The 54,722-nt window shown below is 59.5% G+C and carries 62 protein-coding genes, 3 tRNA genes and 1 pseudogene (2 of these 66 cut by a window edge); 36 read left to right on the top strand and 30 right to left on the bottom strand.

The features are described 5' to 3' along the window. On the top strand, positions 1-1,020 hold the 3' portion of the coding sequence (gene gndA / locus GO014_RS05735; RefSeq protein ID WP_157289436.1) for an NADP-dependent phosphogluconate dehydrogenase. The gene continues 399 nt to the left of window position 1, outside the view; only the last 1,020 of its 1,419 coding nucleotides appear in the window; the start codon falls outside the window, past its left edge; the stop codon is at positions 1,018-1,020. 1 nt (position 1,021) lies between these two features. Here gndA and GO014_RS05730 read toward each other — a convergent pair whose 3' ends face one another. The 6 genes from GO014_RS05730 to GO014_RS05705 form a co-directional block, all read right to left on the bottom strand. Beyond that, a complete protein-coding gene (locus tag GO014_RS05730) occupies positions 1,022-1,486 on the bottom strand; it encodes a DUF2214 domain-containing protein (protein WP_157289435.1) in 465 nt (154 codons plus the stop codon). A gap of 3 nt (positions 1,487-1,489) precedes the next feature. Next, positions 1,490-1,879 (bottom strand): DUF6152 family protein, encoded by a 390-nt coding sequence (locus tag GO014_RS05725; protein ID WP_425482055.1) that lies wholly within the window; start codon positions 1,877-1,879, stop codon positions 1,490-1,492. Positions 1,880-2,399: 520 nt separating this feature from the next. Then, a complete protein-coding gene (locus GO014_RS05720) occupies positions 2,400-2,882 on the bottom strand; it encodes a GNAT family N-acetyltransferase (protein WP_343030846.1) in 483 nt (160 codons plus the stop codon). Further along, a complete protein-coding gene (locus tag GO014_RS05715; RefSeq protein ID WP_157289433.1) occupies positions 2,860-4,197 on the bottom strand; it encodes a TCR/Tet family MFS transporter in 1,338 nt (445 codons plus the stop codon). The genes GO014_RS05720 and GO014_RS05715 overlap by 23 nt, the downstream gene beginning before the upstream one ends. A gap of 87 nt (positions 4,198-4,284) precedes the next feature. Then, positions 4,285-5,463 (bottom strand): FAD-dependent monooxygenase, encoded by a 1,179-nt coding sequence (locus GO014_RS05710; RefSeq protein ID WP_157289432.1) that lies wholly within the window; start codon positions 5,461-5,463, stop codon positions 4,285-4,287. Positions 5,464-5,471: 8 nt separating this feature from the next. Further along, positions 5,472-5,717 (bottom strand): zinc-finger domain-containing protein, encoded by a 246-nt coding sequence (locus GO014_RS05705; protein WP_116588456.1) that lies wholly within the window; start codon positions 5,715-5,717, stop codon positions 5,472-5,474. A gap of 130 nt (positions 5,718-5,847) precedes the next feature. On the opposite strand from GO014_RS05705, the gene GO014_RS05700 reads away from it, so the two are divergent. From GO014_RS05700 to GO014_RS05690, 3 genes are all read left to right on the top strand, one after another. Next, entirely contained in the window at positions 5,848-6,618 is a 771-nt protein-coding gene (locus GO014_RS05700) for an alpha/beta fold hydrolase (RefSeq protein ID WP_157289431.1), read from the top strand. An 81-nt stretch (positions 6,619-6,699) separates the two neighbouring features. Further along, positions 6,700-7,527, top strand: a complete 828-nt coding sequence (cysE, locus tag GO014_RS05695) for a serine O-acetyltransferase (RefSeq protein ID WP_157289430.1) — start codon at positions 6,700-6,702, stop codon at positions 7,525-7,527. 114 nt (positions 7,528-7,641) lie between these two features. Beyond that, positions 7,642-7,860 carry a DUF3126 family protein gene (locus GO014_RS05690; protein WP_104894041.1) on the top strand — a complete coding sequence of 73 codons (219 nt, stop codon included), beginning with the start codon at positions 7,642-7,644 and terminating at the stop codon, positions 7,858-7,860. On the opposite strand, the gene GO014_RS05685 is transcribed toward GO014_RS05690, so the two are convergent. Then, positions 7,857-8,585 carry a hypothetical protein gene (locus tag GO014_RS05685; RefSeq protein ID WP_157289429.1) on the bottom strand — a complete coding sequence of 243 codons (729 nt, stop codon included), beginning with the start codon at positions 8,583-8,585 and terminating at the stop codon, positions 7,857-7,859. The two genes, GO014_RS05690 and GO014_RS05685, sit on opposite strands and share 4 nt — an antisense overlap. 69 nt (positions 8,586-8,654) lie before the next feature. Between GO014_RS05685 and GO014_RS05680 the strand changes: the two genes are divergently transcribed. Then, positions 8,655-8,975, top strand: coding sequence for a DUF6949 family protein (locus GO014_RS05680; RefSeq protein ID WP_157289428.1), 321 nt, complete (start codon positions 8,655-8,657; stop codon positions 8,973-8,975). Positions 8,976-9,083: 108 nt separating this feature from the next. Here the strand turns inward: GO014_RS05680 and GO014_RS05675 are convergent, their stop codons facing one another. The 3 genes from GO014_RS05675 to GO014_RS05665 all read right to left on the bottom strand — a co-directional run bounded on the left by GO014_RS05675 (position 9,084) and on the right by GO014_RS05665 (position 11,289). Further along, positions 9,084-9,707 carry a transglutaminase-like cysteine peptidase gene (locus tag GO014_RS05675; protein ID WP_157289427.1) on the bottom strand — a complete coding sequence of 208 codons (624 nt, stop codon included), beginning with the start codon at positions 9,705-9,707 and terminating at the stop codon, positions 9,084-9,086. A 196-nt stretch (positions 9,708-9,903) separates the two neighbouring features. Continuing rightward, complete coding sequence (locus tag GO014_RS05670; RefSeq protein WP_157289426.1) at positions 9,904-10,536, bottom strand: PilZ domain-containing protein; 633 nt, start codon at positions 10,534-10,536, stop codon at positions 9,904-9,906. Positions 10,537-10,641: 105 nt separating this feature from the next. Then, the gene (locus GO014_RS05665; protein WP_157289425.1) at positions 10,642-11,289 is read right to left on the bottom strand and encodes a PAS domain-containing protein; all 648 of its coding nucleotides are present in this window, start codon (positions 11,287-11,289) and stop codon (positions 10,642-10,644) included. Between the two features lie 188 nt (positions 11,290-11,477). Between GO014_RS05665 and GO014_RS05660 the strand changes: the two genes are divergently transcribed. After that, complete coding sequence (locus tag GO014_RS05660) at positions 11,478-12,212, top strand: rhomboid family intramembrane serine protease (RefSeq protein WP_157289424.1); 735 nt, start codon at positions 11,478-11,480, stop codon at positions 12,210-12,212. Here GO014_RS05660 and hisI read toward each other — a convergent pair. From hisI to folE, 3 genes are all read right to left on the bottom strand, one after another. After that, a complete protein-coding gene (gene hisI, locus GO014_RS05655) occupies positions 12,209-12,661 on the bottom strand; it encodes a phosphoribosyl-AMP cyclohydrolase (RefSeq protein WP_157289423.1) in 453 nt (150 codons plus the stop codon). The genes GO014_RS05660 and hisI overlap by 4 nt on opposite strands. Positions 12,662-12,726: 65 nt before the next feature. After that, entirely contained in the window at positions 12,727-13,560 is an 834-nt protein-coding gene (locus GO014_RS05650; protein WP_157289422.1) for an AraC family transcriptional regulator, read from the bottom strand. A gap of 77 nt (positions 13,561-13,637) precedes the next feature. Then, positions 13,638-14,258, bottom strand: a complete 621-nt coding sequence (gene folE / locus GO014_RS05645) for a GTP cyclohydrolase I FolE (protein WP_116588466.1) — start codon at positions 14,256-14,258, stop codon at positions 13,638-13,640. 151 nt (positions 14,259-14,409) lie between these two features. On the opposite strand from folE, the gene GO014_RS05640 reads away from it, so the two are divergent. The 9 genes from GO014_RS05640 to GO014_RS05600 all read left to right on the top strand — a co-directional run bounded on the left by GO014_RS05640 (position 14,410) and on the right by GO014_RS05600 (position 22,271). Next, positions 14,410-14,862, top strand: a complete 453-nt coding sequence (locus tag GO014_RS05640; RefSeq protein ID WP_116588467.1) for an iron-sulfur cluster assembly scaffold protein — start codon at positions 14,410-14,412, stop codon at positions 14,860-14,862. A gap of 20 nt (positions 14,863-14,882) precedes the next feature. Then, positions 14,883-15,200 (top strand): membrane protein insertion efficiency factor YidD, encoded by a 318-nt coding sequence (yidD, locus tag GO014_RS05635; RefSeq protein WP_425482062.1) that lies wholly within the window; start codon positions 14,883-14,885, stop codon positions 15,198-15,200. Next, positions 15,181-15,582, top strand: coding sequence for a GFA family protein (locus GO014_RS05630; RefSeq protein ID WP_157289420.1), 402 nt, complete (start codon positions 15,181-15,183; stop codon positions 15,580-15,582). Before yidD ends, GO014_RS05630 begins: the two co-directional genes overlap by 20 nt. 97 nt (positions 15,583-15,679) lie before the next feature. Then, the gene (thrS, locus tag GO014_RS05625) at positions 15,680-17,671 is read left to right on the top strand and encodes a threonine--tRNA ligase (RefSeq protein WP_157289419.1); all 1,992 of its coding nucleotides are present in this window, start codon (positions 15,680-15,682) and stop codon (positions 17,669-17,671) included. Then, a complete protein-coding gene (locus GO014_RS05620; protein ID WP_116588471.1) occupies positions 17,671-17,895 on the top strand; it encodes a hypothetical protein in 225 nt (74 codons plus the stop codon). Before thrS ends, GO014_RS05620 begins: the two co-directional genes overlap by 1 nt. Before the next feature lie 23 nt (positions 17,896-17,918). Further along, positions 17,919-18,350, top strand: coding sequence for an alternative ribosome rescue aminoacyl-tRNA hydrolase ArfB (arfB, locus tag GO014_RS05615; RefSeq protein WP_157289418.1), 432 nt, complete (start codon positions 17,919-17,921; stop codon positions 18,348-18,350). A 145-nt stretch (positions 18,351-18,495) separates the two neighbouring features. Continuing rightward, on the top strand, positions 18,496-19,842 hold the full coding sequence (locus tag GO014_RS05610; RefSeq protein WP_343030789.1) for a UDP-glucose dehydrogenase family protein: 1,347 nt from the start codon (positions 18,496-18,498) through the stop codon (positions 19,840-19,842). Positions 19,843-19,856: 14 nt separating this feature from the next. Then, complete coding sequence (locus tag GO014_RS05605) at positions 19,857-20,861, top strand: NAD-dependent epimerase/dehydratase family protein (protein WP_343030788.1); 1,005 nt, start codon at positions 19,857-19,859, stop codon at positions 20,859-20,861. A 6-nt stretch (positions 20,862-20,867) separates the two neighbouring features. Then, positions 20,868-22,271: a phosphohexomutase domain-containing protein gene (locus GO014_RS05600; protein ID WP_343030845.1), complete on the top strand. Its 1,404-nt coding sequence runs from the start codon at positions 20,868-20,870 to the stop codon at positions 22,269-22,271. A 30-nt stretch (positions 22,272-22,301) separates the two neighbouring features. Here the strand turns inward: GO014_RS05600 and GO014_RS05595 are convergent, their stop codons facing one another. Further along, positions 22,302-24,005 (bottom strand): hypothetical protein, encoded by a 1,704-nt coding sequence (locus tag GO014_RS05595; RefSeq protein WP_157289417.1) that lies wholly within the window; start codon positions 24,003-24,005, stop codon positions 22,302-22,304. A gap of 556 nt (positions 24,006-24,561) precedes the next feature. On the opposite strand from GO014_RS05595, the gene GO014_RS05590 reads away from it, so the two are divergent. Next, positions 24,562-24,825 carry a spike base protein, RCAP_Rcc01079 family gene (locus GO014_RS05590; protein WP_157289416.1) on the top strand — a complete coding sequence of 88 codons (264 nt, stop codon included), beginning with the start codon at positions 24,562-24,564 and terminating at the stop codon, positions 24,823-24,825. A 206-nt stretch (positions 24,826-25,031) separates the two neighbouring features. Continuing rightward, positions 25,032-25,295 carry a hypothetical protein gene (locus GO014_RS05585; protein WP_157289415.1) on the top strand — a complete coding sequence of 88 codons (264 nt, stop codon included), beginning with the start codon at positions 25,032-25,034 and terminating at the stop codon, positions 25,293-25,295. A gap of 307 nt (positions 25,296-25,602) precedes the next feature. On the opposite strand, the gene GO014_RS05580 is transcribed toward GO014_RS05585, so the two are convergent. After that, a complete protein-coding gene (locus GO014_RS05580; RefSeq protein WP_157289414.1) occupies positions 25,603-26,574 on the bottom strand; it encodes a hypothetical protein in 972 nt (323 codons plus the stop codon). 245 nt (positions 26,575-26,819) lie between these two features. On the opposite strand from GO014_RS05580, the gene GO014_RS05575 reads away from it, so the two are divergent. Both GO014_RS05575 and GO014_RS05570 read left to right on the top strand, forming a co-directional pair. Then, the gene (locus GO014_RS05575) at positions 26,820-27,629 is read left to right on the top strand and encodes a transglycosylase SLT domain-containing protein (protein WP_157289413.1); all 810 of its coding nucleotides are present in this window, start codon (positions 26,820-26,822) and stop codon (positions 27,627-27,629) included. A 366-nt stretch (positions 27,630-27,995) separates the two neighbouring features. Beyond that, positions 27,996-29,201: a DUF2336 domain-containing protein gene (locus GO014_RS05570; RefSeq protein WP_157289412.1), complete on the top strand. Its 1,206-nt coding sequence runs from the start codon at positions 27,996-27,998 to the stop codon at positions 29,199-29,201. 46 nt (positions 29,202-29,247) lie between these two features. Here GO014_RS05570 and GO014_RS05565 read toward each other — a convergent pair whose 3' ends face one another. The 3 genes and pseudogenes from GO014_RS05565 to GO014_RS05555 form a co-directional block, all read right to left on the bottom strand. After that, positions 29,248-30,009 carry an NAD kinase gene (locus GO014_RS05565; RefSeq protein ID WP_157289411.1) on the bottom strand — a complete coding sequence of 254 codons (762 nt, stop codon included), beginning with the start codon at positions 30,007-30,009 and terminating at the stop codon, positions 29,248-29,250. A 343-nt stretch (positions 30,010-30,352) separates the two neighbouring features. Further along, positions 30,353-30,650 (bottom strand): annotated as a pseudogene (locus tag GO014_RS19615) (IS3 family transposase); the annotation flags it as partial. Positions 30,651-31,005: 355 nt separating this feature from the next. Then, positions 31,006-31,081: transfer RNA gene (locus GO014_RS05555), tRNA-Thr, on the bottom strand. Between the two features lie 310 nt (positions 31,082-31,391). Here GO014_RS05555 and cysD point away from each other — a divergent pair. After that, a complete protein-coding gene (cysD, locus tag GO014_RS05550; RefSeq protein ID WP_157289409.1) occupies positions 31,392-32,300 on the top strand; it encodes a sulfate adenylyltransferase subunit CysD in 909 nt (302 codons plus the stop codon). A gap of 2 nt (positions 32,301-32,302) precedes the next feature. Then, entirely contained in the window at positions 32,303-34,189 is a 1,887-nt protein-coding gene (gene cysN / locus GO014_RS05545) for a sulfate adenylyltransferase subunit CysN (protein WP_157289408.1), read from the top strand. A gap of 54 nt (positions 34,190-34,243) precedes the next feature. On the opposite strand, the gene GO014_RS05540 is transcribed toward cysN, so the two are convergent. Together GO014_RS05540 and GO014_RS05535 are read right to left on the bottom strand one after the other, a co-directional pair. After that, positions 34,244-35,668, bottom strand: a complete 1,425-nt coding sequence (locus GO014_RS05540; protein WP_157289407.1) for a mannose-1-phosphate guanylyltransferase/mannose-6-phosphate isomerase — start codon at positions 35,666-35,668, stop codon at positions 34,244-34,246. A gap of 192 nt (positions 35,669-35,860) precedes the next feature. After that, complete coding sequence (locus GO014_RS05535; RefSeq protein ID WP_157289406.1) at positions 35,861-37,093, bottom strand: ROK family protein; 1,233 nt, start codon at positions 37,091-37,093, stop codon at positions 35,861-35,863. Between the two features lie 229 nt (positions 37,094-37,322). Between GO014_RS05535 and xylF the strand changes: the two genes are divergently transcribed. The 6 genes from xylF (at position 37,323) to GO014_RS05505 (ending at position 43,394) form a co-directional block, all read left to right on the top strand. Beyond that, complete coding sequence (gene xylF, locus GO014_RS05530) at positions 37,323-38,357, top strand: D-xylose ABC transporter substrate-binding protein (protein ID WP_157289405.1); 1,035 nt, start codon at positions 37,323-37,325, stop codon at positions 38,355-38,357. A gap of 112 nt (positions 38,358-38,469) precedes the next feature. Beyond that, positions 38,470-39,789, top strand: coding sequence for a sugar ABC transporter permease (locus GO014_RS05525; RefSeq protein ID WP_157289404.1), 1,320 nt, complete (start codon positions 38,470-38,472; stop codon positions 39,787-39,789). A gap of 10 nt (positions 39,790-39,799) precedes the next feature. Beyond that, entirely contained in the window at positions 39,800-40,582 is a 783-nt protein-coding gene (locus GO014_RS05520) for an ATP-binding cassette domain-containing protein (protein ID WP_157289403.1), read from the top strand. A gap of 94 nt (positions 40,583-40,676) precedes the next feature. Continuing rightward, entirely contained in the window at positions 40,677-41,804 is a 1,128-nt protein-coding gene (locus GO014_RS05515; protein ID WP_157289402.1) for an S-(hydroxymethyl)glutathione dehydrogenase/class III alcohol dehydrogenase, read from the top strand. Between the two features lie 175 nt (positions 41,805-41,979). Beyond that, positions 41,980-42,444 carry a YaiI/YqxD family protein gene (locus GO014_RS05510; protein WP_157289401.1) on the top strand — a complete coding sequence of 155 codons (465 nt, stop codon included), beginning with the start codon at positions 41,980-41,982 and terminating at the stop codon, positions 42,442-42,444. Between the two features lie 86 nt (positions 42,445-42,530). Then, entirely contained in the window at positions 42,531-43,394 is an 864-nt protein-coding gene (locus GO014_RS05505; RefSeq protein ID WP_246204381.1) for a polysaccharide deacetylase family protein, read from the top strand. A 10-nt stretch (positions 43,395-43,404) separates the two neighbouring features. Here the strand turns inward: GO014_RS05505 and GO014_RS05500 are convergent, their stop codons facing one another. The 4 genes from GO014_RS05500 to GO014_RS05485 all read right to left on the bottom strand — a co-directional run bounded on the left by GO014_RS05500 (position 43,405) and on the right by GO014_RS05485 (position 46,351). After that, positions 43,405-44,655: an FAD-binding protein gene (locus GO014_RS05500; RefSeq protein ID WP_157289400.1), complete on the bottom strand. Its 1,251-nt coding sequence runs from the start codon at positions 44,653-44,655 to the stop codon at positions 43,405-43,407. Further along, on the bottom strand, positions 44,652-45,044 hold the full coding sequence (locus GO014_RS05495) for a hypothetical protein (protein WP_157289399.1): 393 nt from the start codon (positions 45,042-45,044) through the stop codon (positions 44,652-44,654). The genes GO014_RS05500 and GO014_RS05495 overlap by 4 nt, the downstream gene beginning before the upstream one ends. Then, positions 45,041-45,796, bottom strand: coding sequence for a 23S rRNA (guanosine(2251)-2'-O)-methyltransferase RlmB (gene rlmB, locus GO014_RS05490; RefSeq protein ID WP_157289398.1), 756 nt, complete (start codon positions 45,794-45,796; stop codon positions 45,041-45,043). The genes GO014_RS05495 and rlmB overlap by 4 nt, the downstream gene beginning before the upstream one ends. A gap of 75 nt (positions 45,797-45,871) precedes the next feature. Beyond that, positions 45,872-46,351: a hypothetical protein gene (locus GO014_RS05485; protein WP_157289397.1), complete on the bottom strand. Its 480-nt coding sequence runs from the start codon at positions 46,349-46,351 to the stop codon at positions 45,872-45,874. Positions 46,352-46,446: 95 nt separating this feature from the next. Here GO014_RS05485 and GO014_RS19355 point away from each other — a divergent pair, with 95 nt between their 5' ends. Together GO014_RS19355 and GO014_RS05480 are read left to right on the top strand one after the other, a co-directional pair. After that, positions 46,447-46,578: a hypothetical protein gene (locus GO014_RS19355; RefSeq protein ID WP_281351137.1), complete on the top strand. Its 132-nt coding sequence runs from the start codon at positions 46,447-46,449 to the stop codon at positions 46,576-46,578. Beyond that, positions 46,579-46,815 carry a hypothetical protein gene (locus GO014_RS05480; protein ID WP_157289396.1) on the top strand — a complete coding sequence of 79 codons (237 nt, stop codon included), beginning with the start codon at positions 46,579-46,581 and terminating at the stop codon, positions 46,813-46,815. A gap of 282 nt (positions 46,816-47,097) precedes the next feature. Here the strand turns inward: GO014_RS05480 and GO014_RS05475 are convergent, their stop codons facing one another. The 4 genes from GO014_RS05475 to GO014_RS05465 all read right to left on the bottom strand — a co-directional run bounded on the left by GO014_RS05475 (position 47,098) and on the right by GO014_RS05465 (position 49,233). Further along, positions 47,098-47,553 carry a PAS domain-containing protein gene (locus tag GO014_RS05475; protein WP_157289395.1) on the bottom strand — a complete coding sequence of 152 codons (456 nt, stop codon included), beginning with the start codon at positions 47,551-47,553 and terminating at the stop codon, positions 47,098-47,100. 87 nt (positions 47,554-47,640) lie between these two features. Beyond that, positions 47,641-48,315, bottom strand: a complete 675-nt coding sequence (locus GO014_RS05470) for an SOS response-associated peptidase (RefSeq protein ID WP_157289394.1) — start codon at positions 48,313-48,315, stop codon at positions 47,641-47,643. 176 nt (positions 48,316-48,491) lie between these two features. Next, complete coding sequence (locus GO014_RS19350; protein ID WP_281351136.1) at positions 48,492-48,623, bottom strand: hypothetical protein; 132 nt, start codon at positions 48,621-48,623, stop codon at positions 48,492-48,494. Between the two features lie 525 nt (positions 48,624-49,148). Further along, positions 49,149-49,233, bottom strand: a tRNA-Tyr gene (locus tag GO014_RS05465). Positions 49,234-49,432: 199 nt separating this feature from the next. On the opposite strand from GO014_RS05465, the gene GO014_RS05460 reads away from it, so the two are divergent. Together GO014_RS05460 and GO014_RS05455 are read left to right on the top strand one after the other, a co-directional pair. Further along, positions 49,433-49,506 (top strand) — tRNA-Gly (locus GO014_RS05460). Between the two features lie 144 nt (positions 49,507-49,650). Further along, complete coding sequence (locus GO014_RS05455) at positions 49,651-51,033, top strand: DUF6538 domain-containing protein (protein WP_157289393.1); 1,383 nt, start codon at positions 49,651-49,653, stop codon at positions 51,031-51,033. Between the two features lie 162 nt (positions 51,034-51,195). Here the strand turns inward: GO014_RS05455 and GO014_RS05450 are convergent, their stop codons facing one another. Beyond that, positions 51,196-51,864: a hypothetical protein gene (locus GO014_RS05450; protein ID WP_157289392.1), complete on the bottom strand. Its 669-nt coding sequence runs from the start codon at positions 51,862-51,864 to the stop codon at positions 51,196-51,198. Between the two features lie 92 nt (positions 51,865-51,956). On the opposite strand from GO014_RS05450, the gene GO014_RS05445 reads away from it, so the two are divergent. The 3 genes from GO014_RS05445 to GO014_RS05435 are packed head-to-tail and all read left to right on the top strand — an operon-like array spanning position 51,957 to position 53,659. Next, the gene (locus GO014_RS05445; protein WP_157289391.1) at positions 51,957-52,118 is read left to right on the top strand and encodes a hypothetical protein; all 162 of its coding nucleotides are present in this window, start codon (positions 51,957-51,959) and stop codon (positions 52,116-52,118) included. Continuing rightward, positions 52,111-52,890, top strand: coding sequence for a hypothetical protein (locus GO014_RS05440; protein WP_157289390.1), 780 nt, complete (start codon positions 52,111-52,113; stop codon positions 52,888-52,890). The genes GO014_RS05445 and GO014_RS05440 overlap by 8 nt, the downstream gene beginning before the upstream one ends. A 1-nt stretch (position 52,891) precedes the next feature. Beyond that, a complete protein-coding gene (locus tag GO014_RS05435) occupies positions 52,892-53,659 on the top strand; it encodes a hypothetical protein (RefSeq protein ID WP_157289389.1) in 768 nt (255 codons plus the stop codon). Between the two features lie 5 nt (positions 53,660-53,664). On the opposite strand, the gene GO014_RS05430 is transcribed toward GO014_RS05435, so the two are convergent. Then, complete coding sequence (locus GO014_RS05430; protein ID WP_157289388.1) at positions 53,665-54,195, bottom strand: hypothetical protein; 531 nt, start codon at positions 54,193-54,195, stop codon at positions 53,665-53,667. 163 nt (positions 54,196-54,358) lie between these two features. Here GO014_RS05430 and GO014_RS05425 point away from each other — a divergent pair, with 163 nt between their 5' ends. After that, positions 54,359-54,628, top strand: a complete 270-nt coding sequence (locus GO014_RS05425; RefSeq protein ID WP_157289387.1) for a ribbon-helix-helix protein, CopG family — start codon at positions 54,359-54,361, stop codon at positions 54,626-54,628. A gap of 4 nt (positions 54,629-54,632) precedes the next feature. After that, on the top strand, positions 54,633-54,722 hold the beginning of the coding sequence (gene mobF, locus GO014_RS05420; protein ID WP_179952921.1) for a MobF family relaxase. It continues 2,910 nt past the right edge of the window; only the first 90 of its 3,000 coding nucleotides appear in the window; its start codon is at positions 54,633-54,635; the stop codon falls past the right edge of the window.

Raw genomic sequence — 54,722 nt, 5'->3', positions numbered from 1 at the left:
GGCGAAGAGGGTGCCCGCCATGGTCCCTCAATCATGGTCGGCGGCTCCAAGGAGCAGTGGCACAACGCCGAAGCGGTGCTGACCGCCATTGCTGCCAAGTTCAACGGTGAAAGCTGCTGCGCCTATCTCGGCGAAGGCGGCGCCGGCCACTTCGTCAAGACCATCCATAACGGGATCGAATATGGCGACATGCAGATGATCGCCGAGGTCTATGGCGTGATGCGCGACGGATTGGGGATGTCGCCCAAGGAATGCGCTGACGTCTTCAAGGAGTGGAACAAGGGGCCGCTCAATTCCTACCTCATCGAGATCACCGGCCATGTGCTGGATGCCGTCGATGACCAGACTGGCAAGCCGCTGGTCGAATTGATCCTGGACAAGGCCGGCCAGAAGGGCACTGGCGTCTGGTCTGCCATTGCCGCCCAGCAGATGGGCGTGCCGGCCACTGCCATCGAGGGCGCCGTTGCGGCCCGCTCGATCTCATCGCGCAAATCCGAGCGCGTTGCCGCTGAAGGCATTTATGGCAAGCCGAACCGCGCCAAGACGGAGGTGACCCTGGCCGATCTCGAAAAGGCACTGCTCGCCGGCAAGATCGTCTCTTACGCCCAGGGTTTTGCCGTTATCGCCAAGGCCTCGGAAGAAAATGGTTGGGCCCTGCCGCTCGCCACCATCGCCAAGATCTGGCGCGCCGGCTGCATCATCCGCTCGCGCTTCCTCGACCAGATGGCGTCTGCCTATGACAAGGGCGAGGCGGTCAACCTGCTCGTTGTGCCCGATTTCGTCGAGATCATGAAGGACAGCCACCCGAGCCTGCGCAAGGTCGTGGCCGCTGCTGCCGTGGGCGAATTCCCGATGATCTGTCTTTCGGCGGCGCTGAGCTATTTCGACAGCTACCGCCAGGCCCAGGGTACCGCCAATCTCATCCAGGGCCAGCGCGACTTCTTTGGCGCGCATGGTTTCGAGATCGAAGGCCGTGGCTCCGACCTGCACGGCACCTGGCCGTCGACGCTCGACAAATAGGTCAGACGAACCCGATCCTGCGGCCCGCAATCAGGACCGCGAGCCACAAGATGGAAGACGCCGCCGCCTGCCAGTGCAGGACGGCGGCGATTTCATTTGTCTCGATGGCCCTGCGCCAGGCCCGCCCGCGATCAACGCTCACCGCATTGGCAACGGCCAACACCAGGATGAAAAGCTTGATCAGAAAGGCCGGGTTGCCGGCATAATTGGCCGCCTGCACGCTGAACAGGGCCAGGCCCGTCACAATGGCCAGCCCGACGCCGAGCTTGGCGACCGCCGCCAGAAACGGACCCACGGCACCGATGGGGATATGGCGGGCCAAGCCGAGCAGGCGTGCATCCAGCGCCAGAATGGGACCGATGACCAGCCCGATCCCGAGAATATGAGCGGCATTGACCAGTAGATAGAGGACTGGGGCGCCGCGCAGGGCAACCGCGCCCGGCCAGTTCTGCAGTGCCTCCCACATGCGCTAGGAGGGGATGCGCTCGGGATAGATGTCGTAAACCGTACCATCGACGGTAATGCGGACCGCTTTCATGCGCGTCGCGCCATCGGCGTCCCGATTGCCCAGCGCCACGATTTCCTGGCCGACTTTGGCAGCGCCCTCAACGAATCCGGCGCGCTGGGTAGCCGAGGGGTTGCCCAGTTCCACGGTCCAAATTTCGCCGTCGGCGCCGACCTCGATGGTCGGATGCGGCGGGGCAATGGTGATGCTGGATATGGTGCCGGTCAATTCGATCATGCCGGCATCCGCCCAGCTCCAGCCATGATGCGCCATGGCTGAACCGGCCAGACCGGCAAAGGCCAGCGCGAGTCCCGCGCCCAAGATGCTGCGGCGTCCCATGTAATGAAAGCTCATGGTGGGTGTCCTCCGGGTTATTCCCCTGGAACGGCAGTGTCCTCCTCTTGATCCGAGCCAGCCATTCAACAAATCGCGATGCCCAGGGTCCAATCCTGTGCTGCGGGTTGTGCGCCTGCTCGTTAAGTCATCACTGCGTCATTTGGGCCGGTGCATACGTTGCCTGAGCCATTGTTATCCCCGAACCCAGTTCCGCCTGCATAATCCGTCCATCTCTCTCGTCAGGGCGGCCTGCAGCGACCAGTGGCGGGGGGAACCGCCGGGCGTGGGGCAGTCGCTTTCCTTCACGGTCTGCGGGTCGGCGGTTGAGGGCCTGGGCAGCATGGGCGGCACATTGCGCTGTCGTCCCCAGGATAGGCTTGCCAAGTTACCTGCTAACGAGAAAACCCGGCATCCCGAGACGGTTTTCGTCGCAGTTATTAGTTTCAGGGACGACGACCGTCTCGGGATGCCGCTCTATTCTTAGAACCGAGAGGTCCAGGGGCCGTGCGGATGCCTGTGCTGGAGAAATGGGCCCGTGCTAGAGCGCCCGGAACATCACATAGCTGTCCACATAGCCATGCGCCGGATGCTTGAAGGCCTTGGGCAGCGTGCCGACGATTTCAAAGCCCAGCTTCTGCCACAGCGCGACGGCGCCGGTATTGGTGGAGACGACATGGTTGAACTGCATGGCGCGGAAACCGCGTTGACGGGCCCGCTCGAGCGAGTGCAGGCACATGGTCCGGGCCACGCCCTGGCCGCGCGCCTCTGGCGCGGTCATGTAGCCGCAATTGGCCACATGGGCGCCGCCACCGGCCTGATTGGCCATCAGGTAGTAGGTGCCGACGATCCGGCCTTCGATTTCAGCCACGAAGACCTCATGGGCCGGCATAAGCCAATAGGCGCGGACGCCGTCTTCGCCCAGATTGGTGTCGATGGCATAGGTTTCTCCGGCGTCGAGCACCGGTTTGACGATGCGCAACATGGCCGGCCAGTCGGCGTCAATGGCGGGGCGGAGCGCTATTGTCATCATCATCTTCCAGTGGCGCCACACGTACCTGGCCCGGCGGCGCCATCTCTGGCGCATGCGGGTGGTCGGCAATGCTCGGGCGGCTGCCCAGTTCGAAGCGCCAGGCGGCAATGGCAAAGACGATCAGCGCAACCGCTACGCTGGCGCTGGCGGCAATGAAGGGGGCGCCGGGGAAATAGCCATGGGTGCCGGGGGTGGTGGTGTAATAGGAGAAAATCTGCGTCGCCGCGAGCGGACCGATGATCGTGGCCAGCGAGCTGGCAGCATTGACCGCACCCTGCAGTTCGCCCTGGCTGTTGTCCGGCACCTGGCGCGACAGCACGCCGTTGATCGCGGGCGGGGCCAGGCCGCTGATCGTGCCCACCAGAATGGCGAGATAGAGCATATATTCTTCGGTCGAGAAGGCGACGCCGGCAAAGGCAGCAATCGCCGCGAGCAGTCCGATCATGGCGACCGCCGGTTCGCCAATACCGCGCGACATCGGACCGGCCAGAACGGCCTGGCTGATGGCAAAGCCCAGCCCGAACGCGCCCAGCGTGCGGCCAATGATCGAGGAGGTGAAGTTGAACACTTCCACGGTGAAATAGCTGAACACCGTCGGCAAGGCCTGGGCCGAAAGCTGGAAGAAGAACAGGACGGCCAGCAGCCAGAGCACGGAAGGATATTTCTTGAGGGCCAGTACCGCGCCGAGGGGGTTGGCGCGGCGAATATCGAATCTGCGGCGCGAGGATTTGGGCAGGCTCTCGGGCAGGACGAACAGGCCAAAAAGGAAATTGGCAAAGGCCAGGCCGGCCGCCGCAAAGAAGGGCACGCGCGGGCCGAATTCACCCAATTCGCCGCCGATCACCGGGCCGATAATGAATCCGAGCCCGAAGGCTGCGCCGATCAGGCCAAAGCGGTGGGTGCGCTTATGAGGCGGGGTGATGTCGGCCATGTAGGCGGTGGCTGTTGCCAGTGCGGCCCCGGCAATGCCGGCAATGATGCGGCCCACGAAGAGGTACCAGACGAAGGGGGCAATCGACATCATCAGATAGTCGAAGGTCAGACCCAGCAGCGAGAGCAGCAGCACAGGGCGACGCCCGAAGCGATCCGAAAGATTGCCCAGCACCGGCGAGAAAACGAACTGCATGAAGGCATAGGCAAACACCAGATAGCCACCGATGACTGCGGCCTGGGCCACGCTGCCGCCGGTCAGGTCCTCGAGCAGCTCGGGCAGCACCGGCACAATAATCCCCACACCGATCATGTCGATCAGAATGGTGATCAGAATGCAGGTCAGGGTCAGGCGAGAGCGAATCGCAGCTTGCATGCGGTGGTTGTTACCTTTTCTTTGTTCCACCGGAATGGTGCGATGCAATTGACACGGCGGAAGCCGACAAGGCAAGGCCGGAGCCGATCACGGCGCGGGGCCGTCGCCCACGTCGTGAGAATAGATCCATGCAAGTCGCTTGAGATGGGCTCTAGGCCCCTGCAACCGCATGACAACGTTCCGCGCCAAGCTGAACGGCCAGGCCATATGAAATATGCGCCCATTCTCTGCCGAAAGTGCGGCAACCCGACGGGCGCGCGGCTGCCGGATGCCGGCATATCGGGACAAGGCGGTTTCGGCCGATTCAGTTCCCATCAACAGCGGCGCCAGGGTTGCCGCGTCCTCTATGCCCATGGCCGCACCCTGCGCCTGGAATGGCACCATGGCGTGGGCGGCATCACCAATGATGCCGATATTGCCATGATGCCAGAGCGAGGTGTCCACCGTGTACATGGGCCAGGCAATCCAGTTGTCCGCCGCCGCAGCCAGCAGAGCCTCGACCTTTGGGCCGGGTCGCCTTGCCTGTGGCTGAACGCCATCCGGGGGAATTGCGCCGGGCATGAACAAGGCCAGGTTCACTTGGCTGCGATGGGGCAGGGGGTAGCAAACCAGGTGAAAGCCGCCGCCGAAAAACACCGACACCCGATCCATGGCGATCTGTCCGCCAAGCGAATCGGCCGACACCAGCGTGCGCCAGGCAATGCGGTTGCGATATTGGGCGGCCGGGCCATCCAGAACGCCAATGCGGGTCTGGGAATGCACGCCATCAGCCCCGATGAACCCGTCGGCGCGCGCCGTGCGGCTTTGCCCATTGGCTTCATCGATGGCCACGGTCACCCCACGGGCGTGGGAAACCACGTCCCAGCTGCGCACGCCGAACAGGATATCGATATTGGCGAAGCACCTGCAGGCCTTGTAGAGCAGCTTCGCCAGGTCACCCCGGTGCATGACGGCATAAGGGGCGCCGAAGCGTTCGCGCATGATCGCACCCAGCTCCAAGCTGGCCAGCGGGTGCTTGCTGCCCTGCGCATAGACATCGAGCGCTTCGGGCTCGAGGCTGACCTGATCGATGGCGTCGCCCAGCCCGAGCCGATCGAGTACGCGGCGGGCATTGGGGCTGATCTGCAGCCCGGCGCCAAACTCCTGAATCGTTGGGCTGCGTTCGAGCACCACCACCGTCGCGCCAAACTTGGCCAGCGCAAGCGCCAAGGTCATGCCCGCAATGCCGGCACCTGCAATGACATAATTGCGGCCCGGACTGGGCATGGGCCTGCTCAGGCGGCGTGGGCCTTGAAGATGGCCGAGGCGGGGTTGGCATGACCCTCGCCCAGTTCAGCCTTGTAGATATAGAGCGTGGAGCAATAGGGGCACACGATCTCGTCATCCTTGCCCATGTCGAGGAAGACATGGGGATGATCGAACGGGGGGAGGGCGCCGACGCACTGAAATTCCTTGGACCCGATCTCGATGCTGCGCAGGCCTTCGGTATTGTGGAAATGCGGGGTCGAGCCGTGTGCCATGGTCGGGAACCTGGAGTGTGTTTGATTTGGCGCGACCATAGCCAAAGGCCTCAACCAAGAAAAGGGCAAAGGGCGCTTGATTTTGCGTCCTGAAGCCGCAACACCCGAGGGACTGAAAAGAGGATGCCCCATGCCCAGCTTCACCACATCCGGCCTGTCGATTGCCTATGAGGTTACCGGAGAAGGCCCGCCGGTCCTGCTCATTCACGGCTTTGCCTCAAGCGGCAAGGTCAATTGGGTCGATACCGGTTGGGTGGAGACGCTGACCGAGGCGGGTTATCAGGCCATCACGATTGATAATCGTGGTCATGGGCAAACGGACAGGCCGCATGATCCCGAGCTCTACTACCCCACACAGATGGCCGAGGACGCCCTGGCGCTGCTCGATCATCTGGGAATCGAAAAGGCGGCGGTGATGGGCTATTCAATGGGCGCCCGGATTGCCGCTTTCCTGGCGTTCCATCACCCCGAACGGGTCGTTGCAGCGATTTTTGGGGGCATGGCCATGAACCTGGTCAACGGGCTGAGCGACGGCAATGACATCATTGCCGGGTTGCGGGCACCGGATCTGTCTGACCTGACCCATCCCACCGCGCGGCAGTTCCGCATCTTTGCCGACCATACCGGTTCGGATCGCGAAGCGCTGGCGGCTTGCATGGAGACCTCGCGCCAGCCCATGGCACGCGCCGATGTGCGGCGCATTGAAGTGCCGGCGCTGGTGGCGGTAGGCGAAGAGGACGAGATGGCCGGCGGACCCGAGGAATTGGCCGAATTGCTGCCACAAGGTGAAGCACTCCTCATCCCCAGACGCGACCATATGCGGGCGACCGGGGACAAGGTGTTCAAGGCAGCGGCACTGGCGTTTCTCAGCGAGCATTGCTCCAGCGTGCCGGTTTCGTGAACCAAATGGGCAGCTTTGGCTTTGAACAGCGAATTGATGTAGATTATATCGTCATCTATCGATGAAGCGGAGACTCGCGACATGAGCGGCAATGCCAAGATTTCCTCCCAGATCCAGGCGGTCGACCCGGTTTGGGAGGCTGTTCGTGCCGGGGCTCGCCAGGTGCTCGATAACGAGCCGTTTCTTGCCAATCTGGTACTCTCTACCATTCTCAATCATGAGACCCTGGAAGAGGCGCTTGCGCACCGCCTGGCGACGCGCCTTGACCATGAAGATGTGTCGGCAGACATGATCCGCCAGGCTTTCGCGGAAACCCTGCGCGACCATCCCGAAGTCGGTCAGGCCGCCCGGGTGGATCTGGCTGCGACACTGGAGCGTGATCCGGCCTGCCACCGGGCCATTGAGCCGCTGCTCTATTTCAAGGGCTTCCAGGCGATCCAGACCCATCGTTTCGCCCATGCCATGCACAAATCGGGGCGAAGGGACTTCGCGCTTTATCTGCAAAGCCGTTCGAGCCAGGTGTTCCAGGTCGACATCAACCCGGCCGTGCCCATGGGTAAGGGCGTCATGCTCGACCATGGCACCGGGCTGGTCATAGGTGAGACCGCAATTGTGGGGGACAATGTCTCGATCCTGCAAAATGTAACGCTAGGCGGAACCGGCAAGGCGGATCAGGATCGGCATCCCAAGATCGGCAATGGGGTACTGATAGGCGCTGGGGCCAAGGTGCTCGGCAATATCAAGGTAGGTGATTGCAGCCGGGTCGGTGCGGGGTCCGTGGTGCTCAAGGAAGTGCCTCCGCGCACGACCGTGGCCGGCGTGCCTGCCAAGGTGATCGGCGAGGCCGGATGCGCACAGCCAGCCCTGGTCATGGACCAGATGGTGCTGGTGTACGACGGGGTCAAATAGCGCGGGCAAGCCACTCGGGCCAGTTGTTACCGGTAAATTGGTCCATGCGGGGGTTGTCAGGGTTTGTCGAGACACTAGATTGCCGCCTCAACGCAACCAGCAGGACATGTTCCCGTGAACCACCCCGAGATCATCAAGCTGCAGAAATTTCTGCAACGCACCTTCAACAATCGCAACATCGATGTCCGTCCGCGGCCGAAGCTGAACGATTCTGTTGAAGTGTTCATCGGCGAGGAGTCGATCGGCCTGATCCACCTCGACGATGAAGATGGCGACAAGTCCTATATGTTCTCCATGTCGATCCTGGACATCGACCTGGACGATATCGACTAATTGTCCAATGCGCCGATCTTGCCCAACCACTGGGCGAGCTCGGCGTCAAACTGACGCCAGGCGACCAGCGCCTCCGCGTCAAAGCTGAGGATGGCGGCCAGGCCGTTGGGCAAGTGTATTGTCCTCAAACAGCGATCCGAACGGCTCGGATCTGGCGCTGCGGCGCATTTGGCAACAAATGGGGCAGGCGAGAGTGGGTCGTACCAGACCGTTTCGTCTGCATATCCATCGGCGGCAAGCAGCGGCTTGCCCACCAGTCCGGGGATGCCGCCCACGGAGCCATCGGCAAATTGGTGCAAGTAGACCGCGTCGAGCAGCGCACCGCTGGCGCGCGCTGCACTGCGCGAAATCAGCGTCGCCTCGACCGGCGTTGGTTGCTGGCCGGCAATCAGCGGCAGAGCGAAAGTTAGATCGACTTGGCTGACAAAGCCGGGCTTGATGGTTTCGCCAAAGCGGAACCAGGTCGTGGGAACATGCAATTCCCGTCCTGCAACAGTCTGCGTTATCGGATCTGCATCAATCAGGCTGGGCAGGGGCCGCTGCGTATTTCGGGCCGCCTGGTCAACCAGGTAAGCCACGCCCACCGTCAGAAGCAGAACGATCAGCGCAATTCCGGCAAGGTTGTAGGCCATCTGGCCTTTGCCACCTTCCGAAGCGTTCGCATCGATGCCTGAGGCCGCCATGGTGGAAATTAACCAGAATTCTCGCTTCGGGGTGACATCCATTAGGAGGCGCAATATGCTTAACAAACAGTAAATATTCGCGCAGCATGGGCAGATGGCACGGGGATGGGCATGACCAGAGAACTTTTGCTTGCGGCGTTCATCATGGGCGTGGGTCTTTGCATAGCGGGGGCAGGTACGCACCTTTACCAGTGGGTTACGCGGCAGCAGGCCATGCTGCGCTGGGATGGCCGGTCTTATCTGGCCTCACTGGGCAATCTGGCGATGAGCTTCGTGTGCGGTCCCTACATCCTTCTCCAGGTGGGTTGGAGCCATGATGAGGATGGCACGATCTCGATGCCGTCTGTTCTAATCTCGGCCCTCGTGGCCTTTGGCTGGGCCTTCATAACTGGGCTCTTTTTCATGAGTATCTACGTGGCTCTTCGGCCATAATTGCAAGTCTACGCCTGGACGCAGCTAGGCCGGCCACGCTTGCGCATGACCGGCCTGGCTCTTCAGACCCCTATCAGGGATAGGATTTGGGCGGGGTCCGGAAACTTGTCAGTCGGCGGCAGCGACGACCAGAACGCGGTTGTCGATCATGTCGACCCATTGACCGGCATGAGCCTGTGACTGGCGCTTGATGAACTTGTAAGGCGTGTCGCTCCAGAGGCGGATCGTGCCGTCTTGGTTGTCGAGGACGAGGTCACCACGATCTGTGCGGGCGATCAGCACGGCGTGGCCGTTGCCATTGGCTTCCTTGACCACCGCGATCATCAGTGTCGAGGGGTGCCAACCCGAATTGATCAGGTCGCGGCGCTTGGCAAGCGCGAAGTCTTCGCAGTCCCCATAGCCGTTCGGGTAGGTCCAGAACTCGGCAACATTATAGAGATCCTGATCGGTGACCGGAATGACGTTCTGATTGTAGTAGGCGTTGACTGAAACGAGTTGCTGCCAGTTGCGATCATCCAGCACGGTCGCGGGCTCGACGCGGTCATAGCCACGGCATTCGGTCGGATTGGACCTGCAAAATTCCAGATGACCGACCGGGATCGAGGTCGTGCCCGAGCTGGTCTGGACATAGGCGATGTTGGTGAGGTCCAGCGCTGCGCTCGGAGTAGCCGGGGCGATTGCGAGGAGGGCGATGAGTAGCCCTGCCAGCCGGCCCTTCTTGAAAAAATTCATGGTGTCGTCTCCCTGATGGAGACCACACTAGGGATGGCCGATTGCCCCGATCCGAAAAGTGCCACGCAGTTTTTATGCGTGTTTTATCGATACTTATAAGGATTTGTTGACCATGACGGCGCCGGTGAATGCACCGGTGCATTCGCTCAGGCGCCTCCGCTCGTAAGCGGCACGTCGGTGCTTGCCCTGTCGGGGGTCAGTTCATGCGCAGGTTCTGCTGCACCACGGTCAGCATTTCCTGTGCGGCCACGAACTCCACGGCGACACCATTCTGGAAATGACGGACGACGCGGGCGCGCATGCGGCCCAGTGTGATGGGCGTACCCATGGCCGGACGCACATCGAGTTCGACGGCAGCGCCGGAGAGTGAGATGTCGATGATCTTGCAGTTGTAGCGGCGTCCATCGTCGAGCACGACGGTCGAATGGCGGATGTCGGGGACAACGCGCTCGTGGCGGCGGTCCTCGGGGAGATTGAGAATGTCTTTGTTGGCCAGCCAGGTGAGCTGGGCCGCCATCTTGTCGCGCTTGCGCGGCGATGCGCCGATATCCATGATGAATCCGCCATCAACCTGGGACAGGATGGTCCCTTCAACGCGCCCCAGATGATCAAGATAGGCGATGATCCGCTCGCCAACAATGCCGGGAACCGGGGCAATCACCACGGCATCGCCGGGGGACATGGACAGGACCTGGCACGGAAATTCACGACGGTCCGCCAGCATGTAGCGGCCTAGGATCGACACCTTGACGCGCTGGAAGCGGCGCTCTCCCGCGCCGGCGTGCAGACTGGTAATGGGCTGCGGAGCAGAAATGTCGTCATTGAGCATACGTCAACCTGTTCCACGCACTGGGGAAAACCACAGCAAACTTAGCCGGGCTTGGTTAACGCTTGATGAGAATTGGTCCAAATAGGTCGCTCAAAAGCGACCCATTCAGTTTCGGCCGCCGTCAATAACGGCAAGATGGGCGTAGCGGCGGGCGCTGCGGCCATAAACAGTAGTTGGCATGGCTGCGGGCTGTGCCGATGAACCATATTCGGCGTCGTTGACAACACTGGCCATGACTTCGCGTGCGGATTCTTCGGCCGGAACCTCGTCGGGCCAGATCAGCCGGAGGCCAGTGATGCGCTGTTCGAGGATAGGCTGCACGCCGAGCCAGTAGGGCTCCTCAACCGCCGACATCGCACCCAGAATGCGGGTATGGGTCGAGCCGTTGTGGCGCAGGGGCATGAGAATGGTCTCAAAGCTCACCTTGGTGTGCAGGGCCGTGGTGCCCTGAAAGGTGACCAGAGCCACGGCATGGTCTTCGGTGACGGCGCGGATCAGGGTGTCCATGGCGTCGCTGTCGCGGTCATGCCAGAGCGCAGAGAAGGAGCGCCCCTTCAATTCCCGGCAATAGCTGGTGCACAAATGTGAGCCGGCAAGGCGGAAGGAGAACTGGTCGGCGCTGTCGAGCTCAAGAATAAAGGTGTTGGCCAGCGCGTCACGAATGCGTGTCGGATCGATGTCGCGACGGTCCGGAGCGCTGCGGGAACCCCGAATCGTGTTCCAATAGGTATAGAGTGTCTTTGTGCTCTGCATCTGCATCGTTCGGACCCGCAATTTGAGGCGTCGAGGCATTCCATAAGAGGAGTCTGCCGCGCTTCGGGGACAATCGCAAAATGCAGCGCTCGTGGCGCGTTTAAAGGTTAGTTAAGGTTAACGTCTGTGGCCAAATGTGGAAAAGCGCAAGCAGGACGGCGGCCTGCCGGTGCCTCGGGGTGTTGCCGATGAATGAACAAGAGCGGGCGCCCGTATTCAAGGAGCCCGAGGGGCGTGAGCCGGTGTTTCTGCTGCCGGTGTCCATAACGGCCCTGGCTGGCATATTGATTGCTATTCATTTGGCATCAACCCTGGTTCTTAACCCTGAAGGCCAAGTGGAGCTGCTGCTGTGGTTCGCGTTTCAGCCCTACCGAATCGTGGTGGCGGGCATTGATCCGAGCATCGCCATCCCATTGATTTGGACGCCCTTCACTCATGCTTTCCTGCATGCCGGGTGGGACCATCTGCTGATCAATGTTGCCTGGCTGGTGATCTTCGCAACACCGGTGGTGCGCCGCTATGGGGCAGGGCCGATGGTATCCTTGTTCCTGATTTCAGCCTTTGGCGGCGCGGCGCTGTTCGCGGCAACCACGCTCTATAGCCAGGTTTACCTGATCGGCGCATCGGGAGGCGTGGCAGGCCTGACTGGTGCTGCCATTCGCTTCATGTTCCAACCGGTATTGATGGCCCGCGATCCCGAAACGGGCGAGGCGGTGGTGCTGGGTCGCCGGTTGGCGAGCCTGAGGGCGGTTTTTGCCAACCCGCCCTCGCGCCTTTTCACATTGATCTGGCTGGCGCTCAATGCGGCAGTTCCTCTGGTGCCATTGCTGACGGGGAGTCCATTATCCATCGCCTGGCAGGCCCATCTTGGCGGATTCGCCGCCGGCTTCCTGATGGTGCCGCTGTTTGAGCGGAAAACCTAAGCCCCGTACACATCCTTGGGGTTGAACAGGCGAGGCAGGCCGGTGTCTTCAAGCCGGCTTTCGCTTTGATCGGTCTTTACGCGCCGATAAAAGCAGGATTTGCGACCTGTGTGGCAGGCAGCGCCCCGTCCGGTCTGGCGCACCACCATGACCAGGCAGTCCTGATCGCAATCGGTGCGCAGCTCGACCACTTCCTGAAGTTCGCCAGAGGTCTCACCCTTCTTCCAGATCGCCTTGCGCGAACGCGACCAGTAGTGGGCGATACCGGTTTCCAGGGTCAGCGACAGGGTCTCGGCATTCATATGCGCGACCATCAGAATATGGTTGGTTCCATCTTCCAGTGTGACGACGGTCAAAAGGCCATGGGCGTCAAAGCGTGGGGCAAAGGTTGTGCCTTCTTCCAGCGTGGCATGATCAAGGGTCTTTGGGTCGGCGAAGGAGATGGTCATGATGCGCGCCATTGCTCGTGCGGATGCCGAGCCTCTAGCGCGCATCGGAGGCATTTACCAGTGTTTCAGTCCTTGAGACCGACCCAGATCTCAATTGTGCCGTGTCCAGTGCGCGGGTCGAAGTCGGGCCCGTAATACTCGACAAAGGATAGTCCTTCGGCCTGTTCGGCGTTTGAATTGGGCAACCAGTCACCATATATGGCCGCACAGGTGGCCCGGACATTGGAGACATGTCCCTTGTGGGTGAACCGCGCCCATTTGCGGGCCGGTATCGTCATTACGGTAAGTGGCGACGAAACGAGTGTATCAGGCGTGATCTGCACGCCCGGAGCGTAGTCGAACTGTCCGTCGCTCATATCCCCAACCACGCCATAGGCTGCGCCGGGAATGACGCCTTCGATACCGGGCACCAGCGGGCCAAAGCTGTTCCATTGCGCCGGAATGCCGGAGGGATTGTTGAGATCGTGCCGCCCGGGCAGGGCGGCGAGGCGGATTGCCGGCATTTTTTCAATGCGCGGCGGGTCGAGTTGGATATTGATAGCGGCTTCCATTCTGATGGCCTCCACGAGATTGAGGTGATCCAGAGAGCGTCTCTTACGAACCGTGTCGGGTGTCAGGCCGAACTGTTCGCGAAAAGCGCGGGTGAATGCCTCGTGCGAGCCATATCCGGCATCGAGCGCCACCGAGAGAATGTCGGGGGCACCGTCCGCCAAGGCCTTGGCCGCCTCGGTCAAGCGGCGGCCGCGCAGATAGCCGGAGATTGTGTAGCCGGTGGCCAGCGGAAACATGCGGGACAAATAAGTTGGGGCCAGGCCTGTCGAGCGGGCCAGTTCATCCAGGCCGATATCCTCAGGGAATCGACTTTCCAAAAACCAGAGGGCTCGAACAATGGCAGACATGGGTAACCTCGCAGTGAGACAGCGAGTCTATGCCATATCAAAATACGCTGCGTTTGATCGGGCTTGCCTTTTTGGCCCTAGCGATGACCGACCATGGCAAAGAAGCGATCCTGTTCCTGACGGTCTTCGGCAAAAACCCCGGTAAAGCGGTGCGTGACTGTCTTGACGTCATGAGCCTTCACGCCGCGCATGGTCATGCACATGTGCTCGGCTTCGAGCAGGACTGCTGCGCCGCGCGGCCCCAGATTTTCATTGATGGCATCGATGATCTGCGCCGTCATGGTTTCCTGAGTCTGCAGGCGACGGGCGAAAACTTCTACCAGCCGAGCCAGCTTTGAGAGGCCGACGACACCATCATGGGGGAGGTAGGCGATGTGGGCCTGCCCGTAAAAGGGCACCATGTGGTGTTCGCAATGGGCATAGAAGGGGATACCCTTGACCAGCACCAGGTCGTCATAGCCGCCGACTTCCTTGAAGGTCTTGGACAGGACTTCGCCGGGGTTCTGGTCGTAGCCGGCAAACAGTTCGCCATAGGCCTTGACCACACGTGCCGGCGTGTCCAGCAGGCCCTCGCGACCGGGGTCGTCACCGGCCCAGGCGATGAGCGTACGCACGGCGGCTTCCGCTTCATCGCGGCTGGGGCGCGTCACCGGCGCGTCAGGGGTAACGGGCTTGAGCGGCTTGACTTGGGCGTCCATGAGGTCCGGCTCCTTGCGTTGCGACCGATGCTCACTACGCGACGAACGACGCGTCGGATTTCGACAGGAGCACAATCCCCTGACAGTCGGATGGAGAACCCCTATATAGAAGCGGAACGAGACCGGAACAAGAAACAGAATTGTCGCGATTATGGAGCTGAGCGATCTCTATTCCGAAAAAATCCTCGACCTTGCAGGGAACGCCACTCAGCCAGGCCGTCTGGCCGATGCGGATGTATCGGCGCGTAAGGTCAGCCGCGTTTGCGGCTCCGTGATCGAGGTCGACCTTGTCGTGCGCGACGGGGTGATTGTCGGCTATGGCCACGAGATTTCGGCCTGTGCGCTGGGGCAAACATCGGCGGCCGTGGTGGCGCGGGAAATTGTCGGAACACAAGTTGGCGCGTTTCTGGACGTGCGACAGGCCATGCACGACATGCTCAAGGCCGACGGGGCGCCGCCCTCGGGAAAATGGGAAGATCTCAAATATCTTGAGCCGGTGCGGGGCTATCCAGCCCGTCACATGTCAACCCTTCTGGTGTTTGATGCCGTCGCTACGGCGCTGGAAAAGCTTGAGTCCAACCAATCGGTTGCGGTGACCGGCTGATGGATCGATTCATCGCCTTGATGTGGCGAGTCATCGACCTGCCGTTCAAGGTCGCGGCCGTTTTTCTGATTACGCTCTACCGCTACACGCTTTCGGCCTTTATCGGGCGCACGTGCCGACACCTGCCGACGTGCTCGGAGTTCACGAGCACTGCCATCTGGACATTTGGCTTCTGGCCCGGCGGCTGGATGGGGCTGGCGCGGTTCTGGCGTTGCCGCCCGGGCGGGACGCATGGATATGATCCTGTGCCGGAGGCGCTGCCGGCAGAGGGGCGATGGTATTTGCCCTGGCGCTATGGGCGTTGGCGGGGAGACAAGCATGACCATGTTAAAGGGTAGCTGCCTGTGTGGGGCGGTAACTTATGAGGTCGAGGACGCGTTCGAGGCGGCCTTTTATTGCCACTGCTCCCGATGCCGGCGCGCGACGGGGTCGGCGTTCAAGCCCATGGCTTCGATTAAGACTGGCAGGCTGCGGCTGGTGCAGGGCGAGGCAAACGTTCTTATCTTTGGCGACCCTGCGGACACACATGATGTGCATTGCGGGCAGTGTGGCTCGTTTCTCTATTCGGTGATCGCGGAAAACGGAAACACGCATGTCGCCATGGGCACGCTGGTCGATGACCCCAAGGTGCGACCATCGTTTCACATGTTTGTCGGCTCAAAGGCGCCCTGGCACGAGATCACCGACAGCCTGCCGCAGTTCGAGGGTTTGCCGGGTTGAACGCCAGCTTGAGGCTGGCATTCGGCTCTTTTCATGCTAAGGCAGCGACCGCGCGCATTGTGGAATGCGTGACAACCCAATTTCATGGAGATCCAAAATGTCGATCAAGGTGACTTTTCCCGATGGTGCTGCTCGCGACTATTCGCGCGGCACTACCGGCACCGAGATCGTGGAGGGGATCTCCAAGTCGCTGGCCAAGAAGACGGTCGCGATGCGCTGGAATGGCGTGCTGTCGGACCTTTCCGATGCGTTGGAAAGCGACGGCAAGATCGAATTTGTCACGCGCGATAGCGGCTCGCTGGATGTGCTGGAGTTGATCCGGCACGATGCGGCGCACGTGTTGGCCGAGGCCGTTCAGGAGCTCTGGCCCGAAACGCAGGTGACGATCGGGCCGGTGATCGAGAACGGCTTTTATTACGACTTCTACCGTCCCGCTGGTCCCTTCACGGAGGACGAGCTGCGCGTCATCGAAAAGAAGATGGGCGAGATCATCGAGCGTGGCGCTGCCTTCACCAAGGAAGTGTGGAGCCGCGACCAGGCCAAGGACTGGTTCGAGACCAGGGGCGAAGCTTTCAAGGTGGAACTGGTCGACGCCATCCCGGCGGACCAGTCGATCAAGATGTATGCCCAGGGGCAGTGGAAGGACCTTTGCCGTGGGCCGCATATGCGTACGGTCAAGGATGTCGGTCAGGCCTTCAAGCTGACCAAGGTGGCTGGGGCCTATTGGCGCGGTGACAGCAATCGCGAAGTGCTCAGCCGCATCTATGGCACTGCCTTTGCGACCAGGGACGAGCTCGAAGCCTATCTCACGATGATGGAGGAGGCCGAAAAGCGCGACCATCGCAAGATCGGCCGCGACCTCGACCTGTTCCATCTGCAGGAGGAAGCGCAGGGCTCGGTGTTCTGGCACCCGCGCGGCTTCGTGATCTACAACCAGATGGAAGCCTATATTCGTCGGCGCCTGGACAAATCGGGTTACCAGGAGGTCAAGACGCCTCAACTGATGCATGCCAAGTTCTGGGAGCAGTCGGGGCACTGGGGCAAGTACCGCGAGAACATGTTCGTCGTGCCGGACGAAATCCCAAATACCGAGGAAGACGGTCCGGTCGTTTCAGGCGATGTCGACTATCTAGCCCTCAAGCCGATGAACTGCCCTGCCCACGTGCAGATCTTCAACCAGGGTATCAAGTCATACCGCGATCTGCCTCTTCGGATGGCGGAATTTGGCTGTTGCCATCGCAATGAAGCGCATGGCGCCCTGCATGGGCTGATGCGCGTGCGGCAGATGACGCAGGACGACGCGCATATCTTCTGCCGTGAGGATCAGATCCAGTCCGAGACCGAGCACTTCGTGCATCTGCTCTATTCGGTCTATGGCCACATGGGCTTCGACAATGTCGTGATCAAGCTTGCAACGCGTCCCGAGAAGTTCGGTGGCACCATCGAGCGCTGGGATGCGGCCGAGAAAGCGCTTGGCGATGCCCTGCGCGCCACCGGCTATGACTTCGAGATCGCCGAAGGCGAGGGAGCGTTCTATGCCCCCAAGCTGGAATTCCATCTCAAAGATGCCATCGGCCGGTCCTGGCAGGTGGGTACGCTGCAGCTCGACTATGTTCTGCCCGAGCGGCTCGATGCCACCTATGTGGCCGAAGATGGTTCGCGCCAATACGCGGTCATGCTGCACCGAGCGATCCTTGGTTCGCTGGAGCGGTTCATCGGTATCCTGATCGAGAACTATGCGGGCAAGATGCCGATGTGGTTGGCCCCGACCCAGGTGGTGGTGGCCACAATCGTCTCGGAAGCGGATGGGTACGCCGAAAAGCTGGTGCGCCAGCTTCGCGACGCCGGCATCCGGGCAGAAATCGACACCCGCAACGAGAAGATCAACTACAAGGTGCGCGAGCATTCAGTGCAGAAAGTGCCGCTTATGTTCGTGGTAGGACGGCGCGAGGCCGAGGAGGGGACCGTTTCGGTGCGTCGCCTTGGCACCGAAGGCCAAAAGGTCGAGCCGTTCATGGACGCGCTGGTGGCCCTGATGGCCGAAGCAACCCCGCCCGATCTCAAGGACGCGGCGGAAAAGACTGCCTGATGCCGCAGCGTCCGTCCAACCGCGAGATGAAGGCGCTCTATCATCTGGGCGAGGCCAATGTCCTTGGCCCGGATGACTTCAAGGATATTGGCGAGAAAGTGTTCGCCGTGATGCTGCAAAAGAAATGGGTCGAAGAAGTGGAGCCGGGCAAGTTCCGTACCACCGAAAAGGGTCGCGTCATCCATGACGAGGAAGTCTGGTTCGCGGGCCGCTCGAAGCGCTGAACACAACAAGGATTGGGTGAGGCATGGCTGAGCCAATTCACATCACCCGTTCCCTCAGTATCGATCCGTCAGAGATCGAGGAGAGTTTCGTTCGTGCCTCGGGGCCGGGCGGGCAGAACATCAACAAGGTCGCGAGTGCGGTGCAGTTGCGCTTCAATCTTGCGGCCAACACCAGCCTGCCAGAGCCGGTAAAGCGGCGTGTCGCGAGCTTGGCCGGGAGCCGTCTCACCAAGGATGGCGTCATCGTCATTACGGCGAACAGCCATCGGGATCAGCCACTCAACCGGGCCGATGCTCTCGAACGCCTGGTGGCGTTGCTGCGCGCGGGCGTTTTTGTGCCCAAGCCGCGGATTGCCACGCGTCCGACGCTGGCATCAAAGAAACGTCGATTGGACAAGAAGACCAATCGGAGCGTCGTCAAGCGTATGCGTTCTCGCCCGGGTGACTCAGATTAGTGCCGAATGATGTCGTTGCGCTATGAACCGCGTTTTACGTCATAGAACTGATTGGAAAGTGGTACTTTGCTGGCCGCAGGCGGCTTCGAGTCGAAGTGGACATTCAGTCCGTGCGTCCCGACAAGCATGAACGGAGCGAGATCCGGTGAAAATCGCAGTCGTGGGATCGGGCTATGTAGGTCTCGTTACGGGCGCTTGCCTAGCCGATTTTGGTCATGAAGTCGTCTGTATCGACAAGGATCAGGCTAGGATCGCGTCCCTCGAAAAGGGCGGAATACCAATTTACGAGCCCGGACTTTCGGAACTGGTCAATGCGAATATCGTGTCGGAGCGTCTCGCCTTTTCAATCCATCTGAGCGGCGCCGTCAGCCGGGCAGATGTCGTCTTCATAGCTGTTGGCACGCCCAGCAGGCGGGGCGATGGTCACGCCGATCTGAGTTACGTCTATGCCGCGACACGCGAAATCGCCAAGGCCCTATCGGGCTTTACCGTGGTAGTGACCAAGTCCACAGTTCCGGTCGGAACGGGCGATGAGGTTGCCCATCTCATCAAGGCCGAGAACCCACAGGCTGATGTTGCGGTGGTCTCAAATCCTGAATTCCTGCGTGAAGGCGCGGCTATTGAGGATTTCAAGCGACCGGACCGGATTGTCATCGGTCTTGATGATGAGCGTGCGCGCGAGGTGATGACGGAGGTCTATCGGCCGCTCTATCTCAACCAGGCGCCATTGTTGTTTACTGATCGCCGGACGGCCGAGCTGACCAAATATGCAGCGAACGCGTTTCTGGCGATGAAAATCACCTTCATTAATGAGGTGGCCGATCTGTGCGAAGCCACCGGCGCCAATGTACAGGATGTGGCCCGTGGCATCGGGCTGGACAACCGCATTGGGGCGAAATTTCTGCACGCAGGTCCTGGCTATGGGGGGTCTTGCTTTCCCAAGGACACTGCGGCGATGGTCAAGATCGGACAGGATTTCGGGAGTCCGATGCGGTTGGTGGAGACCACGGTCTCGATCAATGATCAGCGCAAGCGGAGCATGGCGCGAAAGATTGTTGCGGCCTGTGGCGGCGATGTGCGTGGGCGGACAATTGGCGTATTGGGTCTGACCTTCAAGCCAAACACAGACGACATGCGCGAGGCGCCTTCGCTTGATGTCATTCGCGGTCTGCAAGACAGAGGCGCGAAGATCGTCGCGTTCGATCCTCAGGGGATGGATGCGGCGCGCGGGTTGACGGAAAATGTCCAGTTTGCCGACAGTGCCTATGACGTCGCTGATGGTGCCGACGCCATAGTGCTGATCACCGAATGGAACGAGTTTCGTTCACTGGACCTGGATCGCCTCAAATCAGCAATGCACATGCCAATCTTCGTGGATCTGCGCAATGTCTACAGGCCGCACGAGTTGCGCCGCCATGGTTTCAGCTATGTCAGTATCGGGCGACCAGAGCAGGATCTGAAGGGTTCCGCCCTCACTGACGCGGCCGAATGATGCTATAGAAGGGCATGGGGTTGCGGATTCTCGTCACCGGTGCGGCCGGTTTCATCGGTTATCATCTCAGTCAGAGCCTGCTGGCGGACGGACACACTGTCTATGGTCTGGATGCGCTCACAAGCTATTATGATCCGGCGCTGAAGCGGACGCGGCTGGATCTGCTGCAGCGACAGAATGGCTTTGATTTTGGCCAAATCGATCTGACCGATGCGGCGGCGCTAGGGGTCTTTGTCGCCGAAGCTGAAGCCGAGGTCGTGTTCCACCTGGCTGCTCAGCCCGGCGTCCGCTACAGCATTGAAAATCCGCAGAGCTACATTCAATCAAACGTGGTTGGTACGGCCAATCTTCTCGAGGCGCTGCGCCAGCATCTGCCAAAGCATCTGATCTTTGCGTCCACCAGTTCGGTCTATGGTGGCAATACGACGATGCCCTACGCAGAGACTGATCGGGCGGACTCACCGCTTTCGCTCTATGCTGCGACCAAAAAATCGGGCGAGGCGCTGGTGCATTCCTACTCGCACTTATGGTCGATCCCTTCGACCTGTGTGCGGTTCTTCACCGTCTATGGGCCGTATGGCCGGCCGGATATGGCCATTCTGAAGTTCGCCCATGCCCTTGCTGCGGGCGAGCCAATTGATGTTTATGGCCATGGGCGCATGCAGCGCGATTTCACGTATGTCTCGGACCTGGTAGCGGCGATGGTGGCGATTATGGAAAAAGCGCCTGTGATGGGGCGCCCGGTGGCCGGGGACAGCCTCTCTGCGGTTGCTCCCTTCCGTCTTCTAAATCTTGGCGGCGGTCGTCCTGTGGCATTGATGGAGTTCATTGCGTCCATCGAGCGGGCAATGGGCGCGAACGCACGGCTCAATGTGTTGCCTATGCAACCTGGCGATGTGGTCGCAACCCAGGCCGATACGGCGTTGCTCAAGGCGCTGATCGGGGAGCTGCCTACAACACCTTTGGACGTTGGGATCGGTCGATTTGTCGCCTGGTTTCGTGAATATTATGGGACGTAATAGTTGATAGCGGACAGCAGCCTGAAGTTTGGTACAAGTGGACTAAGAGGTTTGGCGGTAGAGCTCGAAGGGCAGGCCGCGCGCCAGTACACTACAGCCTTCCTCCGACATCTGGATCTGACTGAGAAGGGTGGTACCAAGCGGGTGTTTCTGGGGCACGACTTCCGACCTTCCAGCCGGGCAATCCTCAAAGACTGCGCTGTCGCTATTAAACATGCCGGACTTGATGCGGTCGACTGCGGGGCGCTTCCGACGCCAGCGCTGGCCTTGCACGCACTTGCCAAAGGCGGGGCGGCCATAATGATCACCGGTAGCCATATTCCGGCCGACCGTAATGGTCTAAAGTTCTATTCACCCAATGGCGAGATAGGTAAGGCGGACGAAAAGCGTATCGTTGATTGCTTGGATCGCGAGAATATTCCCGGGCATGAAGTGCTCCCGATAAATGAAGCTGACCAGGCGAGCGAGAGATACTTCGAACGCTTTGCCAGTTTCCTGACGGAGAATGCGCTGACCGGAAGACGCATTGGCGTGTTCGAACACTCCACTGTAGCGCGTGATTTCCTGGGTCGAGTTCTGCGCCATTTCGGGGCCGAAACGGTCAGCATGGGGCGTATTGATGGCTTTGTTCCCGTCGACACGGAGGCATTCGGCGACGCAGTATTTTCGCCGATCGCTGGCTGGATCCGAGAGTACGGGCTCGACGCGGTCGTTTCCGCTGATGGCGATGGCGACCGACCATTGATGGTTGACGAGGCGGGCCAGTTCATTCGCGGCGATGTTCTGGGCTTGCTCGCGGCTCGCCATTTGCAGGCCCAAAGCGTGGTGACCCCGGTGACTTCCAATTCGGCTATTGAGGCCCTGGGGCTTTTCGAACTGGTGCTGCGCACGCGTGTCGGCTCGCCTTTCGTGGTTGAGGCCATCAATGGAGCTCCAGGTTCTGTCATTGGCTTTGAGGCCAATGGGGGCACCTTTGTAGGGCAGAACGTTGTGGCCAATGGCCAGGCGCTTGGGCCACTGGTCACCCGCGATGCTGTATTGCCCATCCTCTGCGCCCTGGGCGAATGTGTGCGACACAACATGCAATTGTCCGAGATCGTCGCGTCTGTGCCGCTCAAGCACGCGCTGGCGGATCGGTTGCAGAACGTCGCCAACGAACGCAGTGATCGCTTCCTCATGCGTCTACGAGACGAGGCCGAAGCAGAACGATTATTCGCGTCGGTAGGGATTTCGCGGCGCGCCGAAATCGATGGGCTACAATTTTGGACCGGAGCCGGGGACATGGTGCATTTCCGCGCCTCGGGCAATGCGCCGGAACTGCGTTGCTACGTGGAGGCGGGGTCGCCCGAAGCGGCTCGGGACCTGCTGGATTGGGGTATGCAAATGGCGGCCCGGGAAACTTCAAAATAAGAAAAGGCCACCCGAAGGTGGCCTTTTGGACTACTTGGCTTGGGCGCTGATATTGACCTTGCCGATCAGTGATGTGGGATCTTCTTCGGCCTGCATAAAGTCGATCATGCCCAGTCCGGGCTCGGCCTTGGCTTCGATACCGATCATCAGCGTTTTGGCCTTGCCAGCAACGAAACTGTTGATGGCTTCACCCAATTTGGCGGCATCGGCTGCACCAGCCATCATGCCGATGACGCTGCCCTGGGCGAGTCCTGCAAATACCGGCCGTAGAGTGGCCGGATCGGCCCCCTGTTCGGCAGCGACAACTGTCAGGATGATGTCGGACAGGCCTGCATCGGTCACGGTCAGATCAAGGTTCTGCATGGCCACTGACATGCTGGCGGCGACGGAGGCGTCCACATCAAGAGCGAACAGGTCCTCAGTTGCATTGGCGATGGTCCCGGCCAGCAACACCGTGGCGAGGTCTACGCCTGTTACCGAGGCTTCCTCGATGGCGACGGTTTGACTTTGAGCATCCCAGGCCGCGGCAAGGCGGAACCCGGCATTAATATCGGTGATGCCGAGGCTGATCAGCTGCTCAAAGGTTTCATCGCCGGTACCTTGAGGGATCGCTGCTTCAATTCCCGAAGCTGAGACGTCAATGTCTGTCGGAATGCCGTTGAGATAGCTGGCAAGCGAGATGTCGAAAGCACCCACTTTTGCCTGAATGCGGGCGCCTTCATTGTCGGGATCCGGAATATCGATCTCTAGGCCCGCCAGCGACAAGCCCTGCATAGCAGGGATGAGGGCGCGGGCGTTTTCTTCGAACCAGGTCTCGGTGACCTCGACGGGTGCGGTGTCGAGCGCCGCAATGGTCGAGGTCAGGTCCATGGGCTTGATGACAAGACTGTCCATGGTGAAGACACCGTCGCCTTCCACCACGACGCGAAAGCCGTCCATGGCGATTGAGGGATAGATACCGGGCGTCATCCCGCCCATCGTCATACCAGCCACAACGAACGTCATGGGCCGACCATCCTGGTCAACGCCATTGCAGTCAAAGCCCTCAAAGCTCACTTGTGATGTTTCGAACGCGGTCAGGATGTCGGCGTACATCTTGAGGAATTGGCCCATCGTGGCCGGGTCGACATCTTCGTCCCCATCCTCCATGGTTTGGCCAATCGCGATCATGTCGACAAAGGAGGTCTTGAGGGGGCGGGCCTTGAACTCGGCGCCGGTGACACCACCAATATTGCAGGTGACTTCCTCCGATGTCAGCGTGCCGCCCACGGACACCAGATCTGTGTAAATGGTTTCGAGGTCAGTCTGACCGGCCGCGTCTACAAGGCCATAAATCCCGAGGACGCCGGCAATATCGAAGTTACTTGCTGACATGGCGCCAAAGGTGAAATCCGCGTCATCGGCCGACAGGTTGATGCCAGAGAGGCTGATGCTGCCGGCCTTGCCGTCCATCACATCCTCGAGCACAAGATCGGAAAAGGTGATCGTTGCATCTTGGGCTTCATCGTCGGATTGCGAGGTGATGCTTAGCGTGATCTCGGGCACGGAAATGCTGGTTGCATCAAGGCCTGAAAGCGCCTCTGCATTCTCCGCGATTTTGCCGCTGAGAATTTCCGCCAACAGGGCGTCATCGAGATTGGACCCGACGGCCTCAATGGTTGGAATTGAGACAGAATAGTCCATCTCCAGCGCGACGGGAGCGGGATCTGAGACCTTGACCTTTTCTTTAGCCAAGCCAGTACTTGCAGGCAGGGCGACGCTGAGCAAGCAGGCCGCCGTGAGCGCCGCTACTGGCCCTCCATATGATTGTAATCGCATCGTTCTCTCCCGTTCAAACCTATCAGCTGGTGCAGGATTGGGGGCAATTCAAGCGCCCGATCTAGAAGAAGCGCAGGGTCAAGTTGGCGTCAAGCCATAGAACAGGGCGATCTTCTCAGTGCAGACGCTTGTCTACTTCGTCTCCACTGACGGTGACGCTGCATAGGGAGAAAGCCCTATGCTTGGCGGTTGCGCCTATCGAGGCCAAATCAGCGTGGCCGCGTAAACTCCAAAAGAGCTCCAAGGAATGGCGATGCCGTCTTGGCGATGCTCTTCTGCGAACTGCTCTGTCTTCATATCGGGCCCCGAGGGTCCAGCGAACTTACCGCGAATAGAATCAAGCATCTGCAAGACGAACAGGCAGTCCGCCGCCAGGCTCGGTTGCCGGCGCGCATACGGTCCGCAAAAAACAATCCCCGTCCGATCAAACGGCTCTAGACTTTTGTCGATGAGCCACTTTTGAGGAACAGCCATGCCAGACCGTTTCAGTGATCACACATCTGGGCTGACCGCGCCTGCCAGTCACGGATTTTCTATCGTTCCAAGCGACACGCTCGATCTACCCGAAGTGACCAGGGCCATTTTTATTGGCGGTAGCGGTACGGTCAGCATGGTCGTTTCGTCCGGCGCAGAGATCGACTTTGTCGGAGTTGCCGGGGGGACGGTGCTGCCGATCCGCGCCCGCCGGGTTAAGCTGACAGGCACGACTGCGACCAGCTTGGTTGGGCTGGCTTGATGTTGCACATTTCCATGTCAGCCCCCCCATCTGGCCATTGGTGGCCGGGCAATGCCAGTTATGCGCTTGACCTGACGACAGGAACAGGAATGCGCGATGGACAGTTCCGGCCCTTTGGCGAACTTATGTCCTTTTCCCGCAGCACACCTCGGCTTGCGCAAGACAGCACGGGGCGCTGGCACCGCTTTCCAGCAAACGTTCCTGCGATGACCGATTTGGGATTGTGGATCGATACAGGCTGCACCAATCTCGTTGCCGACAATGTCGGCGACGGGGCGACCGCGCTAACGGGCGTTACCTCATCGCCCTGTCTGCGAACGGCTTGGGACAATCACGATCACGAACTGGTCGAGTGCATTTTTGGGCCCTACGACCTACGGTGCCTCATACTGGCCAAAAAATCCGTGACCGGCGCGAGGAGTGCAACGGTCACTCGTAACTTCGCGGTTCGATCCGCCTTTGACCTCTAATGGCGCCGACACGGCCTTTCGGCAACATGCAGTTCACCGACAAGATTGCAGATACCCCTGGGCTAGCATCTGTCACCGTTCAGCCGGGCTGGCATGCTTGTGTGCAAGAGAAGCAAACTTGAAGGCGCGAATTGCTGGTCGCACGGCTGTTTGCCGCAGCGAGAGCACACACTGCTTAGCCCCAAAGTGGCCACGGCAAAATCAAAGACCCGTTGTAGGGCCAGAATGGGCTGAGAATTCTATGCCTCAGTCAGGCAATTCGTCCGCGAGCTCAGTAATTCCAGCGATCGGCCTTGGACGTTGATCACTAGTAGACGCTGGTTAGAACCTCGATCTCGCGCGGGCCGCCGGGTTGGATCTGAATTTCGCGATTGTAGACCTGATCGCCAAGCTTAGCGAGAACCAGATATTCGCCTTCTGTCAGAACGGCGGCTGGGAATGCACCGCGCTCGTTGAATATAGTAACGCCGTCTGCGGTTTTGACTGTCCAGTCGACGTCGGCAATTGCTTCGCCGGCCTCTTCGGAGACCAGCTTGAACGAAATTTCGGCAGCATGGTGATAAAGTGTAGCGTCGGTAAGCTGGCCCGGTTCCACCCTGAGATCGGCACGAACTACGGCATTGATTGAGCCGAAACGAGAGACGATTTCGTACGTGCCGGCGTTGAGCGTCACAATTTCGTTGGGAGGTAAGTCGTCTGCCACCAAGGCCCGGCCGGTTTCTCCACCCGCAGTGAAGATATCGAACTTCAACAGTGCTGGTGATATCGGAACATCGCCGGTGACCGCTGAGTTCAGCCTCAGAGCGCCGGCTTCAAGGACCACTTCATGCGTGTTGGTACCGGGGACCACTATCAACGGTTCACTGATCTGCGCCCGTCCATACGACACATGCACCACATAGTCGCCAACGGGCAATTCGAGCTGCGCACTCCCCGTATTCGCTTTGGCTACAAGTGCCATTTCGCCGTCGTCGGTCGGGGTACTCTCGAAGACACGCCAAACCAGGCCATCGGGTATTGGCATACCTTCGGCCGTAATGCGCGCCATCAGAATGACCGGCTGGGGGACGCTGGAAATCGCAGCGATCGCCTCGGTTGCACTACTTTCTTCGATGATTGGCTCGCCACTCTGGGCGGGTAGGGCGGTGCGATCTGGACGAGGGCGCGGCAATGGGGGGATGTCGGTGGCCTCCTGCGCAAGGACGATTTTCGTGGCCGGCATTGGAGAAAATGCCGTGGCCAGGCCGATCAGGATTGCCAAAAGTCTTGCCGAACGCATGTGGTCTCCAGCTTGCGCCGTCCTTGTAAGAGCCGAATCTAGAATTGGCCTAGCCCCTGATTGGGGAAAAGCTGTGTCATAGTCGGTCGCGATAATAAACCGCTACGCAGGCGATCAAGGGGTTATTGCGCTGCTATGGTCGTCCATCTCATCTCGGTCCGGTGCGGGTTTGTGCAGTTAACAAGGTGTTAACGAGGTGTCGTGGTATGGTGTGCCACTTGATTCTAAGGGTGAAGGCCGACTGCATGGGTGTCCAGTCCATTTCCATTCCGCAGGGCCTTGCCAATGCTCTGAACGCAGCAGGAAACCGCAATGGTGTGGACTTTGATTACCTGCTGCAAACTGCCATACGGGAGAGCAGTCTTGACCCACAAGCGCGCGCTAGTACGTCGTCGGCAGTTGGATTGTTTCAGTTTCTCGAAGGCACTTGGCTGCAGGTGATGAAAGAGGAAGGCCCTCGCTTGGGCTACCAGTCCTTTGCGAGCGCGATTTCCCGGACGAGTGAGGGCGACTACGTCGTCGCGGATTCATCGACGCGGGCGCAGATCCTAAAATTACGGGAGAATCCCCAGATTGCCGCCGATTTGGCTGCGGCCTTCACTCGTTCCAATGGAGACCATCTGCGCAAAGAATTTGGGCGCATGCCAAGCGCTGGTGAACTCTACATCGCGCATTTTCTAGGCGCGCAGGGAGCCGAGAAAATGTTCAGGGCCGGCCTGGAAAATCCGGACCAGTTGGCCATCTCGCTCTTTCCTCGCCAGGCTGCAGCCAACCGAGCGATTTTCTTCAATGCTGATGGCGAAGCGCGTACGATCAGAGAAGTGTATAAGGTCCTGGTTGCCAAGCATGACTTTTCTGCCGGTTCTGAATTTGCCGTACAGCAGATGACGGGAGAAAATGGTCCACCAATTGCTGTCCCAGAACCTGTTCCTTCTCGCTTTTCCGAGAACAACGTATCCTTTTCGGGGCTGTTCCAGAACGCTCCTCCTTCTGAGGCTAATAGCGACGTGGACTTATCCGGCACCACTTTTTTTACCCAACTCTACAATAGGTAGGCTGATTGCCGGAATTGCAGCGGATGGCTTCAGTGCGCGTTAACATTTTGGAGGCTTGTGTATCTGCAAGTTCACGCGGAATGGCCTCTGGGGAGATTCTGACTTGGCATATATCGGGCATATCCGGTCTCGCATAGCGCGGCAGCCACCCCGAGGCGTCGTCATCGTCTCGCTGGCAATGTTGAGTTGGGCTCTGTGCGTGGGAGCCGGGAGTCTCATTACGGCTGGTTTCGCATTTATTGCATCTGCCTGATCGGCCAATGGGCGTCAGGCCACCAGCATGCGACAACTGCGGCACATGGCAGTATGGTGAACCGTTCCTTAAATATTGCCGACTAGCTTTGCCCCATTGGTGCGGAGTTAGTCATGATCGAATACGAGGCTTTTGCCGAACTGTCGCAGTCGCATGACTGTGAGAAGAGAGGGCAGGCGGCCCATCTGGCAGCTCTTGCGTATCTCCACCATAATGGCCCGGCGGACGAGCATGCTGCCCTCTACGCTGCACTAATAGCATTCCTCGACGATACTTCGGTCAAGGTGCGGGCCGCTTTGGCCTATGGGCTGCTGCATTCAGCCCAGTCCCCGCGTCCGGTGATACTTGCGCTCCTGCAGGATGCGGCCGTTATTTCCAGGGCGGTTTTGCAGTATTCTCCCATCCTCTTAGACGCCGATCTGCTGCCCCTGGCCGCGCGGGGCGATCAGAATGTGCTTGTCGCTATATGTCACCGACAGTCTATTAGCCCAAGGCTGGCAACCGCAGTGCTGGCTCGCGGTGATCGCGATGTCGCCCTTCGACTGCTGCGGCGCCAAGACGTGCCGATGGATGCCCAGGCTCTTAACGATCTGGCCAAGAAGTGGGGTGGCGATGCTGTTTTCCGGGGCGTGCTGCTTGCCCGAAAGGACCTGCCTCCTGCCGCTCGCCTCCTTCTGGTTCACGAGTCAGCGGAAAGTCTCAAGGCCTGTCGTCTGGTAAAGGGTGCTCTTTTTAAGGACAGGCTGGATAGAACTTTTCGCAATGGCACCGACACGGCGCTTGCCGCTATTGGCGAGGCCCAGAGCGAGATTGGTCGAGCGTCATATGTCGGTACGCTCTTGCACACAAACCAAATCAATACCCGCCTTCTAATTCATGCGGTGATCAGCGGTCATGCATTATTTTTTGCAGCATGTATTGGTGCCTTGGCCGACACGAACAGCGCGAAAGTCTTCACGCTCTTGCAGAACGGAAGCCGCGCTGCGCTCGATGCCCTTTTCGCACGGTGCGGACTGTCCGTCGCTTCCCGCCAACTTCTGCTTCGCCTGGTCAGTTTAGCCCGCACGGCCGATCTAGCGGACGATGATGCGGCGCGTCACTACGTGATTACCACTCTGACAGAAGAGATGATCGCCGAGTTCGCTGGCGACATTCCTCAGGATATTGAGGAGGCCTTTAGCTATCTTAGTGAGCAGAACATCATACTTGCCCGGCGGGCTGCACGCGGCGTCATGTCTGCGTTCGCCCGCGCGACGCAAAGACCGATGGATCTGTCGACCCTCTCGAGCAAAGAGCGATTGCACCTTCCGGCCGCCTAATCGGGACGACGAAGGATGGCCCAATGACGTGGAATCCTGTGCACGCCTAATAGCGGAACTGCTCGCTTAGAACTCTTTCCTCAAGGCTGGTGCCGGGATCGAATAACAGAGTTACTCCGTGGGAGCGATCCTCCCGGACGGTGACTTCAAGCACGTTTTGAAATTCGATGTTGTCGGCCACTGCACTTACCGGCCGTTTGGCTGCCTCGAGTGTAGTGAATTTGACGACTGCCCTGTTCGACAAAATTGCGCCGCGCCATCTACGCGGTCGAAAAGGGGAAATCGGGGTTAAAGCGAGAAGAGGGGCCTCTATCGGAAGAATGGGGCCGTGGGCTGAGAGATTGTAAGCAGTAGACCCTGCCGGAGTTGCCACCAAGGCGCCGTCGCATATCAACTCCTCGAGCCTGGTCTCACCATCAACGATGATCTGCAACTTGGCTGCCTGATAGCTTGAGCGGAACAAGGATACTTCATTGATTGCCAAGGCAGCGCGTTCCTGGCCTGAAGTGTCGGTTACATGCATCGACAGCGGATAAATGCGCGTGCGTTGGCTAGCGAAAAGACGTTCTTCTAGGTCCTCCTCGCTGAACGCGTTCATGAGAAAGCCAACTGACCCGAAGTTCATTCCGTAAACAGGTTTGTCCGTGCCGATGACGCGATGGAGCGTTTCGAGCATCAACCCGTCTCCTCCCAATGCCAAGACGAAATCGGCATTGTCCAGCTCGGCAAATCCGTAGCGATCGCGCAACCTCGCGGCAGCATCCTGTGCTGCAGGGGTCTGGCTGGTCACGACGCAGATTCTGGTCATGCCGCGATTCCTTCCTGGTTGCTATTGGACGCTTGCCTATCATGGGCGGTGGCACCTCACCAGCCTGGCGTAGGTGCCCTCCCGGCGTCCTGCGGCATTTGAATAAGACTTTGGATCAGTTCGACACAAATTGCCGAGCGTATTTGAAGCCCGTGTTGGTTTTGCGCGCTTTATGACCGCATACGGTTGGGGCCGTAACCCCGGCAAATTGAATAAAATTTTATCCATTGCGCTCAGGTGGGCGCAATTTGTTGCGCGCATTCAACAGTGATGAACTCGACCGCGTCATCGCTGCGTCAGGGGCCGCGTCGATGACGAAGGCCAGGTAAACGAAGTCAGCTCATGTGGCGACATAGGTGAAGTCTGAGGGCAGAATCGGTCGGGCACCGGTGCTTGGAACTGACGGTACGTTTGGTCGAGCGGGCAAGGAGGGCTTTGTCGATAATCGTGGTGCGCACCGGTTTGCCGCAAGTGACACCCTGCAAGCCGCGCTGCCGCATCAGCGTTTGCGCCGTGCATCGCGCAACATCGAACCCTTCCCGCTGCGGCTGGCGCCAAACCTTGCGGATCCAATAGACCGAGAAATTCTCGGCAAGGGCCCTTATGGCCTCGTGCTTGAGGTCTTCATCGTTTTGGGCGCGCCGGCAACTCGAGCGCCATCGACTTCGGTCTTCTTTATCCAATCGTCCGGGGTGAGGGCCAAGCAGCCGATCTTCTGGGAAAGCGAAATCACGGCGGCTCAGCGAGGCGGATATCCTCGCAATCCTCTATCACATCCGCTCAGCTTGGGTCCGCACCTCAGGGAGAAACATGGTCGTTGTCTTGCTCATTAGGCTCTATCCTAATTGGGCGTTAGAGCCTCCGACAGTCCCCATGCGGTTCACCATGATGAACCCTCCACCCTGGAATCTCGCACGTTTGGACCCAAGGTGGATGCGGGGCGAAAGTTTGGGCGCCCGCGCTTCCCGTCATTAATTTTGTTTTGAAGGGGAATTGTGGTGCCGGCAGCAGGGTTCGAACCCGCGACCCCCTGATTACAAATCAGGTGCTCTACCAACTGAGCTATACCGGCATTGCGGTGCCGTTTATCATCGAGAGGGGCGATCGCACAACAGATAAAAGCGCATATCTCTGAGCTTTGCGTCGGTCGGACGCCGGTGAACTTTTTTTCCGCCAATCGGGGGACGCGCGCATTGCGCGGTGCGGCTGTCCGGGCGCTTAGGGTGGGCTTTCACACGCGCTGCCCCGTCGGTGCACAAATTTGCCTCAAGACCCTGTAGTGCCAGCGTTTCAGGCAGTTTTCGGGTTGAAGATCGAGGCCGCTGGAGGGTACGAAACCTTGTCAAATCTCCGCCGCCAGGCCCCAGTTCCGGATAAGAGTGTTGGACCAGAATCGACTGACGCATTTGCAGACCCTTGAGGCCGAAAGCATCGAGATCCTGCGTGAGGTTGCCGCGAGTTTTGAGCGGCCAGTGATGATGTACTCGATCGGCAAGGATTCGAGCGTCTTGTTGCATCTAGCGCGCAAGGCGTTCTTTCCGAGCAAGATTCCGTTCCCGCTTTTGCATGTCGATACGACGTTCAAATTCCGCGAGATGATCGCTTTCCGCGACAGAACGGCGGAGGAATACGGGTTCGATCTGATTACCCACACCAATCAGGATGGCGTCCGCGACGGCATCAACCCGTTTGACCACGGGTCTTCGCGGTACACCGACATCATGAAGACGGCAGCGCTGCGCCAGGCCCTGACCGCGGGGCGCTATGATGCCGCCATTGGCGGGGCGCGGCGTGACGAGGAAAAGTCACGCGCGAAGGAGCGCGTGTTCTCGCATCGCAATGCCAGCCATGCCTGGGATCCCAAGAACCAGCGGCCCGAGTTGTGGCGGACCTTCAACACGCGGCTCAATCCGGGCGAGAGCATGCGGGTGTTTCCGATCTCGAATTGGACCGAGCTCGATGTGTGGACCTATATCTATTCTGAACAGATTCCCATTGTTCCGCTCTATTTTGCGCGGCCTCGGCCGGTGGTCGAGCGCTCGGGCACGCTGATCATGGTCGACGACGAACGCCTGCCGCTCAATCCGGGCGAAACGCCCAAAGAGGAAGTGGTGCGGTTCCGCACGCTGGGGTGTTATCCGCTAACTGGCGCGATCCGGTCCGATGCCGCCGATCTGCCCTCCATTATCATGGAAATGCAGGCCAGCCGCACTTCGGAACGCGAGGGGCGCCTGATCGACAGCGATAGCGTTGGTTCGATGGAAAAGAAGAAGCAGGAAGGGTATTTCTAGTCATGTCCGCAATTCCTGCTACTGCCGATAACAGCCTTGATCTCTGGCTCGCCCAGCAGACTGAAAAATCGCTCTTGCGCTTTCTTACCTGCGGAAGCGTCGATGACGGCAAATCAACGCTGATTGGACGGCTGCTCTACGATAGCCAGCTCATCCTCGATGACCAGTTGGCTAGTCTCAAGAAAGAAAGCCACAACCGCACGGTGGGCGACGAGGGGATCGATTTTTCCCTACTGGTAGATGGCCTTGTGGCCGAGCGGGAGCAGGGCATCACGATTGACGTGGCCTACCGGTTCTTCTCGACCGACAAGCGCAAGTTCATCGTGGCCGATACGCCGGGCCATGAGCAGTACACCCGCAACATGGCGACAGGTGCCTCCAATGCGGAGCTGGCGCTGGTGTTGATCGATGCACGCAAGGGTGTGCTGACCCAGACCCGGCGGCACAGCTTCATCCTCTCGCTGATCGGGGTGAAGCATGTGGTGCTGGTAGTCAACAAGATTGACCTGGTGGACTACGATCAGGAAGCGTTTGACCGCATCGTGGCTGAGTATCGCGCCTTCGCAGAACCGCTGGGTTTCAAGTCACTGGCAGCCGTGCCTGTCTCGGCGCTGCGAGGCGATAATATCCTGCGCCCCAGCGAGAATACGCCGTGGTATGAGGGCGAGGCACTGGTGCCCTATCTCGAAACCATCGACGTTTCCGAGGATCGCACGACCGAGAAATTTCGCTTTCCGGTGCAGTGGGTTAACCGGCCCAACCTTGACTTCCGCGGGTTCTCCGGAACGGTTGCATCCGGGACGATAGCGGTGGGCGACGAGGTGCTGATTGCTGCATCGCGCAAACCGGCCGTCGTCAGCCGCATTGTCACCATGGATGGTGATCTGGACCATGCCATTGCCGGGCAGGCGGTGACGCTGGTGCTTGATCGCGAGGTGGATATCTCGCGTGGCGACGTGCTTTCGCGGCCGGGGGAGACACTGGATTATTCCAATCAGTTCCAGGCCAGGGTGGTCTGGATGAACGAGGAGCCGGCCTATCCGGGGCGCTCTTATCTGCTCAAGATCGGCACGCAGACGGTGCCGGCGACCATTACCGATCTCAAGTTCCGGACCAATGTGAACACGCTGGAGCAGACGGCGGCAACCAAGATCGATCTGAATGAGGTCGCCACGGTCACGCTCAACACCGACAAGCCGATTGCTTTCGATCCCTATGCCAGCAATGGGCGCACTGGCGGTTTCATCCTGGTTGACCGGATATCCAACGCCACGCTGGGAGCAGGGACCATCGAATTCGGCCTGCGGCGTGCCCAGAACCTGACCTACCAATCCTTTGACGTGAATCGTGAAGTGCGCGCACAGATGAAGGGGCAATCGCCTCGCATCATCTGGTTCACGGGTCTTTCGGGCTCAGGCAAGTCCTCGGTTGCCAACCTACTTGAGAAGCGGCTGACTGCCGAAGGGCGGCACGCCTATATTCTGGACGGTGACAACGTCCGGCATGGACTGAACAAGGACCTGGGGTTTACCGAGGCCGCGCGGATCGAAAATATTCGCCGCGTTGCCGAGGTGGCACGGCTGATGGCCGATGCCGGCTTGATCGTGCTGGTGTCGTTCATCTCACCCTTTGAAAAAGAGCGCCGGCTGGCGCGCGAGATTGCCGGGGATACCGATTTCACCGAGGTCTATGTGGATACTCCGCTAGAGGTCTGCGAGGCGCGCGATCCCAAGGGGCTCTACAAGCGGGCGCGCGCTGGGGAGATCAAGAATTTCACCGGCATCGATTCACCCTTCGAACCGCCGGAAGATGCCGAGCTGGTTTTGCATGGCGCCGAAGCGGGCCCGGAGGTCCTGGCAGATCAGCTCCACGCCTTCCTCAAGCTCTGAAACGGCGCCGGGATTGGCCGTTGCCAATGGTACCAGTCAGCTTGGCGTGCTGGGTCAGACCCGGCCGAATTCATCTTCGATGCGGATGATGTCATCTTCGCCCAGGTAGGAGCCGGTCTGCACCTCGATCAGTTCCAGGTCGATCTTGCCGGGATTGGCGAGGCGATGCACGCAACCGGGCGGCAGGTAGATGGACTCGTTTTCGGTCACCACGCTTACGGTGCCGTCAATGGTTACTTCCGCCGTGCCACGCACGACCACCCAATGTTCAGCGCGGTGGTGGTGCTTTTGCAGGCTGAGCTTTCTGCCGGGCTTGACGAACAGCCGCTTGACCTGGAAGCGGTCGCCACTGAGCACGGATGAATAGCCACCCCATGGCCGATAGGCGGTGCGATGCACTTCGGTCAGGCCGGTTGTTTCGGCGTCGGCGCGCATGCGCTGAACCATATCGCCAACCTTTTGCGCGTCCGAGAGCCGGCCGACATAGACCGCATCGTTGGTAGCGATTACGGCGATATCCTCGACGCCGTTGACCGCCACATGGGCGTGATCGGTCACAACCAAAGAATCGGATACGCCATCCAGGGTCACGGCACCCTGCGTGACATTGCCGGACGGATCGCGCTGAGCCGATTTCCACACAGCGTCCCAGCTGCCCAGGTCCGACCAGGGAAAGTCGACGGCAACAACCGCGGCCTTGTCCGTCTTCTCGAAGATTGCATAGTCGACCGAAATATCCGGCGCTCCCGTACATGAGGGGGCGTCGAGCCGTATGAAGTCGAGATCGGCACTGGCTCCAGCCACAGCGGCTTGTGCTGCCTCGAAGGTCTGCGGCGCCAGCGTCCGGCACTCACTGAGAAAGTCGACGGAGTCAAGGACGAACATGCCCGAGTTCCAGAAATGTCCCCTAGCGGAGAGCATCTCAATGGCCCCTTGCATGTTGGGTTTCTCGACGAACCGTTGCACGGGACAAGCGCCCGCGCCAACCTTGGCATCCGCCTGGATGTAGCCAAATGCTGTTTCGGGATGGGTCGGCACCTGTCCAAAGGTGACCAGCTTGCCTGCCTCGGCGGCCACTATGGCCTCGGTAACTGCCAGCCAATAGCCATCAGTGATTTCAACCGCATGGTCTGAAGGAACGACATGTAGGATGGCGTCGCCGTAACATTGCAGGACGTGGGCCGCGGCGGCTGCCATGGCAAGGGCTGTGTTTCTGCCTACAGGCTCCAGCAGAATGCTTGAGGGCGCTATTTCGATCTCGGCAGCCTGCTCGGCAACAAGGAAGCGGTATTCCGCATTGGTGACGACGACGGGCGGGGCGGAATACAAGGAGCTATTCACACGCTGCAGCGTCTTCTGGAAAAGGCTGAGGGGGCCCGTGAGGGGCAAGAACTGCTTGGGGCGCGCTACGCGCGACATCGGCCAGAGCCGCGTGCCCTGGCCACCGGCCAGAATGACAGGAATTACCTTCTTGGCCATGGTGGTGCTCCGATCGTCCAGGCGTTGTCGGATGAATACTGCACGTCATATTTGTAATGGCAGTATTAAAATTTCAAAAGCGCTGGCTCGTATCAGTTGATGTTTGACGGTGGCATGATCAGGATCAGACTTTACTGCGGCGCAATGTGTCAACTCCAGAATAATCATTGGATCGCAGATAGCGTGAACGCGCTAGACCCGGCTGCCTGTTTCGAGGGCTGCGAAATCGGTCTGGTCGAGTGTCGACAGGGTCTTCATCATCAGGCCCCTGAAGATGGGCTCTCGCTCGTCGGGGTGAGCGAGAATCTTGGGCAGGCCGTTGATCTTGCAGACCAGGGAGGAGGACAGTGCGGCCTCGACTTCGGGCCTAAACAAGTCCAGGGCGCGCGCACCGGGTCCGACAATAAGGATGTGACTGGGATCGAACATGGCCATCATGCGGCTCAGCCCATAGCCGATGGCACGACCGGCCAGATTGAAGCCATGAGTCGCGTCTCTGTCACCGGCTTCGGCGCGCTGGATCAGTGCGTCGAACTGCTGCGCAGGAACGGAAGGGGCAGGGGGGGTGGTTTCGGGCACCGAATAGCTGGTGCGCAAGATGCCATAGTCGGCCGCATAGGCCTCGATGCAGCCGCGCATGCCGCAACGGCAAAGGGCGCCGTTGGGCATGTGGTTCATATGGCCGAACTCGGTGGCGCCGCCCTCGCTGCGACCGGTGATATGGCCGTGGAGGCTAAGGCCCATGGCGACCGTCGAGCCGACAAAGACCGTGGCCACGCTGGATTGAAGCAGGCCGGGGTCGAGCCAGCGCGTGCCTTCGGCCAGCAGACGGCCACGCTTGTAGAGAGCGACCGGCAAACCTGAGTCTCGGGCAAGGTCATGCGCGAAGGATGACCCGGCCAGACTGGCAATGGGCGACCATTTGAGGCCACTATTGTCCGGGTTGAGAATGCCTTGAACACTGATGGCGATGCGGCGGAGTGTCCGGACGGCCTGTGGCGTGCGGCCGCGAAGGCTATCCAGATGCGCGGCGAAAAAGCCGCCGGGTGGCGTTTCGGCAAAAGTCGATGGTGATATGGCCGTTTCGATCCGGTCCACCAGTACGCCCGAATAATCGACAAGCGAAGCGCGCAGGCGATTCACGTCGATCTCGAAGAGGGCCACATAGGCGGCCGCGCGCCGGAAGCCTACCAGGGTGGCCGGCCTTCCACGCATGCGCCCATCGGTGCGTTCGTGACTGGTGAGCTCTTCAACGATCCGCTGCGCGAGCAGGTCCTGCATGATAGCTGTAACGCTGGCGTGGCTAAGGCCCGTAATACCTGCCAAAGCAGTGCGCGACTGAGGGCCGCCTGAGCGCAGGGCACCCAGGATAAGTCCGCGATTTTGCCGACGGACGCTATCACTATCGCTGACGTTTCGCGTCAAGCGGTCTTCTCCCCCAACCCCAATATCCAAATCAGCATTGTGCACGCCATATCGCAACTTCCGAATTTCTTCGATGTCCGAAAATGAAGTTGACATGTCGCGGCAGCGCATGCGAGACCTTTTTTCGAGCAGTAAAATTAATGCTCAGGGCGCAGGGAGGCGGCGCCCTGTTGGGGTCAAGCCGCCAACTTGCATTGCGGGCAGCAATTCTGCCCATGGGAGGACAGATATGAAGAAATTTGCAGCAGTTCTGCTGGCGTCGACCGTGCTTATCGGTTCGGCTGCCGCGCAGGACCAGATTGTCGTCGGCGTGTCCTGGAACAATTTCCAGGAAGAACGCTGGAAAACTGATGAAGCCGCTATCAGGGCCGCGCTCGATGCTGCCGGCGCCGAATATATCTCGGCTGACGCCCAGTCGTCCGCGTCCAAGCAGTTGACCGATATCGAGAGCCTGATCAGCCAGGGTGCAGATGCGCTGATCGTTCTGGCGCAGGATAGCGATGCCATCGGTCCCGCGGTGGCTGCCGCTGTGGCAGAAGGTATCCCAGTGGTCGGCTATGACCGTCTGATCGAGAACCCGGACGCCTTCTACCTGACTTTCGACAACAAGGAAGTGGGCCGCATGCAGGCCCGCGGTGTGTTCGAGGTGCAGCCTGAGGGTAATTACGTCTTCATCAAGGGCAACTCGGCCGATCCGAACGCCGATTTCCTGTTTGCCGGCCAGATGGAAGTGCTCCAAGACGCGATCGATTCCGGCGCCATCGTCAATGTTGGCGAGGCTTATACCGACAACTGGAATCCTGAAGTCGCCCAAGGCAATATGGAACAGTTCCTTACCGCCAATAACAACGAAGTCGACGCCGTGGTCGCTTCTAATGACGGTACCGCCGGCGGTGCTATTGCGGCCCTAAGTGCTCAGGGACTTGCCGGTTCTGTGCCCGTCTCCGGACAGGATGGCGATCATGCTGCCCTCAACCGCATTGCCCTGGGTACCCAGACGGTGTCGGTGTGGAAGGATGCGCGCGAACTGGGCAAGAAGGCCGCTGAAATTGCGGTCGAACTGGCCGGTGGTGCCGCCCTGAACGAAGTCACTGGTGCAACCACATTCTCCGATGGCCCCAATGGCGTCGAGATGAATGCTGTGCTCTTGCCACCCGTGCCGGTGACCCAGGATAACCTTAACGTCGTGATCGACGCCGGCTGGGTTTCCAAGGACGTGGTGTGCCAGGGCGTTGCGGCTGGCTCAGTCGCCGCGTGTGACTGAGGTCATCTTGTACTAGACTGACCAGCAAGTGCCGCGGCGTGACGCGCTGCGGCACTTGCTTGATCAGACCGCGCCCCGGTTCGCCGGAGCGCTTCTTCCATGGGGGAAATAGATGGCCGAACCGCGCGCCATGACAAGCACTACGCATTCGAGCCAGACGGTGCAGAATCCGCTTCAGCGGTTCCTGATCGCGACCGAGATCGACACGCGCCTGTTGGGCATGATCGGTGCGCTGGCCATCATCTGGATTGGCTTCAACTTCTTCTCGGGTGGTCTGTTTCTGACCCCGCGCAATCTTTGGAACCTGTCGGTGCAGACCGCGTCGGTGGCGGTGATGGTTACCGGCATGGTGCTGGTCATCGTAACCCGCAATATCGACCTGTCCGTGGGCTCGATACTGGGCGTGGTAGGCATGGTGATGGGCGTGATGCAGACCCAGATACTGCCGTCGCAGTTCGGGTTGGGGTTGGGTCATCCGTTGATCTGGGTGTTGTCTCTCGCCACGGGTCTGGCCGTCGGTGTGGGTATTGGCGGGCTGCAGGGGGCGATCATTGCCTATCTGCGGGTGCCGGCCTTCATCGTGACGTTGGGTGGATATCTGGTTTGGCGCGGTGCGGCCTGGTGGGTCACGGCCGGTCGAACTGTGGCACCCATGGACTCGACTTTCCAGCTCATGGGCGGTGGGCCCGATGGGTCGATCGGCGCCCTGTGGAGTTGGGTGATCGCGGGAGTGGCCTGTGCTGCGATCGTCATCGGGCTGTATTTTGGACGGCGCCAGCGTCAGCGGTTCAACTTCCCGCAGCGACCGGTCTGGGCTGAAATTTCCCTGGCCGTAATCGGCTGCGGTGCGACGATTGCAGCGGTCTGGGTCGCCAATGCCTATCCCTGGCCGGTGCGCATTGCCGAGCGGTTCGCAGAGGCCAATGGCATCGCGGTCCCAGAAGGCGGTCTGTTCATCTCGCACGGCATCGCCATTCCGGTGTTGATCGCGGTCGGCGTCGGCGTGGTCATGACATTCCTGGCCACCCGCACGCGCTTTGGCCGCTATGTCTATGCCATGGGCGGCAATCCCGAGGCGGCCGAACTGGCCGGCATCAATACGCGCTGGGTGACCGTCAAGATTTTCATGCTGATGGGTGCGCTCTGCGCTATCGCGGCCGCCATCTCGACGGCCCGGCTCAACGCGGCGACCAACGCTCTGGGGACGCTCGACGAGCTTTATGTAATCGCCGCAGCGGTGATTGGGGGCACGTCCCTGGCCGGTGGCGTGGGCTCGATCGCCGGGGCGCTGCTGGGGGCACTGGTGATGCAGTCGCTGCAGTCGGGCATGGTGCTGATGGGTATCGACAGCCCACTGCAATCCATCGTGGTTGGCATGGTTCTCGTCTTTGCGGTGTGGCTCGACACGCTCTACCGCCGGAACAAGCATTAGGAGTTGCGTTATGCTGGATACCGGCAAGCCTCTGGTCGAAATGACCGATATCTCGATCTCCTTCGGCGGCATTCACGCCGTGGACCGCGCTTCTATCGACCTGCATAGCGGGGAAGTGGTGGGGCTGCTCGGCCACAATGGTGCAGGCAAGTCGACGCTGATCAAGATTCTCTCAGGTGCCTATAAGCGCGATGAGGGGGAAATCCGCATCAATGGCGAGCCTGCGACGATCAATAATCCGCGCGACGCGAAGGCCTATGGCATCGAAACGATTTATCAGCAGCTCGCTGTTGCCGACAATGTCGATGCCGCGGCCAACCTGTTTCTCGGCCGCGAGATGGTCACCTCGCTCGGCACCCTGGACGACGCCGCAATGGAGTCCAAGGCGCGGGAAGTCATGGGGCGGCTCAACCCCAATTTCCGCCGCTTCAAGGAGCCCGTGAAGGCCCTCTCCGGAGGGCAGCGGCAGTCCGTGGCGATTGCCAGGGCGATCCTGTTCAATGCGCGCATTCTGATCATGGACGAGCCGACGGCGGCTTTGGGGCCGCAGGAAACGGCGCAGGTGGGTGAGCTGATAAAGCAGCTCAAGTCCGAGGGGATCGGCATCTTTCTTATCAGCCACGATATTCACGATGTGTTTGATCTGGCTGATCGGGTGGTGGTGATGAAGAACGGGCAGGTCGTGGGGCAGGCAAAAACCTCCGATGTCACCAAGGATGAAGTGCTGGGCATGATCATCATGGGCAAGGTACCAGCAGGCGCTCAGCCGGGGCCGGGCGCGATAGCGGACTGACTTCGTCGGGAGACCGGCGGCTTGTGTGGCGCCGGGAGTTGCCGAGGCGCACCTGATCGTGCGAGTTTTCGCCAAGTTTGGTAGGAGATTCCGCATGAAAACCCGCGCCGCCGTTGCCCTTGCTGCCGGAAAGCCGCTTGAGATTGTCGAAGTGGATCTGGAGGGCCCCAAGGCCGGGGAGGTCCTGATCGAAATCAAGGCCACGGGGCTTTGTCACACTGACGATTTCACGCTCTCGGGCGCCGATCCGGAGGGGTTGTTTCCGTCCATACTCGGGCATGAAGGGGCTGGCGTCGTAGTGGATGTCGGCGCCGGCGTCGCCAGCCTGAAGAAGGGCGACCATGTCATCCCGCTCTACACACCTGAGTGCCGCGAATGCTATTCATGCCGATCGGGCAAGACCAATCTGTGCACCGCAATCCGCGCCACCCAGGGGCAGGGGCTAATGCCCGATGGGACCTCGCGCTTCTCTCTCGAGGGCAAGCCGATCTATCACTATATGGGTTGCTCGACCTTTTCGAACTACACCGTCATGCCGGAAATTGCGGTCGCCAAGATCGATCCGGCCGCAGCGTTCGACAAGGTTTGCTATGTCGGTTGCGGCGTGACGACCGGCATCGGCGCGGTGATCAACACTGCGAAGGTCGAGATTGGTGCGACTGCGGTGGTGTTCGGGCTGGGCGGGATCGGGCTCAATGTCATTCAGGGCCTGCGGCTCGCCGGCGCCGACATGATCATCGGTGTCGATATCAACAATGGGAAGAAGGAGTGGGGCGAGCGCTTCGGTATGACCCATTTCGTCAATCCCACCGAAATCGGCGAGGATGTGGTGCCCTATCTGGTCAACCTGACCAAGCGCCGTGGCGATCTGATCGGTGGTGCCGATTACACCTTCGATTGCACTGGTAACACCAAGGTTATGCGTCAGGCGCTCGAATGCGCGCATCGCGGCTGGGGCAAGTCGGTGGTGATCGGCGTGGCCGGGGCCGGGCAGGAGATTTCGACGCGGCCGTTCCAGCTTGTGACTGGTCGGACCTGGATGGGCACGGCTTTTGGTGGCGCCAAGGGGCGGACCGACGTTCCGAAAATTGTCGACTGGTATCTCGATGGCAAGATCGAGATCGATCCCATGATCACGCATACGCTTCGGCTCGAAGACATCAACAAAGGCTTTGACATGATGCATTCGGGCGAAAGCATCCGGTCAGTGGTGGTTTACTGATCAGAACGCCTCGCATGGTTTGGAGGGGTGGCGACAGCGCCGCTTCCCCCAACATTGTTGACGGGGCAGCAGCATGACACATGCTGGTAAGAGCCTGGTCGTGCTGACTGGTGCACGCGGTGCGGAGAATGGTTGGTGGAAGACAGATTGACCTTTGTGCTGGACGAAATCGCGCATGCCTGATCCGACCATCTTCGTTGATGCCGACGCCTGCCCGGTCAAGGACGAGGCCAAGAAGGTCGCCGAACGGCTCGGGCTGGTGATTACCATTGTCAGCAATGGCGGGATCAGGCCATCGCGCGACCCGATGGTTCAGGTTGTGGTCGTTCCGGCAGGGGCCGATGCGGCGGATGATTGGATCGTTGAACACGCCAAGGCCAATGATATCGTGCTGACGGCCGATATTCCGCTAGCAAGCCGGGCCATCGACAAGGGCTGCCACGTGCTAGGATTTACCGGAAAGCCCTTTACACCAGCCTCTATCGGCATGGCGCTGGCTATGCGCGATCTCAAGCAGCATCTGCGCGAGACCGGTGAGATATCCGGTCACAATGCCAGCTTCCGTCCGGCTGATCGGTCCGCATTTCTAAGTGCCCTCGATACTTTGGGGCGCAGGGCCATGACTCTGACGGGTAAGTAAATCTTAAGATCTTGCGAGGGGATTGTTAACCATAAATCGAGAAAAGTAAGCCCACTTGATTTGGACGGGTGGGCTCAGTCTTGCGGTTGTTTTCTGCGCTTTTGTGTTCGAGCCTGCTTGCTTTGAACTTGGCTGGTTGCGCCAAACCAATCAGTCAGAATTCTGTTACCCACTCGCATTCGATGGTCGATGACAGCGTGATGACCGGGAGTGTGGCGCGAAGCGCGTCGGCGAGGCTGGAGCAGGCGATGCCGCGCCGAATACCTGGCACTAGCCACCTTGCCGGTCGAACCCTCGAAGTCGCTTCAACCACCGATATCATCTTGCGTCCGGGTGAAGTCATCCTGACATTCGATGATGGTCCACGGCCGGGCAAGACCCCAAAAATCCTCGATGCGCTCGACCAGTTTGGGGTGAAGGGGACTTTCCTCATGCTCGGTTCAGCAGCCAAGTCCAATCCGGCGCTGGCCCAGGAAGTGGCCCGGCGTGGCCATAGCGTGGGCAGCCATACCTTCGATCATAGCAATCTGGCCGATCTGTCTCGTCAAGCGGCGCTTGCGGAAATTGCGCGCGGGGAAGCAGCGGTCGCCGAGGCTCTAGGAGGAGCAGGGCGGCTGGCACCGTTCTTCCGATTTCCTTATCTGGCACAAACCGGCTTTCTTCGTACCAGTCTTCTGCATGGAGACATGGTGGTGCTGGACGTCGATATCGACAGCAAGGACTACTACAAGCAAAGCGCGCAGACCGTAGCCAACCGAACGCTGGATCGGCTGGAAGCGCGCGGCAGTGGCATCATTCTGTTCCACGACATCCACCAGCGTACCGTCGACCTGCTCCCCGGTTTCCTTGCGGAACTTGAAGCACGCGGCTATTCGGTGGTCCGTTTGGCACCCAAGGCGGAGGGCGTGTTCGGCCGCAGCTTGATCACGGCGGACACCAGCAGCCTTTGAGCAAAAAGCCCTAGCTGAAGAGCAGGTCGGTAACGAAACGGTTGCGGAATTTTCCTGCCGGATCAAGGCGCTGCGCCAGGTTGCGGAAGTCGGATATACGCTGGAACCGCGTTTCCACGACCGCAGGGGGCAGGGTGAAGAGCTTGGCCCAGTGCGGACGTGGATCAAACGGGGCCAAGGCCGCTTCCACCGCCTTTACGGCCGCGATGGCCGGCTCCCAGTCCGGGCGCCAGGTGAAGTGGAACCCAATCGTGTCTTGTTCATAGGCGGAACTTAGCCAAAGCGTGTCGGCGGCCACCGATCGCATTTCGGAAATGAACAGGGCGCCGGAGAACTGTTCCTGGGCGGCGTGCAGGGCGGCGATGGCGGCCGGCGCATCGGCGCGCCTTACAAAGAACTCCGACTGCAACTCCGCCCCCGCTGAGGCAGTGTTGCCGATGGCGAAGTGAAACAGCCGCTCGTGCCAAGGACCGGCCACACCGAACTGCGCGGTGCAATTGGTTCCATCCATATCGGGAATCGGGTGGCAGGCCCTTGTTGCGGCCCTGGCTCCGAGCACGTCAACCGGCGGTTCCCCGGCGCTGCCCAGCGCCTTGACCCAGATCTGGTCAATGGTCGCCCCCTGCCAGCGTGTAAAGAGGCTTACGCTATAGGCACGCGACATCAATGCATCAAAGTTCTCGACGACGGTGGCAATCGGCAAATCCAGATAGACATTCTGCCGGACATGGAAACTGGGCACGATATCAAGCGTCAGTTCGCAAAGGACCCCGAGCGCACCCAGGCTGACGACGGCGCCATCGAAATCGGTGTCTCCGCGGCTCAGGCTGAGGATCTCGCCATTGGCGGTGACCAGCTTGATCCCCGAAACGGCGGCGGCGAGGTTCCTGTTGGCGTCGCCCGAGCCGTGAGTGGCCGTCACGACTGCACCGGCAATCGTGATGTTGGGCAAGGACGCGACATTGGGCAGGGCGAAACCGGCTGCATACAGAACCGGCGCCAGATCGGCATAGGTGGCGCCACCATCGACGCTCACTGTCCGGGCGGCAGGGTTTACTTTTATCCTGCGCTCAAGGTCTGACAGAATGACCAGTGTGTCGTCGGTATCGGCTATGGTGTTGAACGAATGCCCGGAGCCCAGGACGCGCACCTTGTCCGATCTGCGCACGATGTCCTGGAGCTCAGCGAATGTGCGGGGCCGAACGACAGTGCGCGCGGCGAATGCGATATTACCTGCCCAGTTGCGCGGCCCAGCGTTCATGCGTCTTCGTCGTCCTCTACGTCGGTCAGATAGACGGAAATTTCTATGTCGATGCCATGCCCGGCGATTGCTGCCGCAGCATGGGCGGGCAGGCGGGCGGACATGGATTCGCCCTCGGCGGGATAGTCGAAGGCGATATCCAGCACGGCCTTGCCGATGCGGCGGTCATCCAGCATGGCGGCAATGGTCGTCCCAGAGCGTTCCGCCAGCTCGAGAATTGCACGCACCGGGTTGTCCGTGGGCACGTCCACTTGTGCGTAAAAGCTGTCTTCCGCGTCTTCTGGCTCGAAACGAGACGTCAATTGCTTGAGTGCGGTATCGAGTTCCTGCTGCTGCAGAGTGACGCCAGACAATCTCAGGGCAATGGCGAAGGGTTGGAACTGGCTCATGCGGTTCTGCCTGCGGTGGCTGCAAAGAGCGCAATGGCTGCGGCATTGGAGACGTTGAGCGACTTGATCGGGCCGGGCATGTCGAGCCGAACCATTTCGTCGCAGAGCTCTCTTGTGCGCTGGCGCAGCCCCTTGCCTTCGGCCCCCATGACCACGGCCAGCGGAACGGCGTCTGTGCGCGGGCGTATCGGCGCTTCCGCTTCAGAATCAAAGCCCAGCACTAACATGCCGCGTTGCTTGAGATTTTCCAGCGTGTCGGCCAGGTTTCGAACTTCGATCATCGGCACGAGATCGAGCGCCCCGGAGGCCGCCTTGGCCATGACGCCGGTCTCCCTGGGGGAGTGACGGGCCGTGGTGATGACCGCATCTGCCCCAAAGGCGCAGGCGGTGCGCAGGATAGCACCGACATTGTGTGGATCAGTCAGTTGATCGAGCACGACGACCAGCTTGAGATCGGCAATATCCTTGAGGCCGAAGCGGCTGACCGGGTCGACCTCCAGCGCGACGCCCTGATGCACGGCTTCGCCGCCCAACAGGCGATCGAGCTCCTTGGGCGTGGTTTCGGAAATCGGGACTTTGCCGATGTCCCCGGTCTCCTTCAGGCGATTGAGGGCGTTTGGCGTCGCCAGCAAGGCCTTCTTGACACGGCCGGGATTATCCAGCGCGGCACGGACCGTGTGCAGTCCATACAGATAGACCGGACCGGCATCGGGATCATATTTTGGTTTAGGCGGAAATTTGTTGCGGCTCATGCCTGGAGCGGTAGCTGGTTTACCGGGTTTCCGCAAGGAATCCGCGCACCGATTGCACTGCCTGTTATTGCGCCTTCAAACACAACGCCGATAGGCATGCGGGTTGTCCCAGCGGGCACGCCCGGTCGTCAGGTCGACTGAGTAGAGATAGAACTCGTCCGTGCTGATCCATACGGCGACAAGACTTTCCCCCATGGCCGGAAGCCAGGTCGTTCGGCCCGAGAACGCCGAGAGCTCGAACCCAACTTCGTCTCCTATCGGCGAGCGATAGGTCAACGTTCCGTTGTCGCTGCTGTTCAGGGCTACGGGAGCCGCGCAGGTGGCTATGGGTGCTCCATTGATCATGCCTTCGCCCTCGGGAAAGCCGACACTCCAGAGCCCGGCAAATGGTTCGGGCACGCCATTGGGGATGTCGGCGATGCTCTCGCGCGGAAATTCGGTCGCCTCGATGCGGGGCAAGAAAAGCACAGTCGTCAGAGCAGCGATCAGCACTATCGCAAGCAGGGTGAGGAGAGAGAAACTCCCACGGCGACGTCTCCAGCCAGTATTCGACACGATCAATTTCCTGTTCATGATACAAATTGCAGCTAAAACTATACAAGTGTGCAATTTTGTGGCATCCCCGGTTCAAAGGATATGGGGGCGAGCGCATGGGCATGGGGCAGTCCGGTGAGGGGGCAGCTGTGTTGCGCCTGTCGCCGCAGGCGCGGCTGATCGTGGTCGCTGCGGTGTTTCTGATTGTTGCTTCGGGCGCGATATGGCTTGCTACCAACCAAGCCTAGATGGGTCTTGCACTGTCCGCCGGGGATGATGGGCTAGTTGTGGTGAGGAACGTCCAGCGGGATGACCTGCCGACGGTGCTCCAATCTGGTGTTCGCCTCCATACCCTGGCGGCCGCTGGCCTGGGAGACCCGCTCGACCTTGGGGCGCTCGATGTGATCGAAGAGCCGGACACGCTTGATACCTATACCGAACTCAATGCCTTCCGCATGCCTTCCGCGCGCGCCAGTCTGCACTGAATCGCGTGCTCAGCGCTGGCGAGGTCGTTCTTGGTGTGACCTTGGCAGACGGCAGCAAAGCTGAGGTTAAACTTGCCGCGCTGGGGGCCAGGCCTGGCTGGTCGCTCCCCTTTGAATTCTGGCTCCAGCTTGGGGTCGGTGGGGCGGGTATCCTCACGCGCCGAAGCAGCCCTGCACGCGACTCGCCTGGGTCTGACTTAGCGCCGGATTCTGCGATTTCGGCTTTCGATTGGGCGAGGGGTCTGGACTTCACTGAGCCTGACGCTTCAGGGTTGCCGCTCACTAGATCAGGTGTGTTTCGTCTTTCGTCAGGTCGATTGCGATCGCATGAAGGCGATCCTGCAATGAACGCATCCGACTGATGTCGCTTTGGATGCCAATATAGTGCGATACTTCACCTTCCGGGTTTACGACCGGCTCAAGAGAAAGTCGGTTCCAGAACGGGGTGCCGTTCCTATGGTAATTGAGCACGTCGATGAGCAAGGATTCGCCTTTTGCGATGGCTGCGCGCATTTGCTCTACGGCTGCGGGGCTGGTGTCAGTGCCCTGCAGGAAGCGGCAGTTTCGTCCGATGACCTCATCGCGCTGGTAACCCGTCATTTTCTCGAAGCCGCGGTTCACGTAAACCAGAGGGGCATCTGGGGTCCGAACATCCGAAAGCGTCAAAGCCTGAACTGAAAGATCAAGCTTCGAGTCCTGGATTTTGCGTTCGACAAGCGGGTGTTTGATCAGCTTCATGGTGTCGCGATACCCTCAGAGATGCACCTTCATAGCGCTACTGGGTTAAGACATCGCATAGCGTAGGCAGGGCGTGGCGGGGTGGGGCTACAGCGAGTTGATCAGGGGTTTCTTGGTATCAGTGCCGTCATAGCGGCTAGAATTGACCGCGCGATTCACGCGATAGAATTCGAGCTGGCTGTCGATCTGGGCGTCGAGCAGGAGAGCTTTTGCCTCTTTGCCCTGAATATCCGTGTTGAGCCAGGTGCGATATGCATCGCGCGCAAGAATGATCGGCATCCGGTCATGGATCGCTGAAATCTCCGGCACGGCCGGTGCAGTGATGATCGTGCAGCTTGAAACCCCAAGGTTGTCATTGTGCGCCCAAATGCCCGCGAAGCTGAACGGGGCGCCATCGGGCAACTGCAAAAGCCAAGGATCCTTGCCGCCGTCCTCTGCCTTGGTCCATTCGAAATACCCGTCTGCCGGAATCAGGCAGCGGCGGGATTTGAAGCCCTCCCGGAAGGCGCCAGACGTGTCGACGGTCTCGATCCTGGCATTGAACATCGCGGCCTTGGGCAGCTCTTTGGCGAAGAACGGCACCAGCCACCAGCGGCCTTGGTCCATCTGCATGTTGCCGGCCTTGTCCAGGTGGACGAAGTCAACGTCCTGGGTTGGCGCGATGTTGAAGCGAGGGGGTAGGTTCGTCGCGGGCCGTTGATGGATGTTGTAGAGCGCGTGAATCTGCGACCAGGTCAGCTCATTGGTGAAGCGTCCGCACATCAGAAACCCTCCCGCTTGAACAGCTTCCCCATTCGGGGCGCCAGATGCCAACTTCTGCCATCGTCATGACAACACGCTCATAGCCCATTCGTTGCTGGAGGTCGTGCGCATGCGCAAGAGCGTCCTTACGGTCGACCAACCGGTTTCTCCACCAGCATCGAAAACGCCTTTCTCGGTCACTCTGGCGGTCCGGTAGATGGTGCCATTGGCTGGTCATAGGAGAGGCCGACACCGAGCATGTTCGCGCTGGTCCCTCCGATACCGACCATGATGGCATCTTCTGCGATCTCGTCGTCATCGGTGCTCAATTGGCAAACCGGTGGGCAGGTCTCGAAGCATCGCCCTGACAGTGATTTCCCGCCCGTCAGCGCACCGGTCCTCCCGGCGATGGCCTGGGGATTATGCGGTCGCGCACGCTGGCGTATCGCGGATCGTTCGCCATCTCCGGCGCGGTTGGGACCAGTATTGCGGTGCAGCTTCCCAGGGAGGACTAGGCACCATGAATGTGGAGAGCCTGCTGATCGTCGAGGACCTCATTGATCCGGATTACGCAAGCGGCTTTTCCAGAAGCCCGTATCGACACGGACAGGATTATGAAAGGAAACGCGCGCGCAGGTCGTGCAGCGGCAATGGTCCATGGCGCGGCGGATCATAGCATTTCCAGCATACCGGCCTGCCGAAAACGAGGGTGATAGCCTGACCCGCCGCGAACTCAAAGCGCTCAAGCTGCCACCGTCCCGGCCGATGGGCCGAAACTGTACAACAAACTGTGCAACACTCGATTGGCGCGTTTCCCGGAAAACCGGGGCTTTACTCTATCTGGCGGGGGGTGTTGGTGGAGGGGACTGGATTCGAACCAGTGTAGCCTGAGGCGTCAGATTTACAGTCTGATGGATTTAACCACTCTCCCACCCCTCCACATTTCCGGGTAGGAAGCGACGAGCACTTGCGTGTCGTCGGGGCGGTTTATGGTTGGCTGTCGCATTAGTGTCAACACCCTAGCGTGCTAGATGCGCAAGAATTTGGCTCCGCAGGTAAATTGTGGATGGCGGGGCGGTGATGGACTTGCCAGCCAGCCCCGGTTCGCGCTAATCGGTGCCGGTGGCATAGCCCTCGGGCGGGTATAGCTCAATGGTAGAGCAGCAGCCTTCCAAGCTGAATACGCGGGTTCGATTCCCGCTACCCGCTCCATCTTCTCAACATTCAAATCGACTACGCATCTGGTTCTGCTGGTATTTTTGCGGCGACCTTGGTATGATCGTGCGCAATCGGCAGAAAAGTGCCCTACAAATTGCCCTACAATGTGCCCTACAGCGGTGTGAATCGGAAGCGCGAATGCCTAAGCCGAAAGAGCTCGACCGGTACCTAAAGCGCCGCGGCTACAGCTGGCTTTACTATCGGCGCGTACCTACCAGACTAGCACGGCTAGATAGCCGATTTCCGGTCATCGAACAGGCATTGGGCACTCGCGATCTAGTCGTGGCCAGAAAAGCGCGCGACTTACTTGCAAGTGCCGATGACGATCTTTGGGCCTCGATGATGCTAGGGGAGAATGTTGAGCGGTCACGTGGCCGGTACGCTGCCGCCCTGAAACGTGTAAAAGCTATGGGATTTGGGTATGTGCCGGTAGAGGAACTGAGCCGCACCGCTAGCTGGGATGATATTTCCAGCCGCTTTGAGGCGATTTTACCGGTGTCGACGCCGCGAGAGATCGAACAGGCGCTCTTAGGGGCAGTCTCAAAGCCGACGCACCGATTTGACGATGCACTTAGGATCTTCATGGAAGGTCCGGGGAAAATGAGCTTAGCAAACAAGAGCCCAAACCAATTGCGCATTTGGAAGAACATTCCGACGCGCGCTATCCGAAGGTTTGCAGAGGTCGTTGGCGACAAGCCGCTTGCTGATATTACGCGCGACGATGCGGTGCGGTTCTATCGCTATTGGCTCGCACGCATCGTGCCCGAGGACGATGCAGAGCCCTTGAATCCAAGCGGTGGGAACAGGGAAATCGGTGAATTGCGAAAGCTGTACCGAGAGTACTTCAGCTTCGAGCACAACGACAATGAAAGGTTAAACCCATTTCTAGGGCTCAGCTTTGCGGAAGACGGCAACGTTCGCCGTCCCTCTTTCCCGGTAGACTGGATCGAAAGCCGGTTCTTGCGCGCCGGCAAGCTATCTGGTCTCAATCCAGAGGCCAGAGGTGTGTTGCTTGCGATGATAGAGACGGGTTGCCGCCCTTCCGAGATATGCAATCTCACGCCAAGCGCTATTGTCCTCGATCATGAGGTGCCCCATATCGCTGTTCGTCCACGACGCGCTGGCGACCGAAAAAACTCCGACGTTAAGCAATACGGGCCGCACGAGGTCAAAAGTACGGCCTCGATCCGGGCCGTTCCTCTTGTCGGCATCTCGCTCCAGGTGTTCAAGGCGTTTCCCGCCGGTTTTCCGCGCTACATGGACAAAACTGGTACGGCTTCGCAAACGATAAATTCCTTCCTGGGGGAGAATGGGCTTCTGCCGACCCAAGAGCACACGCTCTACGGATTGCGTCACAGTTTTGAAGACCGCATGAAGGTTGCAAAAATCGATTACGAGGTGCGCATGGATATCTTCGGCCACACAGTCTCTCGCCCCAAATATGGATCGGGTGGAGGCCTCGCCTGGCAGCGCGGCCTCCTCGCCAACATGGCGCTCGCTTTCGATGAAGGGATTATTTGACCTTCCTGCCAGCGAGGTCGGCCAGTCTAAGCCATGTGATCGTCACATGGTGTACTAGGGTCACAACTGCGTCTGGCACAGCGCCGAGAGCGTAGAGGCTCGCACTCCGGAATGTTGGAAGACTTATTACTTGGTGCGGTCGCAAGAAACAGTGTAGACTAATTATTCATTTTTCTTGCTTGAATTTCGACTTTTCGATCCATTAGACCAATGCCTTAAATATGTAGCACTTTCCATGATGTTGCTGGTTAGGTGGTCATACAGCGGTTTTCCTGACATCCTGCCCACCTTCGACAGTGGGAAATTATCACATTCGATGCTCAGTACTTGCCCTTGTATTCCTTTTACTCTCCAATCCCAACCAACTCGTAGCGAGGGGTTTGTGATGTCATCGAAAAATGAACGTCGATCTGGAACAAGGATGCAGAATTTCCTGCCTTTCAAGTGGTCTAACAATTCAACAAGTGCATCTTTTGAGCCGGTATCGTGCTCCAGTATCATGTTAATTCCATCATATATACCAATCACAGAGGTGTAGTCCTGATATTCAGGTCCACAAAAAGGTATTATACTTAGGGAAGATTTTTCGAGTCTTTTGACGGCATGAACGATCTTTTCAATATTCGATTTGTCTCGTTTCGACTCAAACTGCGCCCATTTTCGCCCCGTCTGCATTGCTGGAACATATGCGAATATTGGTAGGAATACTGTCATTTTCAGTTTTTCATCTTGTTCTGTCTGATTAAATGATACCCTTAAAATGTTACCGAATACGCCCCCCCCCTGGGGGGCTAGTTTGCCTCGTTGCGCTGCCTCAAGCTTTCGATCCATCAATTGTCGAAGGCCCGGTAATGCTCCCGCCCACAGCCAGAATCAGAACAGCCAAACAGTGTGAGATCTATCTCGCACGCCTGGCCGCAGCCATGCGGAAAGGGAGCGAGGCAGATGCTCGTCGACTGCTGCCGCTGGTTGCCAGGCTCAAGGCAGAGCTGGAGGCAGCGAGGGCGGAAGACGAACTTCTGCGCGAACTGCTCAATCCCGACCTCTTCGGCACCAAGCAAGGAAGTGAGTTCGAGAATGAGTAAGAAAGTCCAAGAGCGGATCGCCGGTAAAATGATCTTTGCGCTCAGCCAGAAAGGCGGCTGCGGCAAGTCCTTTGTCGTCCGCAGCTTCGTTCAGTGGGGGCGGCATGAGGGGTGGCCGATTGCCGCCTATGACGGAGACAGCGGGGTAGGGACGACCTACCGCGCGCTGGGTACGCGCGAAAACGGGCGCCTCCTTGATGTGCAGGATCCGCTGGTGGGCGCGGGCAGGTACAGCTTGCGCCATGACCTTCAGCGCCAGGAGCTCGTCAACACGATGGCGACCAAGGCACCTTCGATCTTTCATGATCTGCCGGGCGGTTCCGCATATGACCTTCTCAAGGTTCAGGATGAGGGTCTCTCTGACTTCTCCAATCTCTTGCGTGTGATGGACATGTGTGGATACAGCCTGACTCTGCTGCACCTGTTGACCGAAGAGATCTCCACTACCCACAGCGTTGCGCAGTATCTCGATGCGTTTGGCAGCTCTGCCCGGCACATTGCAGTGCTGAATCGCGCATTTCAGGACAAAGGTGGCGGTTTTGCGAGCTGGGAGGGCAGCAGGACCCGCAAGAGGCTCCAAGATATCGGCGGTAAGGAGATCTTCCTGCCGGCACTGAAGCCCCAGGTGCGTGACAAGCTCGATGCGCTGCATTTGCCGATCACCGCCGGGTTTCTGGAAGGCGGCCTGACGATCGACGAAAGTGGTCATCTTTTGCGCTTCACGCGCGAACTTGCAGAACAGCTTAAGCTTATTGAAGACTGGATCTACTAGGATGCGCCGGCCCACCGAATCCTTGCTCGATCGCACGTGCGAAGCGCTGGATCTGCCGGATCCGCACCGTCAGCATCTTCGCCGAGTGTGTAGCGCAATCGGCCTCAGTCCTGACGACCCCGCGCAAATTCATGTCGCGGTCGTCGGCGCAATCTCTCATGTGGCTGCGCTGCATCGTGACGTCTTGCGCAAGCAGCCCAAGGACATTCACCAGGCAGCCAATGTCGTCGCCGAAAAAGTCTCGCTTGCCACAGCGCAGAAGATGTCGGTTGAAACCGGGAAAGCCGCGCAACAACTCAGCAAGCTGGTGGACGCCAAGCTTGATCGCCTGGAGCGCCGGCGCTCGCGCAGGATGTGGGTCGGTGTCATCACCGTCATCATGCTGCTGTGCATCATGGTGTTCAGCCTGGGTTGGTCGCAGGGGCAGCTGCGCAGCGTCACTGCCGACCTCTTTTGGAACGACTTGGGCGCTGAGCGCCAGCTCGTCTGGTCAGAGTACATTGCGCAGAACCCGCGAGCGCCTGAGAGTCTGAGCAGTTGCCGAACTGTGCCTGAGTTGCAGCGGGCCAGGGATGGCGGCATCGGTTGCCAATATTGGCAATGGATTGAGACGCCCGCGGTTCGCGCTGAAACGCCGGTATTGCATCAGCTTCTCACCTCTCCATCAGTGATTTTGGGCGGGCTAACCTACCCGTTCTTCACCCTCATTGGCGGGCTGGCCGGAGCCGGGCTGACTTTCGGGTGGGTGATCTGGCGAGGTCGCAAGTAATGTTTTTACAGGTCGTCTTCGTCGGGTTCACTTGTCAACCAGCTTGGTCCTGCCGGGCGACCCGCAACCGGCGGCTTAGGCACCGCATCCACAGCCTGAGCCGCACGAGCCTGGGCAATGGGTTCGCGCGGAACATTGGCGCTTCCGTTCGACTGCGAATTTGCAACGCGTCGGAAGTAGATGCGAAGGGTAGTGTCGCTGATGTCTGTTCCGATCGCGCGGAGCCCGGCGGCAATGCCGGCCCATTTGTGGCCGCGCTTGCGCATCTTCTCAATGTCAGCGAAATGCTCCTCAACCGTCTTGAAGAGGCTCAGGTCGGCCGCAGGTTCGCTGCGCTGCATCTTCCGCAGGGTCGCGGCGATGCGCTTCTGCTGTTCACTGGACTGTCGCTTCACCATCGTCTTGACCGCCTGCTTCCTCATTGGGCCGCGTTCGAATTCTGGCTGGGCCAGCATCATTGGTGCCCACTCGCAATGTCGCTGATGCCCCCGGCCTCGGGCAAGGTTTTTGGCGTAGACGCGGGGCAGGGTGGTCAACAAACCGTATCCAGAACATCCTCTGTTTGTACGCTGGCCATATCGCTGAACGTATCAGCTTTGTTCTTTCACACATCACGCACCTTTGGTGCCTCCGGCGCGGCCATGGCCGCCCCTAACTCTCTCGTAAACCTTGTGTATTTTCCGCCAGCAGGAGGTTGTCATGGCTAAGACAACACCGCGCATTCAGCTCGATCCGGACCTTCTTGACCTCGTAGATGCAATGTCCAGGGTCAGTGGTGAGAGCCGCAGCGTAATCGTTGATCGCGCAGTTCGACATCTCGCGTTCAGCGACGAGTCGAACAGCGCCCTTCGCGATATTGCAGCATCCAGCGCCAAGGGGCTGGCCGAAATTTCCGGTAAAATCGATGCCATCGGGTCAACCATCGTATTGCTGCTCGACCAGCAGCTCGCGTCTATCGACGAGGGCTAGACGATTGTTCACACTGCAACCGATCAGCGCGATCGACTACTACATTAATGGCGACGAGAGCGACCGGTTGGGCTACTATTTCGGCGGCACGACG

Source organism: Devosia marina (assembly GCF_009758415.1).
Taxonomy (GTDB): domain Bacteria; phylum Pseudomonadota; class Alphaproteobacteria; order Rhizobiales; family Devosiaceae; genus Devosia; species Devosia marina.
Note: the sequence above shows the minus strand (reverse complement) of the source record. Positions and strands in the feature narration are given on the sequence as shown.

Bases quoted from the DNA above. Each gene is read 5' to 3' on its own strand.
- GO014_RS05715 (WP_157289433.1), bottom strand. From the start codon at position 4,197: ATGCAAGCTGCGATTCGCTCTCGCCTGACCCTGACCTGCATTCTGATC.
- GO014_RS05685 (WP_157289429.1), bottom strand. From the start codon at position 8,585: ATGGATGTCACCCCGAAGCGAGAATTCTGGTTAATTTCCACCATGGCG.
- GO014_RS05570 (WP_157289412.1), top strand. From the start codon at position 27,996: ATGATCGAATACGAGGCTTTTGCCGAACTGTCGCAGTCGCATGACTGT.
- GO014_RS05700 (WP_157289431.1), top strand. From the start codon at position 5,848: ATGCCCAGCTTCACCACATCCGGCCTGTCGATTGCCTATGAGGTTACC.
- GO014_RS05665 (WP_157289425.1), bottom strand. From the start codon at position 11,289: ATGCAGAGCACAAAGACACTCTATACCTATTGGAACACGATTCGGGGT.
- GO014_RS05435 (WP_157289389.1), top strand. From the start codon at position 52,892: ATGCGCCGGCCCACCGAATCCTTGCTCGATCGCACGTGCGAAGCGCTG.
- GO014_RS05680 (WP_157289428.1), top strand. From the start codon at position 8,655: ATGACCAGAGAACTTTTGCTTGCGGCGTTCATCATGGGCGTGGGTCTT.
- GO014_RS05525 (WP_157289404.1), top strand. From the start codon at position 38,470: ATGGCCGAACCGCGCGCCATGACAAGCACTACGCATTCGAGCCAGACG.
- GO014_RS05710 (WP_157289432.1), bottom strand. From the start codon at position 5,463: ATGCCCAGTCCGGGCCGCAATTATGTCATTGCAGGTGCCGGCATTGCG.
- GO014_RS05445 (WP_157289391.1), top strand. From the start codon at position 51,957: ATGCGGAAAGGGAGCGAGGCAGATGCTCGTCGACTGCTGCCGCTGGTT.
- GO014_RS05650 (WP_157289422.1), bottom strand. From the start codon at position 13,560: ATGTCTGCCATTGTTCGAGCCCTCTGGTTTTTGGAAAGTCGATTCCCT.
- GO014_RS05455 (WP_157289393.1), top strand. From the start codon at position 49,651: ATGCCTAAGCCGAAAGAGCTCGACCGGTACCTAAAGCGCCGCGGCTAC.
- GO014_RS05480 (WP_157289396.1), top strand. From the start codon at position 46,579: ATGGGTCTTGCACTGTCCGCCGGGGATGATGGGCTAGTTGTGGTGAGG.
- GO014_RS05470 (WP_157289394.1), bottom strand. From the start codon at position 48,315: ATGTGCGGACGCTTCACCAATGAGCTGACCTGGTCGCAGATTCACGCG.
- GO014_RS05730 (WP_157289435.1), bottom strand. From the start codon at position 1,486: ATGTGGGAGGCACTGCAGAACTGGCCGGGCGCGGTTGCCCTGCGCGGC.
- GO014_RS05670 (WP_157289426.1), bottom strand. From the start codon at position 10,536: ATGCTCAATGACGACATTTCTGCTCCGCAGCCCATTACCAGTCTGCAC.
- GO014_RS05675 (WP_157289427.1), bottom strand. From the start codon at position 9,707: ATGAATTTTTTCAAGAAGGGCCGGCTGGCAGGGCTACTCATCGCCCTC.
- thrS (WP_157289419.1), top strand. From the start codon at position 15,680: ATGTCGATCAAGGTGACTTTTCCCGATGGTGCTGCTCGCGACTATTCG.
- xylF (WP_157289405.1), top strand. From the start codon at position 37,323: ATGAAGAAATTTGCAGCAGTTCTGCTGGCGTCGACCGTGCTTATCGGT.
- GO014_RS05705 (WP_116588456.1), bottom strand. From the start codon at position 5,717: ATGGCACACGGCTCGACCCCGCATTTCCACAATACCGAAGGCCTGCGC.
- hisI (WP_157289423.1), bottom strand. From the start codon at position 12,661: ATGACCATCTCCTTCGCCGACCCAAAGACCCTTGATCATGCCACGCTG.
- GO014_RS05475 (WP_157289395.1), bottom strand. From the start codon at position 47,553: ATGAAGCTGATCAAACACCCGCTTGTCGAACGCAAAATCCAGGACTCG.
- GO014_RS05440 (WP_157289390.1), top strand. From the start codon at position 52,111: ATGAGTAAGAAAGTCCAAGAGCGGATCGCCGGTAAAATGATCTTTGCG.
- GO014_RS05515 (WP_157289402.1), top strand. From the start codon at position 40,677: ATGAAAACCCGCGCCGCCGTTGCCCTTGCTGCCGGAAAGCCGCTTGAG.
- GO014_RS05590 (WP_157289416.1), top strand. From the start codon at position 24,562: ATGCCAGACCGTTTCAGTGATCACACATCTGGGCTGACCGCGCCTGCC.
- GO014_RS05575 (WP_157289413.1), top strand. From the start codon at position 26,820: ATGGGTGTCCAGTCCATTTCCATTCCGCAGGGCCTTGCCAATGCTCTG.
- GO014_RS05580 (WP_157289414.1), bottom strand. From the start codon at position 26,574: ATGCGTTCGGCAAGACTTTTGGCAATCCTGATCGGCCTGGCCACGGCA.
- GO014_RS05640 (WP_116588467.1), top strand. From the start codon at position 14,410: ATGGAGCTGAGCGATCTCTATTCCGAAAAAATCCTCGACCTTGCAGGG.
- rlmB (WP_157289398.1), bottom strand. From the start codon at position 45,796: ATGAGCCGCAACAAATTTCCGCCTAAACCAAAATATGATCCCGATGCC.
- yidD (WP_425482062.1), top strand. From the start codon at position 14,883: ATGTGGCGAGTCATCGACCTGCCGTTCAAGGTCGCGGCCGTTTTTCTG.
- GO014_RS05620 (WP_116588471.1), top strand. From the start codon at position 17,671: ATGCCGCAGCGTCCGTCCAACCGCGAGATGAAGGCGCTCTATCATCTG.
- GO014_RS05520 (WP_157289403.1), top strand. From the start codon at position 39,800: ATGCTGGATACCGGCAAGCCTCTGGTCGAAATGACCGATATCTCGATC.
- GO014_RS05585 (WP_157289415.1), top strand. From the start codon at position 25,032: ATGACCGATTTGGGATTGTGGATCGATACAGGCTGCACCAATCTCGTT.
- GO014_RS05565 (WP_157289411.1), bottom strand. From the start codon at position 30,009: ATGACCAGAATCTGCGTCGTGACCAGCCAGACCCCTGCAGCACAGGAT.
- GO014_RS05510 (WP_157289401.1), top strand. From the start codon at position 41,980: ATGCCTGATCCGACCATCTTCGTTGATGCCGACGCCTGCCCGGTCAAG.
- GO014_RS05500 (WP_157289400.1), bottom strand. From the start codon at position 44,655: ATGAACGCTGGGCCGCGCAACTGGGCAGGTAATATCGCATTCGCCGCG.
- GO014_RS05605 (WP_343030788.1), top strand. From the start codon at position 19,857: ATGGGGTTGCGGATTCTCGTCACCGGTGCGGCCGGTTTCATCGGTTAT.
- arfB (WP_157289418.1), top strand. From the start codon at position 17,919: ATGGCTGAGCCAATTCACATCACCCGTTCCCTCAGTATCGATCCGTCA.
- GO014_RS05425 (WP_157289387.1), top strand. From the start codon at position 54,359: ATGGCTAAGACAACACCGCGCATTCAGCTCGATCCGGACCTTCTTGAC.
- GO014_RS05725 (WP_425482055.1), bottom strand. From the start codon at position 1,879: ATGAGCTTTCATTACATGGGACGCCGCAGCATCTTGGGCGCGGGACTC.
- GO014_RS05630 (WP_157289420.1), top strand. From the start codon at position 15,181: ATGACCATGTTAAAGGGTAGCTGCCTGTGTGGGGCGGTAACTTATGAG.
- GO014_RS19355 (WP_281351137.1), top strand. From the start codon at position 46,447: ATGGGCATGGGGCAGTCCGGTGAGGGGGCAGCTGTGTTGCGCCTGTCG.
- folE (WP_116588466.1), bottom strand. From the start codon at position 14,258: ATGGACGCCCAAGTCAAGCCGCTCAAGCCCGTTACCCCTGACGCGCCG.
- GO014_RS05540 (WP_157289407.1), bottom strand. From the start codon at position 35,668: ATGGCCAAGAAGGTAATTCCTGTCATTCTGGCCGGTGGCCAGGGCACG.
- GO014_RS05495 (WP_157289399.1), bottom strand. From the start codon at position 45,044: ATGAGCCAGTTCCAACCCTTCGCCATTGCCCTGAGATTGTCTGGCGTC.
- cysE (WP_157289430.1), top strand. From the start codon at position 6,700: ATGAGCGGCAATGCCAAGATTTCCTCCCAGATCCAGGCGGTCGACCCG.
- GO014_RS05660 (WP_157289424.1), top strand. From the start codon at position 11,478: ATGAATGAACAAGAGCGGGCGCCCGTATTCAAGGAGCCCGAGGGGCGT.
- GO014_RS05450 (WP_157289392.1), bottom strand. From the start codon at position 51,864: ATGGATCGAAAGCTTGAGGCAGCGCAACGAGGCAAACTAGCCCCCCAG.
- cysN (WP_157289408.1), top strand. From the start codon at position 32,303: ATGTCCGCAATTCCTGCTACTGCCGATAACAGCCTTGATCTCTGGCTC.